The organism is Chlorobaculum tepidum TLS, from assembly GCF_000006985.1.
Lineage (GTDB): Bacteria > Bacteroidota > Chlorobiia > Chlorobiales > Chlorobiaceae > Chlorobaculum > Chlorobaculum tepidum.
On record NC_002932.3, the window covers coordinates 1,983,634 to 2,030,000 of the forward strand.

The window sequence follows — 46,367 nt, forward strand, 5'->3', positions numbered from 1 at the left end:
GGTCGCCCTCAACTCTTTTGACAGGAAAGCGGCCTCCATCGATTTCAGGAAATACACGATCGATCACAACGCGTCGGCGGCCGTCAAAAGGGCGGTCTAAACGAATCGGAGCTGGCAGAACAAACTCTGGCTTCATAGGCTGTAATGAGTGGAACTTCAGACCGTGCCTCCGGAGACCGGCAGCACTATCCGGGAACAGGCTTCGGCCATCATCATAAAGCTGAGCAATACCGAAAACCCCTGTTTTTCATTCATGAAAATATGAAATGTACCACTCTTTCCCCCGCCGGTAAGCATCTTATTTCTGCCACTGCGAACTACACTGCCTGCCGGATTTGTTTTCATTGAAAAAAATGATTCTTTTCGTGAGCACAGTTTCAACCACAACCTGAATTTTACGACCATGTTTGACGCCGAAAAAGATCGCCTGCACCAGATCGAGCACCGCCTGAACCAGTTACGGGGGTATCTTTAACATCGATGAACGCAAAGAAAAGATAAGCGACCTGGAGAAGATTTCGGCAGCTCCCGATTTCTGGAACGACCAGAAAACGGCCAACGCGCTGATTCTGGAGCTGAAAGAACACAAGTCGTGGATCGATGAGTTCGACGAACTCAGCACCGCGGTGCGCAATGCAAGCGAGGAGATCGAGATCGCCATCGAGCTCGAGGATGAATCACTTGTGTCTGACCTCGACGCCACGCTCGACCGCATCGAGGAGAAGCTGGGCAAGATGGAGTTCCGCAAAATGCTTTCCGGCAAGGACGACGCAGGCAACGCCATGATTATCATTCACGCCGGTGCGGGCGGCACCGAGGCGCAGGACTGGGCGGAGATGCTCTACCGCATGTACATGCGATGGGCCGAGCGCAAGGGCTTCAAGGTTTTTACCGACGACTACCAGGAGGGTGAGGGCGCGGGCATCAAGAGTGCAACGCTTGAAATTATCGGACCTTACGCCTACGGCTATCTCAAAGCGGAGAATGGCGTGCACCGGCTTGTCCGGGTGTCGCCCTACGACTCGAACGCCCGTCGCCACACCTCGTTCGCCAGCGTCTTCACCTACCCGGAAGCACCGCCGGACGTTGACATCGAGGTGCGCAAGGAGGACCTCGAACTCTCCACCTTCCGCAGCGGCGGCAAAGGCGGCCAGAACGTCAACAAGGTCGAAACCGCCGTGCGCATCAAGCATATTCCGTCGGGCATCGTCGTCAGCTGCCAGGAGGAGCGCTCGCAGCTCCAGAACCGCGAGCGGGCGATGAAGATGCTCATGGCCCAGCTCTACCAGCGCAGGCGTGAAGAGGAGGAGGCTAAAAAGCGCGAGATCGAGGGCAAGAAAAAGAAGATCGAGTGGGGCAGCCAGATTCGCAGCTACGTGCTCGACGACCGCCGCATCAAGGATCACCGCACCAACTACGAGCGCTTCGACGTCGAAAACGTGCTCGACGGCGACATCGACGACTACATCCAGCGCTACCTCTCCGAATTCGGCGACTGAGCAACGAAGCGATGAGCGAGACAAAACACGACACGCTCCGGTTCGGCATCGTCACCGACATTCACTACAACCCCGAAAGCAAGACCGGCAACCAGACGCAAGCCGGTCTCGAACGATGCATTGAGCACTGGACGCGCGAGGGCGCGGAGTTTGTCATCCAGCTCGGCGACCTCATCAGCCGCGAAGGCCCCGAAGCCGAGTCGGATTTGATTGCCGTGCGCGACATGCTCGCCCGTTTCCCCGGTAAGGTTTATCACGTCGCAGGCAACCACTGCCTGGCCGTGCCGCCCGAACGTTACAAAACGATCATGGGGCTCGACAGCCTCTACTACACCTTCAGCTCGCACGGCATCCGCTTTATCGTGCTCAACGGCATGGATGTCTCAGCCGTCAACGATCCCCAAACTAAAGCCGACCGCCATCTGCTCGAATACTACCGCGACAATGTCAAAGCCCCCTTCTACTGCGGCGCCATCGGCGCGCGCCAGCTCGAATGGCTCGTGAACGAACTCGACCTTGCGCTGAAAAACGAGGAACCCGTCATCATCCTCAGCCATTTACCGCTTCTCGAAGAGACCACCGACGAAAAACACGGCCTGTTGTGGAACCACGAAGAGCTCACCGCTATCCTGTTCCGCTACCCGAACATCCGCGCCTGCCTCAGCGGTCACTACCACTCTGCTGCCCATGCCCGCAGTGATGGCATCCACTTCATCGTTCTTCCAGCTTTTGCAGGATGGCCGCCGGGGGAATGCTGTCTGACCGTAAAGATCACCGGAGAGAACATCAACATCGGCAGACAAGACGCTCCTCCCCTCTTCGACATTCCTCTTCCCTGACCGGTTGCGACCGGGCGACTGCGAAACTATGGGAAATTATCAGAAATGGCAGGGCATTGTTCGGCAAGAGATGCCGGAAACTCCCCCCAGAACTTCCCGCCATCCGAAACCAGCGCACCATGAAACCAGCACGGCATCTGCTTCTTCTCCTGTTCAGTATGCTTTTGCCAGTAGTCACAACGGCCGCCCGAACTCCCACGCCGTCGATGACCGTCGAACAACCTTCGAAAGCCCAGGGGCAGTTCTTCGTTATCACGGTCTCGGATGCCCTCTGGCAGACCAGAGCTCTTTTTCGGCGGCGAGGAGTACCCGATGTTCCTCCAGAAAACGGTGAATAACCGGGCGCTCGTCCCTGTGGAAAACCTTATGAAACCAGGCGATTACGCGATCCTGGCTCGACGAGAAAAAACAGGGCCTGACGGCGACCGAAGAGAAGAAAGCGCAGGTGAAAGAGGCGATCCATACCCTGAGCAATCTGAGGCTCTGGACAGGAACGCTCCCCTATTCATGCAAAGGAAGGAGATCGAGTCCGTTCGGCGTCAAGCGCTCCTGCAACGGCGCCCCGGTTTCGAGTTACCACAAGGGAATCGACATCGCGGCACCATCCCCCCCCCGGTACGAAATCCGGCAGCAGGGTTCGTGGTGCTGACCGGCTATGAAAACAAACGGTTCCACGTCTATGATGGCAACACCGCGGTCATCGACCACGGCCAGAGGCTCACCTCGATCTCCATGCACCTGAAGAGTATCGACGTCAATCCGGGCGACCGGCTCGCCAAGGGGGAGATCATCGGCACCGTGGGCAGCACTGGCATTTCAACCGCCCCCACCTTCACTGGGGGCACCTGCCTCTACGGCACCAGCGTCGATCCGGAGCTGTTCGGCAGGAAGGAATACTGAGCCGGGTTGTTGCAACAGTGACTTGACACAAGAGAAACCGAACTGATGCCCTTTACGCTCCTCGTTCGAGCACTTCGGCTATGCGCTTTGATGCCGCGCCGTCCCATTTCTCGGGAATCAACGTCTTTTTCAACTGTTTGCCGGAGAGGATGGCCGTGGCACGTTCGAGAATCTCCGCTTCATCGGGATCAATCAGCACGTTGGTACCGAGTTCGACGGTCGAGGGGCGGGCGGTGCTCTGACGCAGGGTGATGCAGGGCACGTTCATCACAGTCAGTTCAGCCTCGAACTCGGCGCTGTCGGTAAGTACGAGCGCCGACTCCTTGAGCAGGCGCAGGAGGTCGATGTAGCCCGGCATATCGATCATCCGGAGCCCCGAAACGCCAACGAGCGCATCTTCGGGCGACTGACTGCCCGGAAGCAGCACGGTCGATGTGGCGGCAAGCGATTCGAGCACCTTGCAGAGCAGGTCGCGATTTCCGAAGGGCTCCGGCTTGAGCAGAACGGTGACGAACTTTTTCGGGGCAAGCGAGAGCGTTTCGAGCACACCGGATTGGTTAGCCTGCGCCATCAGCGTCACAAGGCTGTCGATGGCCGTGTTGCCAACGAAAAGGATGCGCTCATCGGCGACGCCTTCGTTCATGAGGTTGTAGATGCCGCTGTGCTCGCTGACGAAGTGAAGCGCGGCGACCGAGTCGATGACGAGGCGGCTGATCTCTTCGGGTTCGGCGCGGTCGTAACTGCGCAGGCCTGCGTCGAGGCTGACCACCGGGATGCCCATTTTCGCGGCGGCAAACGCACCGGCAAGGCTGGCGCTGTCGTGGCCGCCGGGCACAACAAAGGCTGGTTCAAGTTCACTGAGCACCCGCTCTAACGCAAGCATAAGCGAAGCGGTCTCGGCAACCGGCGTGCATGGCTCCAGTTCGATGGTGCGGAGTTCATCCGACAAGCCGAATGCAGCGGCAAGCGCGTCGTGTTCGGCGCGGTTGCCAGGAGTCAGTACCCGGACAAGCACGGACTCGAAAACACCATTTTTTCTGAAAACGCTGACAAGCGGAGCGACATGGAGAAACGCCGCACGATCCTGGGCAATCAAGACTATTTTTTTCACAGAGGACACCGGAAAGCTTTATTACATTGATAAATTGAACGATAACCTTCGGAGCAAACCCGAACCAGCCGCATGACAACAAGACGATCGATCGCAATAGCCGCATGGTGCCTGCTGCCGGTGGCCCTATGGGTAACTTCCCTGCCGGATAATACGGTCTCTGCGGAAAATAAGAAAACAATCCTTGAACACGCCGACCAGATCGAAGGCGGTGAAAAAGCCGGCCCGTCCGGCACGGCAATTCCTTACCGCTCGGCGGTCGGCAACGTCAAGTTTCTACACGCAGAGACGACGCTGGAGTGCGACCGGGCGACCGACTGGCCCGACAGCGAACGTATCGATCTCGAAGGGCATATCATCATCAAAGACAAAAACGTCGAAACCCGGGCTGATCGAGGCGTTTACCACACCGACAGCGAAACCGGCGAACTGTCGGGCAACGTCCGCGGGCGGGTGACCGGCGACAGCCTCACGATAAAATCGGGACGGGCGGCATTCGACCAGCACAAAAATGAACTCTGGCTTTTCGACGATGCCGTGGCCTGGCAACTCGGGCGCCAGCTCAGCGGGGACTCGATCCGGGTGCACTTCCACGAGGTCGGCGGGAAAAAGAAGGTGGATGAAATCCAGGTGTTCGGCCACGCTTTTCTTGCTGTCCGGGACACGCTCTCCGCCTCGCCTGCGCTGCATGACCAGCTTTCCGGCAAAAAACTGACAGCGAACCTCGACGACAATTCCCGCCTGCAGAAGGTCATCGCCATCGGTAAAGCCAGAAGCCTCTACCATATCTATGACGACAAAAATCAGCCATCGGGAGTAAACTTCACCTCCGGCGAAAGGATTCGCATGTTCTTCGCCGAGGGCAAACTCGACCGGATCCTCGTCACCGGCGGCCCGCTCGGCAAGGAGTACCCGAACTACATGCGTAATGATCCAGAGATCAACCTGCCCGGCTTCCGGTTGCGTGACAAGGAGAAGCCGGTTTTCGCACCCTGAGCCTGACAAAGAAAAAGCCTTCCCGTTTTTCGAGAAGGCTTTTTGCTGTTCTATGAAATCACCGCCCAGTCACTTGGTGAAGGGGCAGGAGCCGGTGGAGCATCCGCCGCCGGACTCCGAGCCTTTGGACGACGATTTGCTGCCACAGTAGTCGGTGCTGTAGAAGCCTGAACCTTTGAGCACGAAACCGCCATCGGCACTGATGACTCGCTCGTACGACTCCGCACCGCACTTGGGACACTTGGTCAGGGCGTTATCGGTCATGCGCTGAAAAACCTCTTCTTCATGGCCACACTGGCTACAGCGGTAATGATAGGTTGGCATATTCTATTCCTCCATTGAGAATCTTTTTCGTGTATGTTGTTTTGGTATCTTCGGGTCGTGAAAACCCTGTAATATTGGACTCTGTATATAAGTATATTTAATGTCAAAAAAAAGTTTCACCGGTGATCGTAAAAACCCGGGCGGTGGTGCTCCGCGACATCAAGTATCGTGACCAGTCCAAGATCTGCCTGCTGCTGACGCGGGAGTACGGACAGGTGTCGGTAATCCTGAAAGGCGGACGCAGCGCAAAAAGCCGCATCGGCCCGCTCTTCTCGCCGGGCAACGTGATCGACGCCGTGCTCTACAAAAAAGGCAACCGCGACATCCAGTTCCTGAGCGACGCCAGCCTCGTGCTCAGTCCGCTCTCCGAATCGCCTGACCTCGACCGCTTCGGCGTACTCTACCGGGTGCTCGACCTCATCCGCTACGCCTCGACGCACGAGGAGAAGAACGTGCCGCTCTTCACCATCACGCACTCGGCCATCTGGCGGCTCTGCCACGCGGAGCGCAACTTCCAGACGATTCTCGCCTGGTTCCTGTTGCGCCTCGTCGGCGTGCTCGGTTTCGCGCCGTCGCTCGACCGCTGCGTCTTCAGCAACGCCGACCTCGCGAGCAGCATCGAGGAGATGAAGCTCGACGAGCTGCTTTTCGTGCACGACCCCGGCGGCTTCGCCCTGCCCGGCAGCGCCGTGACGATGGGCGCGGCCATCCAGACGGTGCCGGTCAACCGCTACCATTTTATCCGCAACCTCGCCGCCACCGGCGGCAACGCGCCATGCCCGGCAGCGCCGGCAGACGACATTGCAGCGGTCACGGCGCTCTTGCAGGAGTACTGCGCCCGCCACCTCGACCGGATGCCACACCGCAAGCACCTCGACATTGTCTCGCGCCTGATTTCCGCATGAACGGCGCGACATGCGGCATGCCTGTTTTCAATCTTCGGGACTATTTTCTATCTTGACCAGTCATTTAAAGCCATAACCCTCGACTAATTCAAACCGAACGATTCGACATGCCTGTACTTACCCGTTCTGCCGAGCTTTTTGAAAAAGCCAAAAAGTTCATCCCCGGTGGCGTCAACTCCCCAGTTCGCGCCTTCAAATCCGTCGGTGGCACCCCGATCTACATGGCCAAGGGCCAGGGCGCTTACATGACCGACGTTGACGGCAACACCTACCTGGACTATGTCGGATCGTGGGGGCCGTTCATTCTCGGCAGCATGCATCCCCGCGTGACCGCCGCGATTGAATACACCCTGCGCAATATCGGCACCAGCTTCGGCACGCCGATCGAACTCGAGATCGAAATCGCCGAGCTGCTTTGCAAGATCGTGCCGTCGCTCGAAATGGTGCGCATGGTCAACAGCGGCACCGAAGCCACCATGTCCGCCGTCCGCCTCGCCCGCGGCTACACCGGCAAGGACAAGATCATCAAATTCGAGGGCTGCTACCACGGCCACGGCGACAGCTTCCTCATCAAGGCCGGTTCCGGCGTGCTCACCCTCGGCGATCCCGACAGCCCGGGCGTCACCAAAGGTACCGCCAACGACACCCTCAACGCCACCTACAACGACATCGAGTCGGTCAAGGCGATCGTCAACGAGAACAAAGGCCAGGTCGCTGCAATCATCATCGAGCCGGTTGCTGGCAACACCGGCGTCATTCCGGCCAAGAAAGAGTTCCTCGTCGCCCTCCGCGAGCTGTGCGACGCTGAAGGCATCGTGCTGATTTTCGACGAGGTGATGTGCGGTTTTCGTGTGGCCCTCGGCGGCGCTCAGGAGCTGTACGGCGTCACCCCTGACCTCACCACGATGGGCAAAATCATCGGCGGCGGTCTGCCGGTCGGCGCATTCGGCGGCAAACGCCACATCATGGAGAACATCGCTCCGCTCGGCTCGGTCTATCAGGCAGGCACCCTCTCGGGCAACCCGCTCGCGCTGACCGCCGGTCTCGAAACCCTGAAAATCCTCATGGAGGAGAATCCCTATCCGGAGCTCGAAAGAAAGGCTGCGTTCCTCGAAGCAGGATTCAAGGCCAACATGGAGAAGCTCGGCCTGAACTACACGCAGAACCGCGTCGGTTCGATGGCCTGCCTCTTCTTCACCGAGACCCCGGTCGTGGACTACAAGAGCGCCATCACCGCTGACACGGCCAAGTACGGCAAGTACTTCCACTCCATGCTCGACCAGGGCATCTACCTCGCCCCGTCGCAGTTCGAGGCCATGTTCACCAGCTTCGCCCACACCGACGAGGATCTGGAGAAGACCGTCAAGGCAAACTACAACGCCCTCGTCGCTGCTACCAAATAAGTTGCAAGAGGACGCACAGAAACGCAAAAGCGGCTATCTCGAATTACCGTGAGAGCCGCTTTTCCTTTTTCATAAAAAACCTTTGGTTCTTCGCAGAAGATCGTGGGTAAATGGTGACTATGGGTCAATCGACTGAAGCACGGCCAAAACGAATGCACTCTGCAAAGAGTGTCCGGCCAAAGGATAAATCACTTTAACGCTTTATCATATGATGAGTTATAAATGTCTTTGACCGAACTGTTAAACTTGTTCATCAGGGATGGTCATGTGAGCATCCTTCATGCCACCCACCAAATTTTGCGAAGAACCAACTTTTTTAATATTGAGTAGTTCATTCTTCAAATCTAACACAGTACAGAAAATCCCTTCCATCAAAATAGGGAAATAATAAGCTTGGCGGTATAGCTTTAATTTCTACGCACAAAGGTTACACACGATTTTCAAGGTACCTCTACGTCGTCCACTGCCGTACTGCCTCTCGCGTCACCAGTGATTGCGCGCCGGAGTCCCGCAGCAGCGCCTCCACAACCGGCAGGAACTCTTCGATCTTTTCGGTGATGTCCACGATTTCGATCACCATCGGCAGTTCACCGGCGAGCTCGAAAATCTTGGAGGTGTGCACTTTGTGGCGCAGGCCGAAGGAGAGGAGGCCGCGGAAAACCGTCGCTCCAGCCATGCCGCGTTCGAGGGCTTCACTGACCAGAAGTTCGTAGAGCGGGCGGTGGTGCAGCTTTTCCTGCTCACCGACGAAGATCCGCAGGAGTTCAGATTCGATGAAGTTCATCATTGCCAGAGTTTTGCAAGAAGGGTTCCGGAAAAAAGACAGGCAAGGCCACCGGCAAGACTACCCGCGACATACAGGCTGGCGTAAAGCGCCTCGCCATCGCGCATGAGGCCGCCGGTTTCGTACATGGCGGTTGAAAAGGTGGTGAAACCGCCACAGAAGCCGGTCGTGAGCAACAGGCGGGCTTCGGGAGAGAGCAGCGTGGTCGAAAGCGCCAGTTCGCTGATGAAGCCGATCAGAAACGAGCCCAGAAGATTAACCGCAAAGGTTGCAAAAGGAAAGCCCGTACCCGAAAACGGTACGGCAAGCGCCACGAGGTAGCGCGCCACCGATCCGGCAAATCCGCCCGCGCCGACCAGCAAAACGTTCTTCATCACCACTCAGCCCCCCCCGCAACGGTCATGACCGGTCTGCCGACCCTCGATGCGCTTGTGCGCGCAGCACATCTCGTCGTGGATGTTCATGAGGATGTTGAAAATACCGAGGCAGATGATGGTTGGAGCCCAGAGGCCAATAAAGATCGCGACAAGCTGGCTGTTCGCCCATGTGCCGAAAATGAACACATAAATGGAAAGCATGATCGACAGGGCCGCAGCCACGAGGTAATACATCGGCTTCATAACGGGTGCTGGTTGGTTGATCGGGTCTGTTCAATGAATGTAACAATTTGCCCCTTTTCCATAAATCCCGGCAGCGACACTGTTCAGCACTCTGCCCGGCGGGCCTTTCCGGCTCCGAAAAGCGCATTCACCAGGAAAACCAGCGCGGCCACCAGAATGATGGTTGCTCCCGAGGCCAGGTTAAATACCCATGAAAGCCACAGTCCGGCAATACTGAAAAGAGCGGCCAGCAAAGCGCCGATAACCATTATCCGGTAAAGGTTGTGGCTGAAACTCCGGGCGACGGCGGCGGGAATGGTCAGAAGCGCGATCACCATGACGATGCCGACAATCCGCACCATGATGACGACGGTGAGGGCAATCAGGCAGAGCATCAGCAGGTCGAGGGCCAGTGTCTTCAGACCGGAAATCCGCGCATACTCCTCGTCGAACGAGATGGCGAGGAACTCCTTGTCGAAAAGCCAGACCACGGCGATGATCAGACAATCGAGTCCCAAAATGAGTTGCAGATCGGAGTCGGGCACGGTCAGGATGTTGCCAAAAAGATAGCTGAAGAGGTTCGGAGCGTAGCCCGGCGTCAGGCCGATGAGAATGACACCGATCGACATGCCTGCCGCCCAGAACGCCCCGATGGCCGTGTCTTCGGCAACCTTCGCCTTGCGAGAAAGCAGCCCGATGCCAATGGCGGCGGCGAGGCTGAAGGGAATGATGCCCGTAAGCGGATTCAGTCCGAGGTAGTAGCTCAGGCCGATGCCGCCGAAGGCCGTGTGGGCAATGCCGCCGCTGATGAAGCCGAGACGCCGGATAACGACATAAGTGCCGATAATGCCGCAGGCGACGCTCGACAGAATAGCCGCCAGAAAGGCGTTGCGCATGAACTCGAAGTGCAGGATGTCAGGCATGGCGGTGATTCTGGTGGGTTGCGTGTCCTTGAGGCGCGCGATGCTCGACCACATCGACCGGATAGCCGTAAAGCTTGTCGAGGGCCGAACGGCCCAGCGTCGAGCCGGGTTCGTGCATGTCAAGCGTGCAGTTCAGGCAGGCGATGCGCGAGACGTGCCGCCCGATGGTGCCGGTGTCGTGTGTGACCAGCACGATGGTGTGGCTCTTTTTGAGCTGATCGAGGAGGTCGTAGATGGTGGTTTTCATGTCGGGATCGACGCTGGCCGTCGGTTCGTCGAGCAGCAGCAGTTCCGGCTCTCCGGCGAGCGCGCGGGCGATCAGGACGCGCTGGAGTTCGCCGCCCGAAAGCGCGCCGATCCGCCGCTGGGCAAGCTCGGCGAGACCGGTGGTTTCAAGCGCTTCGAGCGCCTTCCGGCGATCTTCGTGCCCGTAGCGCTGCAACAACCGCTTGCGTGAAAGGCGGCCCATCAGTACCACCTCCATCGCGCTGATCGGGAAGGTGCGGTCGAAATCGAGGCGCTGCGGCACATAGCCGATGCGCCTGGAAGCGTACCCCGGCTCCTTGCCGAATACCCTGACGGTGCCAGTCGTGGGTTTGACCAGACCAAGTATTACCTTGAGCAGCGTGGTTTTGCCGCCGCCGTTCGGCCCGAGCACGGCAAGAAAGTCCCCCTCGTATACCGAAAGAGAAAGACCCTGCAAGATTTTTGCGCCGCCGAGATTGACGCAGAGCTGCTCGCAAACGATTAACGGTTCGCTCATTGCATGCTCTGGACAAATGCGGCAGTCGCCTTGCGAAGATTGGCCGCGTAGTCGTGCGCGAGCGGATCGACCGTCACGGTTTGGCCTCCAATATCACCGGCAATCGCATCGGCCTGCGCCGAGCTGAACTGCGGCGAAACAAATACCACCCGGATACCCGCACTCCGCGCCTCGCCGATCACCCGCTCCATCTGGCGCGGCGTCAGCGTCTTGCCCTCCTCCTCGGCAGCGATCTGCTCCAAACCGTACTCGTGGGCGAAATAGCCCCATGCCGGGTGGAAAACGAGGAAGCGACGGTTCTTCACAACGCTGAGTTGCTTGCGAATCTCGCTGTCGAGAGCCTGAAGCTCCCTGTCAAGCGCCGCAGCGTTGGCCGCATAATACTCCTTCCCTGCCGGATCAATCGCCGCCAGCGAGCGTTCGACGTTCTTGGCGATTAGCCTGGCGTTCGCTGGCGAAAGCCAAAAGTGTGGATCGAAATTGCCGTGATCGTGATGCTCCTCGGCAGGCACCGCATGCTCGTACTTCTCCGCGCTCATCGGCAGCAACGTCACTCCTTCGGAAGCGTTGCACACCGTCATGCTTTTGTTGAGATCGACGAGGCGCGGCATCCAGTCAAGTTCGAACTCGACGCCCGAACCAGCCTTCACGAAAAGCGCCGCATGGCTGACCTGGGCCATCTGCTTCGGCGTCGGCTCATAGGTGTGTGGATTGCCCCCGGAAGGCACCATAACCGAAACTGACACCCTGTCACCGCCGATGCGCTCCGCGAACCACGCCAGCGGCTCGATGGAGGCCACGACCTGCAACTTGTCCGACTCTGTTTTGCCGGCGCATCCATTCAGCAATGGTATGAACAGCAACAACAGGAGGACAAGAGGTCGGATGGGATAAAAAAAAGAAGAGATGAAGCGGCTTTGTCTGGTCGTCATGTCTGGATTCCCGGTTGATGGAAAAAAGTGTCTCTTTTGTAAAAAAAGAATAACAGCAGAGAATCCAAAACGTTGGAGAGGGTCAGGCTTCCCCATCATCGGGAAGCCTGACGAAAAAAACGATCAAGCCTTTTTGTAGCGGTTCAGCGCACTGACGATGGCCTTGATGGAGGCAAGGCTGATGTTCGAGTCGATACCGGAACCGCACACCAGCGCCACGTCATCGAACGAGAGGCGAATGTAGGCGATGGCCATCGCGTCCGAGCTGTGGCCGATGGCGTGCTCCGCGTATTCGTCGACATGGAAATCGATGCCGGTGTGGCTCACCATGCCGCGCACGAAGGCGTCCAGCGGGCCGTTGCCTTTGGCCCTGAAGCTGAACTCGCCCTGTGGCCCAACCATCGAGGCGCTGACGATCGTCGCCACCTCGTCGTTGCGATCCGGGTCTTCGTCGCTCCAGCTGATGGTGCACTTCTTCATCAGATAGGGCTCGGTTGCGCCGATGTACTCCTTCTGGAACAGCTCGTGAATCTGCTCGGCGCTCAGCTCCTCGCCGGTGCGGTCGGTCACCTCCTGAACAACCGCACCGAAATCTGGCTGCATCCACTTCGGGATCTGAATACCATACTCCTTTTCGAGCACATAGGCTATGCCTCCCTTGCCCGACTGGCTGTTGATCCGGACGATGGCCTCGTAGTTGCAACCAACATCCTCGGGATCGATCGGCAGATAGGGCACGTCCCACACGCCGTCGGCAGCCCGCTGGTGCGCTTTCATTCCCTTGCTGATCGCGTCCTGGTGCGAACCGGAAAAGGCGGTGTAGACCAGATCGCCCGAGTAGGGATGGCGCGGATGCACCGTCATGCGGGTGCAGCGAGAGTAGACCTGCTTGATATGCGGCAGGTTGGAGAAATCGAGCTCCGGATCGACACCTTGCGTCATCAGGTTCAGCGCCATGATGATAATGTCCATGTTGCCACACCGCTCGCCGTTGCCGAACAGGGCACCTTCGATGCGATCCGCCCCGGCCATCACCGCCAGCTCGGAGGTCGCCACCGCCGTGCCGCGGTCGTTATGGGCATGCACACTGAGGAGCACCGCGTCGCGATTCTTGATGTGGCGGCAAAACCACTCGATGCGGTCGGCATAGACGTTCGGCGTCGAAAGCTCGACCGTCGAAGGCAGGTTCAGGATCACCTTGTTGGTGGCCGATGCGCCCCACTCGTCCATCACCGCGTGGCACACGTCCAGCGCGTACTCCAGCTCGGTGCCAGTGAAGCTTTCAGGGCTGTACTCGAAGCGGATGCCTGGATTGCCGCTCGCCTCCTTCAGCTCGCGCACCAGCCGCGTTCCGGCGACGGCGATGGTGATGATCTCCTCGCGGCTCATGCGGAACACTATGTCGCGCTGCTGGCGCGAGGTGGAGTTGTAGAGGTGCACGATGGCGTTCTTCGCGCCCTTGATCGCCTCGAAGGTGCGGCGGATGAGGTGCTCGCGCGACTGCGTCAACACCTGGATGCTCACGTCGTCAGGAATGAGATTGTTTTCGATCAGCTTGCGCACAAAGGCGAACTCCGTGGCCGAAGCCGACGGGAAGCCCACCTCGATCTCCTTGAAGCCAACCGATACCAGCAGCCTGAAAAACTCCACCTTCTCATCGACGCTCATCGGAATCGGAAGCGCCTGGTTGCCATCGCGCAGATCGACGCTGCACCAGATCGGCGCTTTGGTAATGGTCTTGTCCGGCCAGGTTCTGTCTTTCAGCCCAACCGTCGGATAGGGTGCGTATTTCTTATAATTCATCGTACTCATGAGAGAGTCTCCATTTAAAACACTTGATAGTAAAAGTCCCTTAATGAAAAAAAGCCGCTTACCCTGAGAGGATCGCGGCTTTGAATCTCAATTCCATGCAGTCAACGAAACTACAATGCGCTCCCCCTCAGGCAGGTAAGGCCTGTTAGCGATAGCGCAAGAAGAAGCATGTTGCTGACCGTGTTCATACAAGATAGAGTACCGTTCAATCGGCTGTACGAAAAGTTGGGACAATATAAACAATTCTTTTACCTCTGCAATGTTCCGGCTTGATCGACGCTGATTGTGCCGACTGATGACAAGCATCTGGCAAAAGAACCGTGAACCTGCTCCGGACGTTCCCCGCTACGCCCGCATCATCGGAACGGAACCGCCATGAAGCGCAGCACCTCGTGCCCCGTGCGGTCATACATCGTCAACCGGCGGCCCCTGACGATATAGCTGCTGCTCTTGCGAAGCGCGCTGATCAACGCCCGTTCCCGCGACATCACCACCGGCTGGCACATCATTTTCGACGAAGTGATCGCGCCAAAACGGATGCGACCTGGCGACTGAGCGAATGAACCACTGATCTGGTTACAGCCGCCCGAGCCTACCATCTTGCGCGAAGCGTACAGGATGATATGCATGTCCCGCCGCTGCCCGTGGATAAACTCAGCCTTCCGCCCATCGACCTCCTCGACTCGCCACCACGTTCTGAACAGTTCCTGGGTTTTCGCATCCGGCGCCGCCGCATAACGAGAGGCGCAAGCTGTCAGGGCAGTAAGGAAGAAGATGAAGAGGTACCGGAGCATGACGGCAGAAGTTTGGTTCGTGAGGAGGATTATGGCTCCGGGAGTAGTATAATAATACTAGGGGGAGATAACTGTGTAAGGGCGGATGGCAGGGGTATAAAACAAAAAAGGAAGCACCGCATACTCAAGCACTTCCTTTTTTAAACTTTTGAGCAGGTTTGAAACCAACTTTTTTTTGCTCCGCGAGTAGGATTCGAACCTACAACCCTTCGGTTAACAGCCGAATGCTCTACCATTGAGCTATCGCGGAATGCGACCCTTCCTGAGCGAAGAGATGCAAATATAAGGCTGCGATTCGAAATTCCAAACTCACAACGATATTTTTTAATAATTTTTCCGTCTGACTGGCGGGTTCTGGCTTTTCTTTTTCGAATATTATTTTTGTACATTGATGCTCTTTTATGGAAAAGAGGTGGTTATGTCCAAAGAAAAAGCGCTGATCGAAATTCGTCTCGCGGGTCTTGCACAGGGAACGCACGAGTTCGATTTCACCTGCAAAGCGGCTGATTTTGCCGATCCGGCTCTCGCCGGGGCTGGATTTTCAAGGGACGTGTCGGTCAATGTAAGCGTCGAGAAGCTGGATGGCGAGATGATTGTCACCCTGAATACTTCGGCGACAGCCAATCTGACCTGCGATCTGTGCCTTGCACCGATCACCTCCGAGCTGAAAGGTTCGTACCGGATTTATTATGGCTACGAACAGGCTGGCGAACCGCAGGAAGAACGTGACGAGGAGTATCGGCTTATCGACAGGAATACGCTTGCGCTCGATCTAACCGAGGATGTCCGCGAGACACTGCTGCTCTCCGTTCCCATGAAAGTCACCTGCAAGGACAATCCCGATTGCCGGGTGTTCCATCAGGAAAAATTGAGTGAACCGGGCGAAGACCATCTGCCCGACAGCGACTGGCAGGAGTCGCTCGAAAAACTGAAAAACAAGTATCGTTAACCGTTGATTCTAAACTGAATAGATTATGGCCAACCCGAAAGCCAAGATGTCCAAGTCCAGAAGGGACAAGAGAAGAGCACAGTTCAACGCGCGCACCAAGGCTGCCGTTACGGTTGTCTGTCCGAACTGCGGCGAGCCGACCCTTCCGCATCGCGCCTGCCGTCACTGCGGCCACTACAAAGGCCGTCAGGTCACCGGCAAGAGCGTCGTCGCGTAAGCAGTTTCACGTAAACAAGACAGCACCGCCATGTTGACCATTGTCGTGGATGCCATGGGTGGCGACAATGCGCCTGCCTGCGTTGTCGAGGGGGTGATCGATGCCCTCAGGGAGAGCGGAAACCGCTTTGAAATCCTGCTTATCGGGCAGGAGGAAAAGGTCGCCCCGCTTCTGCAGCAGTATGATACCGGAGCCCTCAAGCTCCGCTTCGTGCACGCGCCCGAGGTCATCACCATGGAGGATGTTCCCGCCACCGCCGTCAAGGCGAAGCAGGAGTCGTCACTTGTCCGCGGCCTGAAGCTCTGCAAGGCGAAAGATGCCGATGCCTTTGTGAGCGCTGGAAACACCGGCGCAATGATGGCCGCTTCGCTTTTTGTCCTTGGCCGTATTCCCGGTGTACTGCGCCCGACCATCTACGCTTACTTCCCGCGCCTTGGCGAGGGCCTCACCAACCTCGTCGATGTCGGTGCCAATGTGGACTGCAAGCCGGAAAACCTGGTGCAGTTCGCCGAGATGCTGACGATCTACCAGCGCTACGCGGCAAAAATCGAACAGCCCGTAGTCGGCCTGCTCAACATTGGAGAGGAGGAGGGCAAGGGTCCCGACTATCTCAAGCAGGCATGGAAAATGTTGCAGAAGGCGCACGAGGAGCAGAAAATCAACTTCATCGGCAACATCGAGGGTCACGATATTCTTGCAGGCAAAGCCACTATTGTCGTCTGCGACGGGCTTGTCGGCAACACCATCCTCAAGTTTGGCGAGAGCATTCCACACTTTCTGGGAGCCATCTTCAAACCGGCGCTCGAAAAGCTGGTCAAGGAAGGAAAGCTCGACCAGAACTCGGCGGTGCTGGCCGGTCAGACATTCAAAGGGATATTCGAGCCGTTCGATGTCGAAAAGTTTGGCGGCGTGCCGTTCCTCGGCGTCGATGGCATTTCGATTGTCGGCCACGGACGCTCGTCGGCGCGCGCCATCAAGAACATGATCTACATGGCGGAGCATATGATCGAGCAACGCGTCAACGAACGCATCGCGAAAATGCTCGCCTGACGGCCTGAATTTTCCATGCAGACCCAGAGATGCTCCTGAATGTCTATTCCCTGTCCTTTGCTATTGGCCGAAGAGACTCCGATACAATCTTCGCATTTTCCGTCCGCTTATCAAGAGAAACCACACTATGAAAGCAGCCATAACGACGACCGCCAAGTATCTGCCTGAAGAGATAATGTCCAATCAGGACCTCGAACGAATTCTTGATACAAACGACGAGTGGATAACGACCCGGACCGGCATCAAGGAGCGGAGAATTCTCCGGGATCCGAAAAAGGCCACATCATATATGTGCACCGAGGTTGCCCGGCAGTTGCTTGAAAAGCGGGGCATCTCCGCCGACGAGATCGATCTGATCATCGTGGCGACCATGTCTCCCGACATGCTCTTTCCCTCGACGGCATGTCTGGTTCAGGGCAATATCCAGGCAAAAAACGCCTGGGGCTTCGACCTTTCCGCCGCCTGCTCGGGTTTCGTCTATGGCCTCTACACCGGCGCCCAGTTCATTGAATCGGGCAACTGCAAGAAGGTGATGGTGATCGGCGCGGACAAGATGTCCTCCATTCTCGATTACGAAGACCGGACGACCGCCATCCTGTTTGGTGACGGAGCGGGCGGCGTTATTCTCGAAGCTGCGAATGAAGAGGGGTACGGCGTGCTCGACGCCCGTCTCTACTCCGACGGCCTCAATGGCAGGGAGCACCTCCTGATGCCGGGCGGCGGAAGCCTTCATCCGGCGTCGCATGAAACGGTCGATCAGCACATGCACTTCATCCAGCAGGATGGCAAGCAGGTCTTCAAGGCTGCGGTCATAGCCATGGCCGATGTGGCCGAAGAGATCATGCAGCGCAACAATCTGACTGCGGAAACCATCGACTGGCTCGTGCCACACCAGGCCAACCAGCGTATCATTCACGCCACCGCCGAGCGTATGGGGATCACCGAAGAAAAGGTAATGATGAACATCGCGCGCTATGGCAACACCACGGCAGGCACGGTGCCGATCTGCCTCGCCGAGCTGGACGAGCAGGGCAAACTGCACAAAGGCTCGAACCTCGTGCTGGTGAGCTTCGGAGCAGGCTACACCTGGGGCGGCGTTTACGTCCGCTGGCAGTAAGCCAAACCATTCAAAGGAATTACAGGATATGAAAGCATTTGTTTTCCCCGGTCAGGGTTCGCAGTACTGCGGCATGGGCCGCGATCTGTACGAGCGCTTCCCGGAAGCGCAGGAGCTCATGGACAAGGCCGACTCAATTCTCGGATTCTCGATCACCAATATCATGTTCAACGGCAGCGAGGATGAGCTGAAACAGACACGCTATACCCAGCTCGCTATCTTCCTGCACAGCTTCGCGGCGGCCACCCTTCTCGGACGTGAGGGCGTTAAGATGGCAGCGGGCCACAGCCTTGGCGAATACACGGCGCTCTGCTTCTCGGGTGCGATTTCGTTCGAGGATGCGGTGAGGCTCGTGGCCAAGCGCGGCGAACTGATGCAGAACGCCGGACAGCAGAATCCCGGCACGATGGCCGCGATCATCGGCATGGCCGACGACGCGCTCGACGCGCTCCTGGAAGAGGCGAGTGCAAGCGGCATCGTGCAGGCGGCAAACTTCAACTCGCCCGGCCAGATTGTCATCTCCGGCGACGTCGATGCAGTACGCAAGGCGGTCGAACTCGCGTCGTCGAAAGGCGCGCGCATGGCCAAGGAGCTGGTCGTCTCAGGCGCTTTCCACTCGCCGCTGATGAAACCCGCCGAAAAGGAGTTTGCCGAAACGCTCGACACCATCGCGATCCGCGACGCCGAAATTCCGGTCTGCATGAACGTGGTCGCCAAACCGGTCACGGCGGCAACGGAAATCCGCGCGAACCTCATCAGCCAGCTCACCAGCTCGGTGCTCTGGAGCCAGTCGGTGCAGGCGATGGTGGACGCGGGCATCACCGAATTTGTCGAGGTCGGCCCCCAGAAAGTGCTGCAGGGCCTCATTAAAAGAATCAGCAAATCCACTATGTGCTCGGGAGTCGATACCGCCGATCAGGTGGATGCGATGCGCACTCCGGCCTAACCATAGAAAAACGCAAAGAAACGATTATGACCATGTTCACAGGAAAAACCGCCGTCGTCACCGGCGCGGCACGAGGCATCGGCCAGTCGATCGCCCTCGATCTCGCCGCCAAAGGCGCTGATCTTGTTATTGGCGACATCAAGGCGGAGTGGCTGACCGAAACCGAAGAGGCGCTCAAACAGCTCGGCGCAAAAGTGAGCTGCAAGGAGCTCGATGTCACCAGCACCGACGCGTGCCAGAAGGTTTTCGACGAAGTGGCTAAAGAGAATGGCCGCATCGACATTCTCGTCAACAACGCAGGCATCACCCGCGACGGCCTTCTGATGCGTATGAGCGAAGAGGACTGGGACGCCGTGCTGACGGTGAACCTCAAGGGCGTCTTCAACTGCACCAAGGCGGTCACGCGCACCATGATGAAGCAGCGTTCCGGCTCGATCATCAACATCGCCTCGATCATCGGCCTCATGGGCAACGCCGGACAGGCCAACTACGCGGCTTCGAAAGGCGGCGTCATCGCCTTCACCAAGTCGATTGCCAGGGAGCTGGCTTCGCGCAATGTGCGGGCCAACGCTATCGCCCCCGGCTTCATTTCATCGAAAATGACCGACGCCCTCTCCGAAGAGGTGCGCCAGAAGATGCTCGAAGCCATTCCGCTCGGCGTTTTTGGCACGCCCCAGCATGTTGCCGACGCGGTGGCATTTCTCGCCAGCGACCAGTCAGCCTACATCACCGGTCAGGTGCTGAGCGTCAACGGCGGCATGTACATGTAACCGTAACCTTTTGAGAATCAGAGACTTGGCGGAACCTGACCGTTCCGGAAAGTCTCCGGTTCTCCAGCCGGAGCATAGCTTTGCTCAGCTGCTTTTTCTTTTTATATTAGTGAACTTGCTTTTTTTTAATTGTTTCCAACCACAAACCCGGAGAACAGTGCCATGAGCGCAGCCGAAATCAAAGATAAAGTGTACGATATCATCGTCAGCAAGATGGGTGTCAACAAGGATCAGATCAAGCCGGAATCGAAGTTTGCCGATGACCTCGGTGCCGATTCGCTCGATACGGTCGAACTGATCATGGAGCTCGAAAACGAGTTCGGCGTCCAGATTCCTGATGAAGATGCCGAGAAGATCGGTACCGTGCAGCAGGCCATTGACTACATCGTCAACAAGAAAGTAAGCTAAAAGCATTCTCTTCGGGCAGGGCTTGGCCCTGCCTAAAACCAACGTTAAATCTGAACAGATGGATCTGGAAATGAAAAGAGTCGTCGTCACCGGAATCGGGGTTCTGTCGCCAATCGGCCTTTCGGCTGGGGCATTCTGGAACGCCCTCATGGAGGGAAAAAGCGGCGCTGCACCGATCACCTATTTCGATACGACCAATTTCGCGACCACCTTCGCCTGCGAGCTCAAGAATTTCAAGGCCGATGAGTACATCGACCGGAAATCCGCGGATCGCATGGATCCATACTGTCAGTACGGCGTTATCTCTGCCGAACAGGCGCTGAAAGATTCCGGGCTTGACCTGACCGCGATCGATCCGACCAGGATCGGCGTCGTGCACGGCTCGGGCATCGGCGGCATGACGGTCTACGACCAGCAGTTTCGCCAGTATCTGGAACGCGGCCCCCGCAGGGTCAGCCCGTTCTTCATTCCGATGCTCATTCCCGACATCGCCGCCGGACAGATTTCGATCCGCAACGGTCTGATGGGGCCAAACTATGCGACAGCATCCGCCTGCGCGACCTCCCTGCACGCTATCATGGACGCCGTCATGCTCCTGCAGATGGGCATGGCCGACTACATGGTCTGCGGCGGCTCGGAAGCACCGATCACGCAGATGAGCGTGGCTGGCTTCAACTCGGCCAAAGCGCTCTCGACCCGCAACGACGCTCCGACAAAAGCCTCACGCCCGTACGATGTGGATCGCGACGGTTTCGTCATGGGTGAAGGCGCCGGTTCGCTGGTGATCGAAACCTACGAGTCGGCTGTGAAGCGCGGCGCAAAAATCTACGCAGAGATCGTCGGCATGGGCGCGTCTGCCGATGCGTATCACCTCACCGCTCCGCACCCGGAGGGTCTTGGCGCTTGCAGCGCGATGACCACCGCCCTGAACATGGCGGGCATCACCCCGGACAAGATCGACTACATCAACACCCACGGCACCGCCACGCCGCTTGGCGATCTGGCGGAAATCAAGGCAATCAAGAAGGTGTTCGGCGAGCACGCATCAAAACTCAGCATCAGCTCGACCAAGTCGATGACCGGTCACCTGCTTGGTGCGGCGGGCGTGGTCGAATCGATCGCCTGCATCCTTGCGCTGCAGAACCAGACCGTTCCTCCAACCATCAACCTCGACAATGTCGATCCCGAGATCGATGTGGATGTGACGCCGAACGTCCCGAAACAGCGCTCGATTGAGTATGCGCTGAACAACGGTTTCGGATTCGGCGGGCACAACGGCTGCCTGATCTTCAGGAAGGCTCCGGCCGCCTGACCGGGAATGGCTCGACGATGGCGCACCTGTGGCAAAAACTGATGTCACTTCAGTTCCTTCGTTCAGAAGCGTCCGACGGTGCCGGTGAAACTTCGGACGCCAGCTCCGCTGACTTTCTTCTCGACCCACAAACAGCAACGCACCTCGCACGCCTGACCGGGCGTCCGTGCAACCGGCTGATCTACCGCACCGCCCTGACGCATCGCTCCGTCCTGCACGACCACCACAGCGAAGAGCATAAGCCCGAGTCAAACCAGCGCCTCGAATTTCTCGGCGACGCGGTGCTCGACCTGCTGATCTCCGAGCACCTCTTCAAGCAATTTCCCGGAAGTGACGAGGGGCACCTGTCGAGCAACCGGGCCAAAATCGTCAACCGCAAATCCCTTGCGGCATTTGCCCTTGAACTGCAACTCGGCGAGCACCTTATCATAGGCGAATCCGCCGACAAGCAGAAGATACGCACCAGCGAATCGGCGCTTGCCGATGCCTTGGAGGCGTTGGTCGGCGCCATCTACCTCGACCAGGGCCTCGCCGGAGCTGAGCGTTTCATCACGAACCACGTCATCGCAAAGGTCGATCTGCACAAGCTTGTCGAAGCGGAATACAACTACAAAAGCCGCCTGATCGAGTACACCCAGTCGCGCCAGCTTCCCCCGCCGCTTTATACGGTCATCACCGAAGAGGGGGCAGAGCACGAAAAGACGTTCGTCGTCGAAGTCTCCTGCAACGGTCAGCCGCTCGGCAGAGGAACCGCGCCGAGAAAAAAAGATGCCGAACAGCTCGCCGCCAAAGAGGCCATGAAGAGACTGGAAAGCGGGGATTTGGGCAACCTGAACGAACCATCTCCACAGAACAGCTAACACGAACCTCATGCAGATCGACCAGTACAAAGAGATTCACCGCAATCATGCCGGTTATGGACAGGGCGGCAATGCGCACCATGGCTACCTTGCAACCATCATGTATGCGCTGGCTTTGCACGACGCCATCGATTTTGGATGCGGCAAAGGCCGGCTGGCCGATCAGTTGGGCGGCAACCCCGGATTCACCTGCGACCGTTACGATCCGGCAATTCCAGGCATCGACGTGCTGCCGCAAAAAAACCTTCGACGTCGTCGTCAACACCGATGTGCTGGAGCACGTCCCCGAAGCGGAACTGGACTGCGTGCTGCGCGATTTCCGGAAACTCTCGACCAACGCAATCATCATCCCGCATCTGGCCAAGGCAACACGGATTCTGCCCAACGGCGAGAACGCTCACTGCACGATCAAGACGCCTTCAGAATGGGCTCAGGTTTTCAAGCGCCACTACGCACACGTTTACGAGCTGCCGCACCACTCCGCTGTTCACGCCCTCTTCCTCTGCGGCGATCAGGAGCGTGATGTTACGGCCCTGCGCGGCATTCTGGAGCAGTATGTCGCCGCCAAAAATGAGGTGCGCCACCACCTGCTGCCATTGGGCAAACGCATCGAAAAAGCGATCCGGTTGATCCGGGGAAAGGATATCAACCGTTAACGGCGTTTTCGGGCAAAAACCGCTGGCTCCCTGCGCCAGCAACACAACAATCGTGCCCATGTCATTCTATTCGAAATTCTCGGAATACTACGAGCGGGTCTTTCCGTTCAGGGAGGATGTCTGGCAATTTCTGAAAAGATATGCCGGAAGTCCCGGCAATGCGCTGCTCGACGTGGGATGCGGGCCGGGGCACTACTGTGGACGGTTTGCCAGCGATGGCTTCAACGCACTTGGCATCGACCTCGACGAAGCAATGATCGACGAAGCACAGCGCCGCTATCCCGAAGCTGCATTCCGCTGCCTCGACATGCGGCGGCTGGAGAAGACTGAGGGGCGATTCGACTGCGTCTGGTCAATCGGCAACGTCCTGGCCCACCTCCCCACCGAAGCACTCGCCCCGTTCATCTCGAAAATCCACAATCTGCTCAAACCGGGCGGCTACTGGATCATGCAGGTGATGAACTGGGACACCCTCGCAGAATTGACGAACTACGACTTCCCGGTGCGCACCATCGAAGCCAACGGTTCAACCGCCACCTTCCACCGCCACTATTCATCGATCACGCCTGAGTCGTTGCAGTTCACCTTTTCGCTCAAGGATGAAGATTCGGTGCTATTTGAAGAATCGGTAACGCTCTATCCGGTCGCGATTGAGCGCTACCTGAAGCTGCACGAGGATGCCGGATTTCTGTACGAAGGAATGTACTCGGATTTCAGTGGATCGGCGTTAAGGAGTGTGCCCGGCACAGGTTTGGCGCTGGTGTTTGGGCGGGGGTGAGGAGAGAATCTTCGGAAAAGCTTTTTTTAAAGACAATTACGAGAGAATACTTTCCCATATCTTGCCGGGATCATTGATCGAAATACTCCGTCCGGCTTTAATGTCCGCTTTCCCCTTGAGGATCGAATCAAGGACTTCCGGTTGTTCAAAATAAGCGTCGTACCTTTTTTTATTGCAGCGGAATGAGGCAACCGATGAACGTTCATGATTTTCTGGTTACTGCTATGATTCATCTCTGCTTGATTTTCAAGAATTGACGAGCAAGCTTGATGATGTTTGTTGAATGATATTTTCAGCTCCTTTTACGTGGTTTTTCCACCAGAGTTTTCACTTCGCCCAGGAATCCCTCAAGCGTCATGATCTCCGAACGAATATCCTTGTGGTACAATTTGATGATGTCGGCAGGAACGACGAGTTGCACATCATGCGCACGCATTTCACGAAACTGGTTCAGTGAAATACCTTGCTGAACGGTCAGGAGGTGTTTTTTGCCAATTCGGTTCGCCTCGTTGAGTACCTGCCGCCACCTGTCCTTGCAGGTGGTTTTGACTGCCAGCATTCGCAGGTTTTCAGATGGAAATGCCCCATCATGAGAGTTCTTCGCAGACGGAAAGATGAAGTCTGGCTGCTTGCCGAGTTCGGATATGGGCTGGTAAGAAAAATCTGTCTCTTCCCTGAGTGATTCCTCCCAAGTTTTACATTCATCCCCCGCCCCTCTTTACACGCGCCCCAAAATGCGTATATTGCAAGCCTTCCGGCCAGACTGTCCGGCCGGGAACATCGTTAATCCATGCAGGTTGCGGCGCTTTGCGCTGGCGATGCACTGAATGCCTATCAATCAAGGCCTGTCCATGAAAGAACAACTGATCTTTGACCTTTCCCGCAGCGGTCGCAAGGGCTACAGCCTCTCGCCGCTCGACATTCCCGAACGCCCGGCGGATGAACTGCTGCCGTCGAAATTCCTGCGCAAAGAGCCGGCTGAACTGCCGGAAATGGCGGAGAGCGAGGTGGTGCGCCACTTCATTCGGCTGTCAAACCTGAACTACCACGTTGACAAGAACATGTACCCGCTTGGGAGCTGTACCATGAAGTACAATCCCAAGATCAACGACTACACCTGCGACCTGCCGGGCTTCGCGTCGATGCACCCGTTGCAGCCAGAATCGACGTCGCAGGGCGCGTTGCAGCTCATGTACGAGCTGGCGGAGATGCTCAAGGAGATCGCGGGCATGAAGGCGGTGACGCTGCAACCGGCGGCGGGCGCGCATGGCGAGCTGACCGGCATTCTGCTCATCAAGAAGTATCACGAAAAGCTTGGCAACAAGCGCCACAAGTTGCTCGTGGTCGATTCGGCCCACGGCACCAACCCGGCATCTGCGGCGCTCGGCGGATACGAGTGCGTGTCGGTCAAGTGCGATGAATCGGGCTGCACCGACATGGGTGACCTCCGCGCCAAGCTCGATGGCGAGGTGGCGGCGCTGATGCTCACCAATCCGAACACGGTCGGCATTTTCGAGAAGCAGATTCCCGAAATCGAGAAGCTGGTGCACGGCAACGGCAGCCTGCTTTACATGGACGGCGCGAACATGAACGCGCTGCTCGGCATCACCCGTCCCGGCGATATGGGCTTCGACGTGATGCACTACAATCTGCACAAAACCTTCTCCGCGCCCCACGGCGGCGGCGGCCCCGGCAGCGGCCCGGTCGGCGTCAGCGAGCGCCTTGTGGAGTTCCTGCCGGTGCCGGTGATCGAGAAATTCGAGAAAGACGGCCAGACGCGCTACCGCCTGAACTCCAGCAAGCCCAACACGATTGGCCGCATGATGAACTTCTACGGCAACTTCTCGGTGCTGGTGCGCGCCTACACCTACATCCGGATGCTCGGCGCGGATGGATTACGCCGCGTGTCGGAGAACGCCATCATCAACGCCAACTACCTGCTCCAGCGGCTCGTCGAGCACTACGCGCTGCCCTACCCGCGCCCGGTGATGCACGAGTTCTGCCTGTCGGGCGACCGCCAGAAAAAGGAGCACGGCGTCCGCACGCTCGACATCGCCAAGCGGCTGCTCGACTACGGCTACCACGCGCCGACGGTCTACTTCCCGCTCATCGTCAGCGAAGCGCTCATGATCGAGCCGACCGAGACCGAGGCAAAAGAGACGCTCAACGCCTTCGCCGACGCCATGATCGCCATTGCCGAAGAGGCCAAGTCGAATCCCGACCTCATCAAATCCGCGCCGACAACCACGCCGGTCAAGCGCCTCGACGAAGCGCAGGCCTCGCGCCAGCTCAACATCTGCTGCCAGCACTGAAGCGGCAGATTGCGGCAAGGCATTCCCCAAAAAAAGCTGTTCCGGAAAAACTCCGGAGCAGCTTTTTTTTTGACCAGTCCGATCAGACCGATCAGCCCGATCCGTCCGATCGGTTTTCGGTCTCCGGAATTTGTTTCATAGATTAACCCCTGAAACACCGAGATTTTCAGCCAGACCGGAACAAACCATGCGTTTTTTTCATAGACCGTTCATAGCACTTTTTCTCTTTTCGCTCTTTTCCGCCGGGCCTCGACCAGCAATGGCAAACGGCGTCGATTCGGGAACAGGCACTTTTCCGAAACCGTGGTCCGCACAGACCGTTTTCTCGAACCGGGAGCCGTGGGTCGAGCGCACGCTGCGCAACATGAGCGTCCGGGAAAAGGTGGGCCAGATGATCGTAGCGAAGGTTGACGCGGTTTACAAAAACGATGACGATCCGCAATACCAGCTTATTTCGCGACTTGTCTCCGAAGGAAAAATCGGCGGCATCATGTTCCTGAAAGGCGATGTTCAGAGCGCGGGTATTCTGGCCAACCACTTTCAGGAGCTCTCGAAAGTACCGCTGCTGGTCAGCGCCGACATGGAAAAAGGGGTGGCGATGCGGCTGGACGGGGCAACAAAATTCTCGCCAGCCATGGCGATCTCCGCGGCGGGAAATCCGGCGCTTGCCCGACGCATGGCCGAAATCGTGGCACGTGAAGCGCGCGCCATCGGCATTCACCAGAACTACGCGCCAACGGTCGATCTGAATATCAACCCGGCCAATCCGGTCATCAACACCCGCTCGTTCGGCGACCGCATTCCCTTGGTCAACGCCATGTCGGCGGCGGTCATCGACGGACTGCAATCCAACGGCGTCGCAGCCACCGCAAAGCACTTTCCCGGCCACGGCGACGTAACCGTGGACAGCCACCTTGCCCTTCCGGTGCTCGAAGGCGACCGGCGGCGACTCGAAAACTATGAACTCAAGCCCTTCCGTTCGGCGATTGCAAACGGCGTGCTGAGCGTCATGGTGGGCCATCTGGCCGTGCCGAAGCTGACCGGCACGATGGAACCGGCCTCGCTCTCCAGAACCATCGTCACCGGCCTGCTCCGGAATGAGCTCGGGTTCAAGGGACTGATCGTGACCGACGCGCTCAACATGAAAGCGCTGCAAAGCAACGGCCTGACGCCGGGCGAGGTTGCTGTCAGGGCCGTGCAGGCGGGCAACGACATGCTGCTCTTTCCCGAAGACCCTGAGCTGGTTTTCGATGCGGTTTGCGCCGCCGTCGAAAACGGAGAAATCTCCGAACAGCAGATCGACCACTCGGTGCAAAGGATTCTTCAGATGAAACACTGGCTCGGTCTCGACCGGCGCAAGCTCGTCGATCTCTCCCGGCTGAGCGAACGGGTCGGCACGAAGGAGAACAAACGCATCGCCGAACAGATCGCCGAACAGTCGCTGACGCTGCTTCGCGACCGCAACCGCACTATACCGCTGCGGTTTCCGCAGAACGGCCAGCTGGTCAATATCATCCTGAATGACCGCCCCGGCCAGAAAGTGGGCCGCGAGTTCGTCGATACGCTTCGCACGAGCTACAACGTCACCTCGCTCCGGCTCACGCCGCAAAGCCAGCCGGAGTTTTTCCAGGAGGCATCCAGGGCGGTCGCCCACGCATCCGCCGTGATTCTGACCACCGGCATCCAGGCCTGGTCGAAATCGGTACCATCGGGCCTCAGTCAGCTGCAATGTGATTTCGTCCGCAGCCTGCCCTCGATGGCACCCAAAGGAACACCAATCCTGTTCATCTCTTTCGGCACGCCATACATCCTCGACGCCTTTCCCGAGATCGGCTCGGCCCTGTGCGCCTACAGCGAAAACGAAGAGACCGATGCGGCAATCCTCAAAGCACTGAAAGGCGAACTTGTTCCGAGAGGTACGCTTCCGGTATCGCTCGAAAGCGTTAAACCTTGATCCGTAGGCACATATTATTGTAAATTAGGCGCTTCATCCGTGCTTTCCGGATGAGCTTCGATCAACCCAGCTTACGCCCACCGATCATGGCAAAAACCATCCGGGACGAATCCACCGCAAGCGCCTACTGGGCGGCGGTCAATACCTTCTGCGCACTCAAAGACGTGCACGTCATCGCCGATGCCCCCGTGGGCTGCTACAACCTGGCTGGCGTGGCCGTCATGGACTACACCGACGCCATTCCCTACCTCGAAAACCTCACGCCCACAAGCCTTACCGAGCGGGAGATATCCTCGTCGGGCAGCTCCCAAATCGTGCAGGAGACCATCGAAAAGCTGATGGGTTCCGGCAAGCAGCTCATCCTCGTTTCGAGCGCAGAGAGCGAAATGATCGGCAGTGATCACCAGCACATGCTCGCCATGAAGTACCCGTCGGTGCGCTTTTTCGCCTCCGACTCGCTCGGCGAGAACGAATGGCAAGGGCGCGACCGGGCGCTTGCGTGGCTCTTCGACCAGTTCGACGACGGCCAACCGTCACAGATCGAGCCCGGCACGGTGAGCATCATCGGCCCGACCTACGGCTGCTTCAACAGCCCTGCCGATCTGGCGGAAGTAAAACGCCTCGTCACCGGCGCGGGCGGTAGAGTCGCCCATGTCTATCCCTTCGAGTCGAAGGCGGCAGAGATCACAAAGCTGAAAAACTCGGCGGCAATTGTGGTGATGTACCGCGAATTCGGCGCGGCGCTCGCCGAAAAGCTCGGGCGTCCGGTACTCTATGCGCCATTCGGCATCGAGGAAACCGACCGTTTCATCGGGAAGATTGGACGCCTTTGCGGAACGCCGGAGCAGGCGACACGCTTCATTGCGGAGGAAAAGCGCACGACGCTCAGCCCGGTGTGGGACTTGTGGCGCGGGCCGCAGTCGGAGTGGTTCCCGACCATCCGCTTCGGGGTGGTCGCGAGCAAAAGCTACGCCGACGGTATCAAGCACGTGCTGGGGGACGAGCTTGGGATGCAGTGCCTCTTCAGCCTCGATTCAGCAGAAGTGGACAACAACGCCGTTCGCAAGGAGATCGTGCAGAAGCAGCCACAATTTCTCTACGGCCGGATGCCCGACAAGATTTACCTCGCCGAAGCCGACGCCAAAAGCCGCTTCATCCCGGCAGGCTTCCCAGGCCCCATCGTGCGCCGCGCGCTCGGCACGCCATTCATGGGCCACAGCGGCGTGGTCTGGCTGGTGCAGGAGATCGTCAACGCGCTCTATGACACGCTCTTCAACTTCCTGCCTATCACCCGGCGGCAGCAGGCAGCGGCCCCGACCAAGCCGCTCAAATGGACACCCGAAGCCAATGCGATTCTGGACGGTATCGTCAGAAAAGCCCCCTTCATCAGCCAGATATCCTTTGGTCGAGAGCTGAAACGCAAAGCTGAAAATCTAGCCGCCTCACGCGGAGCTGACACCGTAACGCCGGATATTCTGCAACAGTTGGGCTGAAACCCAGCTCCTTGTCCGGGGCAGGCCTCGCGCCTGCCCTTTCCTTTCCTTCCACATCATCCATCGCATTACCACCAGCTCAAGCACCAGCCTTACAAATCTTGCTTGCATAATTGCAGGATTTTTTGCATTATGCCTAACTTCTTATCGGTACGGGGAAACAGAAACGCCGCTGATTTTCAGCACGGCGCCTAGAACAGCCCTCCCGACCGGCGAATACTGACAAAAAGCGGCTGTCAAGGATTTTTCCCTGCTGAGGGGAGGGGCTGGTCTCAAGACCTTCACCCCGAAAACATGATTATGGACAACAAATTCAATGTCTGAAATAACGGATGACCGTCAACAGGTGATTATCACCTTGCCCGACGGTTCTGAAAGAACCTACTCTTCCGGCGTTACCGGCCTCGAAATCGCTGAATCCATTGGCAAAAAACTTGCCGAAGCAGCACTCGCCTTCACCATCGACGGCAAACCGCGTGACCTCGATACGCCCGTCACTGAGAATGCGAGGGTCTCGATCATCACCTTCGATTCTCCGGAAGGCAAAGAGATTTTCTGGCACAGTTCGAGCCACCTGATGGCCCACGCCATTGAGGAGCTGTTCCCCGGTGCGAAGTTCGGCGCTGGCCCGGCCATCGAGCAGGGCTTTTATTACGACATCGCCTGCGAGCACCGCTTCAACGAAGAGGATCTCCGTGCCATCGAAGCGAAAATGCTGGAGATCAGCAAGCGCAACCTTAGCATCAACCGCGAGGAGATGCCGCGCGAACAGGCCATCGAATACTTCTCGAACGAGCGCAAAGACCCGTACAAGGTCGAAATTCTCGAAGACACGCTGAAGGATGTCCCGACGGTTTCGGTCTATCACCAGGACGGTTTCGCTGACCTGTGCAGCGGCCCGCACCTGCCCTCGACCGGCAAGGTCAAGGCGGTTCTGCTGACTAATATTTCGTCATCGTACTGGCGTGGCGACTCGTCGCGTGAAACGATGCAGCGCATCTACGGCATCACCTTTCCGAGTGACAAGCTGCTCAAGGAGCACATCGCCCGGCTGGAAGAGGCCCGCAAGCGCGACCACCGCAAGCTCGGCGCGGAGCTGGGGCTATTCATGCTGACCCCGGAAGTCGGCAGCGGCCTGCCGATCTGGCTGCCAAACGGCGCGATCATTCGCAACGAACTCGAAACCTTTCTGAAAGCCGAGCAGCGCAAGCGCGGCTACGTGCCGGTGTACACGCCGCACATCGGCAACATCGAGCTATACAAGCGTTCGGGCCACTACCCGTATTACAGCGACTCGCAGTTCCCGCCGCTCACCTACAAGGACGAGACGGGTCGCGAGGAGCAGTACCTGCTCAAGCCGATGAACTGCCCGCATCATCACCTGATCTACAGCCAGACGCTGCGCAGCTATCGCGACCTGCCGATCCGGCTGACCGAGTTCGGTACCGTCTATCGCCACGAGCAGTCCGGCGAGCTGAACGGCCTGGTTCGCGCCCGCGGCTTCACGCAGGACGACTCGCACATCTACTGCCGTCCCGACCAGCTCGTTGACGAAATCTGCAACGCCATCGACCTGACCCGCTTCGTCTTCAATACGCTCGGCTTCGACGAGGTCGAAACGCGCCTGTCGCTGCACGATCCGGAGAACCAGTCCAAGTACGGCGGCACCGCCGAGGTGTGGGGGCAGGCCGAAAAGGATGTGAAGGAAGCCGCCGACCGCATGGGCATCAAATACTTCATCGGCATCGGCGAAGCGAGCTTTTACGGTCCGAAGATCGACTTCATCGTGCGCGACGCGATTGGCCGCAAGTGGCAGCTCGGCACCGTGCAGGTCGACTACGTCATGCCAGAGCGCTTCGACCTCAGCTACATCGGCAGTGACGGCCAGAAGCACCGCCCGGTGGTGATCCACCGCGCACCGTTTGGTTCGATGGAGCGCTTCATCGGCGTCCTGATCGAGCACACGGCAGGCAACTTCCCGCTCTGGCTCGCGCCCGTGCAGGCGGTCGTGCTGCCCATCGCCGAGGAGGTGCACGACTACGCCCGCGAGGTGTACGCCAAGCTGCACGAAGCGGGCATCCGCACCGAACTCGACTTGCGCAGCGAGAAGATTGGCAAGAAAATCCGCGAGGCGGAACTCTCCAAAATCCCCGCCATGCTCGTCATCGGCAGGAACGAGCAGGAGAAGGGCGAGGTCTCGCTACGCCGTCACCGCAAGGGCGACGAAGGCAGCTTCGGCGTTGACGAGCTGATCGCCAGGCTCTGTGAGGAAAGAGATCGACGATTCTGATCTGACTATCAACCAAAAAAGATCGAATGAAAAAACAGAAAACATCCGGCAACCAGAAGCCCAAAGTTTCTTACAGGATCAACGAACAGATCCGTGTACCAGAAGTCAGGGTCGTGTTTCCCGAGGGAGGCATGCAGGTCATGAAAACCCAGGACGCTCGCAGAATGGCCGAAGAGCGAGGGATCGACCTTATCGAGGTGCAGCCGAATGCTCAGCCGCCCGTATGCAAGCTTGAGAACTACGGAAAGCTGATCTACAAAATGGACAAGAAGGACAAGGACCTCAAGAAAAAACAGAAAACCACGTCGCTCAAAGAGCTGAGGTTCCATCCCAACACCGACAAGCACGACTTCGACTTCAAAACCGCGCATCTCGAAGAGTTCCTCCGCAAAGGCAACCGCGTCCGTGCGACCATTGTATTCCTCGGCCGTTCGATCATTTACAAAGACAAAGGTTTCGAGCTTGCCGACCGCCTGACCGAACGGCTCAGTACGGTCGCCAACCGGGATGGCGAGCCCAAGTTCGAGGGCAAAAAGCTCTTCGTTTATTTCGAGCCAGACAAGAAAAAAATCGAGCAGTTCGAAAAGCAGAGGGCTATGGCTGAAAAGATTGCGTCATTGCCGCCGCTACCGCCGGATAATTCCGGAGAGCCGGAAGACGACGAATAAACGAACAACACTGATAAGCACGACTTTTATCATTTAAACCGACGACCATGCCTAAAATGAAATCACATCGCGGTGCCTGCAAGAGGTTCAAGGCCACCGCATCCGGAAAAGTCAAACGCGAGCGTATGAACGGCTCTCATAACCTTGAGCACAAGAACAGGAAACGCACCCGCCGCCTGCACCAGTCCACGCTGGTCGATTCGACAAAAGAGAAGCAGATCAAGAGAATGATCCTCGCCTGAGACAAGTCTATAAACATTAATTCGATACCACGATGCCTAAATCAACCAATTCGGTAGCTTCCAAAGCAAGAAGGAAGAGGATTCTCAAGAAAGCCAAAGGATACTGGGGTTCACGCGGAAACGTGCTGACCGTCGTCAAGCACGCTGTGGACAAGGCCGAGCAGTACGCCTACCGCGACCGCCGCGTCAAGAAAAGAAACTTCCGCTCCCTGTGGATCATGCGCATCAACGCCGCTGCTCGTCAGAACGGCGTCTCCTACTCGCGCCTGATGGATGCCATCCACAAAAAGAACATCGAGATCGACCGCAAGGCGCTGGCCGAAATCGCCGTGAAGGATCCGGCAGCATTCTCTCTGATCGTCAAAACGGCTCTCGATTAATATTTTGTACAACGGCCCTATGGAGACAAGCATTCAGCAACTGCAGCAGGAGATTGACGGATACCAGATCCGGAACGCAAAGGAACTCGAGGCCTTCAAGCTCGAGTTCACGGTGCGTAAGGGCAAAATCGCCGGCCTGTTCGGCCAGCTCAAAACCGTCGATTCCGCTGACAGGCCTCGCATAGGGCAGTTGCTCAACGCGCTCAAGCTCTCGGCAGAAGCGAAAGTTGCCGATGCCGAAAGCCTCTTCGCGCAAAACGCGGAGACTGAGGCACCAGCACTCGACCTCTCCCTGCCGGGACGCCGCTCGTTCCTCGGCTCGGAACATCCCGTGCAGAAGGTGCTGGGCGACATGAAGCGCATCTTCACCGCGATGGGGTTCGGCATCGCCACCGGCCCGGAGCTTGAACTCGACGAGTATAACTTCGACCGCCTGAACTTTCCGCCGAACCACCCGGCCCGCGACATGCAGGACACCTTCTTCATCACGCGAGGCCAGGAAGAGGGGGACGTGCTGCTCCGCACGCACACCTCACCGGTACAGGTGCGGGTGATGCTCGACGAGAAGCCGCCGATTCGGGTGATCTGCCCCGGCAAGGTGTATCGCAACGAAGCGATCAGCGCACGGAGCTACTGCGTCTTCCACCAGCTCGAAGGCCTGTACATCGACAAAAACGTGTCGTTCGCCGACCTGAAGGCCACAATCTACTCGTTCGCCCGCCAGATGTTCGGCAGCGACGTGAAGCTCAGATTCCGACCGAGCTTTTTCCCCTTCACCGAACCATCGGCTGAAGTGGACGTCACCTGCTACCTCTGTGGTGGTAAGGGATGCCGCGTCTGCAAGAAGTCCGGCTGGCTCGAAATCATGGGCTGCGGCATGGTGCATCCGAACGTGATGCGCAACTGCGGCATCGATCCGGAGGAGTGGACCGGCTACGCCTTCGGCATGGGGGTCGATCGCACGGCGCTGTTGCGCTACAAGATCGACGACATCCGGCTCTTTTTCGAAAACGACGTCCGGATGCTCAGCCAGTTCATGGCGTGAAGCCTGGTTTGATAGAATAAAAAAGCCTCGTGAACATTGCGCTCGCGAGGCTTTTTCATTTCCGTCAGACTCCTGAATCAGGCGGACACGGGGTTTTTCAGCGCCAGCGTCCACTCCTCCATCGAAGCGTTGGCCGCAGGATTCGGCGCTTCGAGGAAGCTGATGACAAAGTGCCCGTCCATCTCGGCCACGCCAATGGAGCGCGGACGAACAGCCAGCATCTTGGGGTTCATCAACTCTTTACCGAAACAGAACACGATGTTTTTGGCGGCGGTAATCCCCTCGCCTATCTGCCCCTCTGGCAAAAGAGAGGTGTGACCGTAATGGTCGAACTCGCCGATAAGCACCGCGAATGGATGCGATTCGACTTTTTCGCGAAAGTAGGCCACAATATCATCGACGCTACCGAAAGAGGTCTCTTCTTTTTCAAGTTCGAGAATGTAGATAGGGTATTTTTCCTGAAGAAGAGTTTGTTTCATGGGGCGCTCCCTGGATTGGGTTTGGCTGGATACTGCACAAAGCACGGCTCGATTTGAAGAGATGCCGTCTTAAGAGTAATGGTACGCCAGACCCGAAGATTTTACAACAGAGAAACATAAAAAAAGCCTCATGACACAGAGGTCATAAGGCGTATTTTGCTCGATATGCCAGGATCACAAAATCGATCCGCGGAGGCTGCGAAGTGAGATTACTCCTCGCTTGCGCCTTCTGCTTCAACCTCGATGCTAAGCTTTGCCGTAATATCCATGAAAAGCTTCGCATCGGCCTCGTACTTGCCGAGAGCCTTGATCGGAGCTTCGAGATGGATTTTGCGACGGTCGATATCAACCCCCTGCGCTTTGAGCGCTTCGGCAATGTCCCCGGCGGTCACGGTGCCAAATAGCTTGCCCGACTCACCAGCCTTGGCAAGCACCTTCAGCGTCATCTGCTCGATCTTCGCGGCAAGTTCGCGAGCATTTGTGCGCTGAAGCTCGATTTTGCGAGCCTGCTGTTTCTTTTCGGTTTCAAGCGCCTTGAGCGTGCCTTCGGTAGCACGGATGGCATAGCCCTGCGGAATCAGGTAGTTATTGGCATACCCGTTCTTGACGGTGACCACTTCACCGGCATCGCCAAGGGTTGCCACATCTTTTCTTAAAATTATTTTCACGGTCTGTTTCCTCGTTCTGAATAATTAATTTTTCGTGGACAACCACTTACTTGTATTCGTCGGCAACGTAAGGAATAATAGCCAGAAACCTTGCCCATTTGATCGAATGGGTCAGAAGGCTCTGCTCTTTGGCCGACAGGCCGGTAATACGGCGGGGGATGATTTTTCCCTGGTCGTTGATGAAGCGTTTCAATTTGCGCTCATCGCGATAGTCAAAGAAAACCACCTGGTTTTTCGACACTTTCTTCTTCGATGCCAGAGCATTGCTCAATGATTTGCTGCCCTGCGACGGTGATGATTTCTGTCTCATTGATTTTGTTCAGAATTTTGCTTGCATGATCTTGTGACCCATCGTCTGCCTGTTCCAATTATTGCAGAACAATGTGCCCGTTCTCAGTCGGAAGAGAGGTACTTGTATTCGTACATATGCCCGTCATCGTCGAGATGATGGGTTTCATGCGTATCGTCCTCGATAAAGCCCTCTTCGTCATCCTCTCCGTTTTTCTTCCTCTTGTTGAGGAACTGGATCCTTCTGGCCTTGATTTCAACCACGGTTCTCGACGTGCCATCCTGAGCTTTCCAGGTGCGGCTCTGCAACTCGCCATCAACCAGCACTGCCGAACTTTTTCTCAGGTTGTCCCGGCAGCTTTCGGCAAGTTTGTTCCAGGCGACCACGCCGACGTAGCAGACATCTTCCTGCCACTGGTGGTTGCTGTCTCTGAACCTGCGATTGCACGCAATGGAAAAATTGACAACTGGCGTTCCACCTGAATTAGTCTGTCTGAAGACAGGGTCTTTGGTAAGGTTGCCGGCAATGATGACGCTGTTGATTTCAGGCATTTTCAGTTCCGCCATAGCATCTACTCCTTTTTGTTCACAAATGGAATCGTTTCGTCATTCACACAATAAACCGGGTGCGATCGGCCGTCAGTTCTTGGCGTCAGCGTCAGCCTCAGCTTCAGCCTGGTCTTCCGGGCTGCCGAGCATGACGCTGTATTTCTCGACGCGCTTGCGCATCTCGAGCAGCGGAGAGCTCAACTGGATGATAAGGAACCGCAAAATAGCCTCTTCATAGCGGAACACTCGCTCGATCTCGGCGATAACCGACGGCACGGCATCGAACTCGATGTGTGCGTAGTAACCGATGGAGGTCTTGCGGATAAGGTAGGCCATTTTTCTTCTTCCGACTTCCAGGACATTGTTGATCACGCCGCCTTTGTCGGTAACTGTCTTTTTGACCAGCTCCATGACTGCAGCAATGGCATCATCCTGAAGGCCGCCGTCAATGATGACGGTGCATTCATACTGTTTCAGTGTATTCATAGCGCAATTGTTTTTGAGTGAAGTCATACTGTGCAAATGGCGGAAAACAGGTATTGCGCATCCCTGCTTTCACGGCTTCATGCGGACGCACGAACACCATTCGCGTTTTAGGACACGCAAGGTAAAAATTTTTCTTTTGTTTTCCAACGCCTCGAATACAGCATTGTTAACAGCCTTTTTACAACCATCAATCACAAAGAGAGTTTGACCGATACCGGCGCGTGGTCGGAGCTTTTCTCGTCGAGATCAACCGAGACTCCGGAGACTTTTCTGGCAAGAGCGGGGGTAAGATAGATACAATCGATGCGCCAGCCGAGATTGCGCTCGCGGGCGAATTTCCAGTTGGGCCACCAGGTGAACAGGTCTTTTTTGTCGGGATTCAGCTCTCGGACGATGTCGAGCAGCCCAAGTCCAAGGTGCGCCTCGATAGCCGCCCGCTCTTCGGGACGAAGACCGATGGCGCCGGGCTTGTTCTGCGAGCGGTGCACGTCGATATCGCGAAGCGCCACGTTGATGTCGCCAAGGAGAATGACCTCGCGCCCTTCGGTGAGAAGTTCAGCAATAAACGCTTTCAGATCGGCAAGATAGCGGAGCTTCACCGCGTAGCGTTCCTCCCCGTCGCCACGCGGCACGTAGGTTCCGATAAGGGTAAACTGCGGGGCGTGCAGCACCAGCGTTCGGTTCTCGATGTCGAACGGTGGCGGCTCGCAGGTGAACTCGTCGAGGCTGCCGTCGCGGACGAGCAGGCCGACGCCGCTGTACCCTTTTTTGAAGGTCGAACCGTTCCAGAATTTGCGATAACCGGCGAAATCCCTGATTGTTTCGGGAATCTCGCTCACCTGCGCCTTGATCTCTTCGAGCACGACGATGTCCGGCTTACGGCTGTCGAGCCACGCGGCAAGCGCCTCCTTTCGGGCGCGGATGCCGTTGATGTTCCAGGTAAAAATATTCATGATGATTTCTCATTGAGCGTTTCAACGATGCGATTCGCGATGCGTTCCGGCCCGATTTCGGTCATGCAGCGGAAGTGCCCTTTCGGGCAGGCTGCGCGGCCAATGTGCGAGCATGGGCGGCATTTGAGACCCGACGTCTCGAACAGCTCGTACTCCACCCCCCACGGCATGAAACCGAACTCCTTGACCGACGAGCCGAAAATGACGAAGAGCTTTTTGCCGAATGCCGAAGCGATGTGCATCAGGCCGGTGTCGTTGGTAAGCACCGCATCGACTCCGGAGAGCAGCGCCGCCGATTGCATGAGCGTTGCCTTTCCAGCGAGCGACAGCACGCGGCTTCGCGCCGCTTCGGGAAGCATCGCGATAAGCTTCGCGGCCTCCGGCTCGTCCTCCTTGCCGCCGAGCAGCAGAACGCGCGCCGGAGTTTGGGATGTGACCAGCTCGATGATCCGGGCGAAACGTTCGAGCGGATAGCGCTTTGTGAAGTGGTTCGCCCCAAAGCAGACCGCCAGCACAGGGCCATCAGCGCCGAGCGCTTCGGCGGCGAACGCACGCTCCTCCAGCGACGGATAGAGGGCGCACGGAGCAGTAATTTTCGGCACAAGACCATCGAGCGCCTCGCCGTAACGCTCGACGACAGAGTAATAGCCAGCCGAAACGTTGATCTTGAACTGCACCAGCAACAGCTTTTTCCAGTTACGTTTGTGGTAGCGCGTAACCTTGCCTGCCCGGAGTTTCTGGACAAAGGCACGCGAGCGGCGGTTGTTTTGAAGATCGAGCACCAGATCATAAGCCGATCCGGCAGCAAGCGACTCCGGCGTCACAACGGAAGCCACAGCAGGATTCGACGCAACGAGCGGCACGAAAGGCGCTTTGGTGCAATAGTCGATCCGCGCCTGCGGCAAAGCTTTGTGCAGCTCGGCAAGCACGGGGGTGGTCAGCACGATGTCGCCGATGGCGCTGAGGCGCACGACAAGGATGGTGCGGACAGTATCCGGTGCCGTCACGACCAGAACTCCCACCACGCCTTGTAGCCCGGTTTTTTCTGCTGGTTCGACGCGCCGAGTTGAGCGATTCGGTCGATAGCAACCTCCATCATCCGCTCCTTGCCCGGCGTTTCGCCCTTGCGTTCCTCAATCATCTCGACCACCTTCTTGAACTCCGGCATCGCTTCCGCGCCGCGCCCGAGCCCGTCGAGCGCCAGTGCGCGGCTATAGACCGCCGAAATCCAAAGCTTGCCCTCATCCTGATTCAGCTCGCCACGCCGGTTGAAGTAGTGCAACGCCTTGTCGGCGGAGTGGAGCGCCTCGTCGAACGACCGAAGCCCCGCCAGTGCCTCGGCCAGGCCGGCATGGCAGAACGCATCGAACCCGGCGTGATCGAACGCCTCCTCCGGCGGCATGGTATGCGAAATTTCCATCGCCCTGCGGCAATTCGCCGCCGCCTCGTCATACTCGCCCGCAACCAGCTGGCGTTGCGCATCCGAAAGCGCCAGATACGCCCCGACAACCTCTTTGAGTGGTTTCATAAGCAGATAACAGTAGTGAAAAAAAGATTCACGCTTTCTTCAATGATTCTTGATGATTCTTGCAGAAATCGTTAACAAATCTTGTAAAAAAGTTTAACAAAAATGAACCGCCCTGTCTTGCTAATGGTTTATTTTATAACTCATTGAGTGTAACAAAATAACTAACATTTCTGGCATCATGAAAGAGGTCATAACCTTCAAGTCGGGCAAGTTCATATTCTGCGACCAGTACGACAAGCCTCGCATCGAGAAGCTGCTCGTCGAGGCGTCAACCCTCAACTCCGCCATCAGCGATTTGCCGATTCTGCCAAAGTGGTCGTCACAGATCGATCCGGAGCTTCTGTACAGTTCAGTCGCCGGAACCGCCGCTATCGAAGGAAATTCTCTCAGCGCCGATGAGGTACGGGAACTCGACGATGGGAAAATACCCGATGCGGGCCACACGGCAAAGGACAGGCTCGAAATTACCAACCTCATCGGCGCATACCGGTGGCTCGACGAGCAGAAGGCGAACTTCGCAACTTCGCGTCTCCTGACCGAAGAGCACATTCGCGACCTCCACCGCCAGATCACGAGCGGCCTGCCGTACGAGGACAACATCCCCGGCACGTACCGAAACGGCATGGTCAAGGTCGGCAACAAGGCGCACGGCGGTATCTACACGCCACCGAAAATCATCGAGGATGTCGAGATGCTGATGCGGGAGTTCATCGACTGGATCGACAGCGACGACCTCCTGAACGAGAACGTTTTCGTGCAGGCGGCGCTGGCGCACTTCCACTTCTCGCTGATCCACCCCTTCTGGGACGGCAACGGACGTACCGCAAGGCTGATCGAGGCGATGCTGCTCCAGGCGGCAGGGATTCGTTACGTCCCCAAGATGCTCTCGAACTACTATTACCGGCATGTTGACGACTACTACCGCGCCTTCTCCGACACCATCCGCGCAAGCAAGGATGTCACGCCGTTTCTCGAATTCAACCTGCACGGCGTGATCGAATCGTTGCAGCAAATGAAAAACCGCATCGCGAATTTCATCCGGGTGCTGGCGATGCGCGATTACCTCCATTTTCTCGTTAGCAACAAGGCAATCACGAAGCGGCAAAACGATCTGCTCGCGCTTCTGCTCGACGATCCGTCGGGCAAACCGTTCACACTGCACGAGCTTCAGCGGGCGATGCCCTACGCAATGCTATATCGAAAAGTCTCCGAGATGACCGCGCGGCGTGACCTGAAAAATCTGCTCGAACGGAAGCTTCTCGTCGTCGATGCCGACAATCGTTACTCGCTGAACCTGCGCGGTTTCGATTCGTAAATGCGACGCTCACTCGCCCGGCTGCATTAGCGCTTCGAGTTCTGCCGGAATTTCCGGGCGGCCTCGGCCGTTGAGGGCGGTGCCGATGATTCTGGCTTTGACTGCGGGCTTCATGTCCGGCAGGCGCAGGATGTCCTGGTAAAAAGCGAATCGCAGCGGTGACTGGCGCACCATGTTCAGGCCGACCCTGAAGCGGTCGCCGCTTTGCAGGGGCAACTTGTAGTCCAACTCGGCGCGGACAACCACGAGGTTGATGCCCCGCTCGGTGAACTCCTTGAAATCGATGCCAACCGTTTTGAGATAAACGTGCCGCGCGTGTTCGAGATAGTTCTGATAGACACTGTTGTTAACGATGCCCTGCATGTCGCACTCGTAGTCGCGCACCTCCATTTCAAGCGTGAAGGCGTAGGTTTGCTGATTCATCCGCGTTTTGATTGTCGTTGAAAAAACTGCCCGCTCACCGCCTCGCCCGAATCGCCGCCGTCAGGGCGGACAGGAACTCGGCCACGTCGGCGACGGCGAGCACGTCGGCCACGCTCGTGATGGGCGTGTCGCGGTCGGTGTTGATGGCGAGCACAAAGCCGGAGCCTTTCATTCCGGCAAGATGCTGGATCGCACCGGAGATGCCGCACGCCACGTAGAGCGCGGGCGAAACGCTCTGGCCGCTCGACCCCACCTGCCGCGCCCGTTCGAGCCATCCGGCATCGACCACCGGGCGGCTCGCGCCGACTTCGCCGCCGAGCGCATCGGCGAGCGCCCGCACCAGCTCGACGCGCTCCGCGCTCCCGACGCCGCGCCCGGCACTGACAATCACCCCTGCGCGAGTCAGATCGATACCCCGCTCAGGCTGGACGCAATCGAGAAACTCGATGGTCGAATCCGGTTCGACATCGAGAGCGGTCACTTCGGGAATCCCCGCCATCGCCGGAGCATCGAACGCGCCCAGCTGAAGCGTCAGCACAACGCGGTCGGTCAGCGGCTTGACGGTGCGGCGCATCTTGCCGTTGCAGCTTTCGACCACGTAGCCGCCGTCGTCGAGTCCCACAACCCCGGACACCTGAGCCGACTGCATCGCAAACGCCACGCGCGGCGCGAGTTCCCAGCCATGCGAGGAGTGCAGAAACACCACGGCGTCCGGCTGCTCACGCTCGACGGCGGCCAGCACAAGCCGTTTGTGACAGGCAAGATCGAACGCGTTCACGCCATCCGCGCGATAGAGCTTTCCCTCGAATGAGGGCAAATCGTCAGTCGATCCAGCCAGCACCATCGAAACCTCCGCAGAAAAACAAGCTGCGAATCCGAACAACTCGGCGGTTTCGGCGGTGACGCGACCGTCGCGAACTTCGCCAACAAGCAGCAGCTTCATCGCGCACCTCCTTTGCCGGAAACGAGCCCTTTAGCTTCGAGAATTTCAAGCACCCGAGCAGCCATCGCCCCGGCGTCGCCCTCGAGAATCACACCCGCACCGTTGGGTTCATGGGGGCGGAAATTGCAGGACAATACTTTCGGCGATTCAAGTCCGACCGATTCCGGAGACAGAACGGTGAGCATTGTGCGTTTTGATTTCATGATGTTCGGCAGGGTAGGATAGCGCGGCGAGTTGAGACCGAGCTGGCAGGTCATGAGCGCCGGAGCTTTCAGGCGGAGCCTGCACCTGCGTCCGCCTTCGAGTTCGCGCTCGACCGTCATCGCGCCATCCTGCCACTCGAACGCCGTGATACCCGTCACGGAGGCGATGCCAAGCCGTTCGGCCACCAGCACGCCGACCTGCGCGGAGCCTCGGTCTTCGGACTGCATACCGGTAAAAATGAGGTCGAACCCGCGCCCGACGGCAAATCCGGCGATCATCGAGGCGATCTGCCACGGATCGCGCTCGGGCGCTTCCGGGTCGACGATGTGCACGCCGTCGTCGCATCCCGTCGAGAGCGCCTTGCGAATCGTTTCGACCACCCGCGCCGGGCCGACGGAGAGCACCGTCACCCGCGCTTCGCCGCCAAGCTGCTCCTTAAGCCGAATGGCCTCTTCAACCGCAAAGGTGTCATACTCGTTCATCCGCCAGGCAAGTCCGGCCTCATCGAACCAGCTGCCGGATGAATTCGAAATGAAATGCCCCTCCATATCCGGGACCTGCTTTACACAGACAAGTATGTTCATGAGGTAAGAAAATCAAACACCTTTCATGGAAACCAGCTCGCAATCCGGCCAACGAACGTACCGGAAAGCCATATCCATGAACAACGTAGTGAGCAAGTATCGAACTGGCAACTGAAAAACCGTTAAAATACCAATGAAACCGGCAGTTTTCAGGATTCGGCTGCCTGTTGCATAATTGTAATTTTTTTGCAAGCTTTTGATTGAGCAGTGGCTCATGTTCTGATAAACGATGAAAAAATCAAAACAAAGGACAACCATGAAAAAAATGATTTTCCCCCTGCTGGTGGCAGGAGTATGCAGCGCGCCGTCATTGGCACAGGCAGCGGAGAGTCCCTACGTCAGCCTTTCAGGCGGCCTCGGATTGCTGAACAACTCGACAGTCAATGGAAATAACGATGCGATCAAGTACAAAACCGGCTACCTGATCAACGGCGCTGTCGGTTTGAAAAATCAGGATGTGCGCGTGGAGGCTGAGATTGGCTACCACCGGAACAGTGTCGATTCTTCCGACTATGCCGATCCTCGTGGAGCCCATGTGTCCATGTGGACCTTCATGGCCAACGGCTATTACGACATTCCGATGAAGGACTCCGTCGTATCGCCCTATGTCATGGGTGGGCTTGGAGTTGCCGATGCATCGATCAGCGGCGGCAACATGTCCGGTTCACCTAGCAGCACCGAATTCGCCTGGCAGCTTGGCGCTGGCGTCGGCATCAAGGCGGCCAAGAACACAACGTTTGACCTGGGGTATCGCTACCTCTCGCCATCCGATGCAAAATTTGACGGAGCCAAGGTGTCGCTTGCCAGCAGCAATATCCTTGCTGGTATCAGGTACAGCTTCTGAGAGGCATTGTCAATACGCCTTATCGAGGCTCCGGAAAAACCGGAGCCTTTTTTATTGCCCGCATCAAAGCTCGACAACTTCGTCGGATAATCCGGTCAGCCGTTCACCGCCATGTTCCGTGACCACGAAGGTGTTCTCGATGCCGATCGCTCCTTTGCCGGGAATGACGAATTTCGGCTCGACGGCCACCACCTGGCCTGCCTGCAACGGCATGCCAAAACCTTGCGCGAGCAGCGGCAGTTCGTCGAGCTCGAGGCCAACACCGTGGCCAACGAAGCGCGACTGCTCGCCCGGCATTCCCATGAAGTTACAACCGAGACCTGCCGCTTCGGCCATCGCGGCGGCCTGCTTGTAAATCTCCTCGCCGATCGCTCCCGGCACCATCGCCCGACGCACCGCCTCCTGGATTTCAAGCGAAACATCGAATGCCCGCTGCAATTCAGGGTCGAGCCTGCCGATGACAAACATGCGGGTCATATCAATAATGTAACCGTTAAAAACTCCGGCAAAATCGACCAGCACCGGCTCGTTCTCTCGAATTGCATCGAGAGACGCTCCTTGTGGCGAGGCGCTCGAAAGACCTTTGCCGGTGACAGCCCCATCGAAAAAGCCGTAGCTCGCCGCGCCGCCCGACACCACCATGCCGCCGAAGAGCTCCTGGTTAAACGCCCGCATCCGCACGTACCCCTCGTGGCCGATCCTGCGCAACCGGTACTCCACTTCGGCGGCGAGATCAACCTCACGCATCCCCGTTTTCAGGAAAGTCGGCACTTCAAAGAAAATCGAGACCAGCATCTCGGCGCTGTGGCGGAGCATCTCAATTTCGGCAGATGACTTGACCGAGCGCAGCTCGCGCACAATCATGGTGACGTCGGCGAAAGTACGCCCCGGCAACACCTTCGAGTACCAGGCGTGCTGCGCCATCGGCACGGCGTCGAAGGTCATGCCAACCTTGTCGCCTTCGCGGCCGAGTAGCGCCGAAAGCTCCTTGCTCGACGGAAAGGGGCGAATGTCGTCGATCAGCCCTTCAGCTTTTGCTCGAACGAGGCTTTTGCGCACGAGCAGCACCGGCTTACCCTCGGCGGGAACCCAGAGCGCCGAGTTCTGGCGCGTACCGGTGAAGTAGAAAATATCGACGGGCATCAGCAAAAGCGCTGCCTGCATCCCGCTTTCAGCAAGACGCGCTTGCAGGCGCCTGATACGCTCGCCGATTTCAATGCGTGTCATCATAATCCTTTCAAATGGTTATCAAAGTTCCGGACTCGGCACAATCCACATCGTGATCGAATGGTAATCTGATCCCTCAATGCCGTTCGATCCTCCGGGCGACAATCTCCGCAAGATCGAGCACGTCAAGCCGGGATTCGGCGGGTTCGCGTTTCAGACCGTCTTCAAACATGCTCAGGCAGAAGGGGCAGGCGGTCGCCACCGTCGATGCACCGGCCATCTTTGCCATCCGCAAGCGCTCATCAACAATCGGCATGCCCAGCTTCTCCTCGGCAAGAATGCGCCCGCCGCCTGCGCCGCAGCAGAAGGTTTCGCTGCCCGACCACTCCATTTCGGTCAGTCTGCCGCCTGCGGCTTCAAGCACAAGACGAGGCGCTTCGATAATATCCTGGTACCGGGCAAGATAGCAGGAGTCGTGATAGGTGGCGCTGAAGGACTCCTGATGCAGTTTGAGACGCCCCTCGCCGACGAGCCGCCGGATGAAGGTTGAATGGTGTTCGACCGGCACATCCAGCCCGAGTTCACGGTAATCTCGCACCAACGTGTTGAAACAGTGCGGGCAGGCTGTAACGATGCGCTTCACTTTGGCCGCACGGATGGCGGCGATGTTGCTCCCGGCGACCATCCGGTAGAGGTACTCGTTGCCGAGCTTCCTCGCCGGTTCGCCACAGCACCGCTCCGCCTTGCCGAGCATCGCGACGCTGACACCCGCCGCCTCGCAAATTTTGATGAAGCTTTCGGCAACCCTGCGATTGCGCGGATCGAACGATGCGTAGCAACCGGTGAAGTAGAGAATATCCGTTTCGATTTTGCCATCGGCGGCACTGACCGGCAGGCCCTTGGCCCATTCGCCTCGCGACAAGTGGGAAAGGCCGAACGGATTGCCGTTGATTTCGATGGCGTCGCAGGCGCGGCGGGCCTCGTCGCCGGGGAACTCGCCCTCCATTAGCACGAGGCTGCGGCGCATCTCGATGATCTTGCCGACATGCTCGATGCTCGCCGGGCAGGTCTCCTCGCACGCACCGCAGGTGGTGCACGACCAGAGAGCGTCACGTGAAACCGTGTCGATCAGCGACTTGTCGTTTTCCGTTCCAGCTACCGCCCCGATATCGTTGATCACCTTCATCGGCGAAAGCGGCTTGCCGGTGAGGTACGCAGGGCAGCGCTGCTGGCAGCGTCCACACAAGGTGCAGGCGTCGGCGTCGAAGAGGTCTTTCCAGCTCAGGTCGCCAACCACCGACGCCCCGAACCGCTCAACGCTCTCGTCTTCGAGATCGAGCGGGGCAAGCGTGCCTTTCGGCTCGTGCGGCTCGAAAAAGCTGTTGCCGCTAGTGGTGGCAATGTGGCGCAGCTTCGTCCACGGAATGATGGCAACGAAACCAAGCCCGAGCAGCAGGTGCAACCACCACAACGCCTGATGCACAGACCGCTGCGCATGGACGCTCATGCCGGAAAACAGCGTGGCAAAGAGGTAACCAACCGGAGACCAGAGTGCAAGAGCGGGATTGTCGCGCAGTTCGGTTGCTGAGATACGGACCCCTTCGACGATGAAGCCCGTCAAGAGGATGCTGAAGAGCAGCAGATGAATGCGTGCGTCGGCAGGGGTGCTCTCAAGCCCCGGTGGACGGATGACGTAACGCCTCGCCGCCAGCACACCAAGCGCCAACAATGCAAGCAGACCGGCGAGATCGAGCACAAGGGAGTAGACCCGGTAGAAGTCGCCCGAAAGCAGACTGAAGCGGAAAAAGGGAGTCAGGAAATCGGCCTGCACCATCACCAGCAACGTCCCGGCGAAAAGCAGCAGGAACGCCCAGAACAGCATCGCGTGCGGCACACCACCCTCCG

The 46,367-nt window shown here is 57.6% G+C and carries 53 protein-coding genes, 1 tRNA gene and 1 pseudogene (2 of these 55 only partly in view); 28 read left to right on the plus strand and 27 right to left on the minus strand.

Features of this window, described 5'->3' with window-relative positions:
- Together AYT24_RS09430 and AYT24_RS09435 are read right to left on the minus strand one after the other, a co-directional pair.
- Positions 1-136: the beginning of an alpha-1,4-glucan--maltose-1-phosphate maltosyltransferase gene (locus tag AYT24_RS09430; RefSeq protein ID WP_010933744.1), read on the minus strand. The gene continues 1,877 nt to the left of window position 1, outside the view; the window shows 136 of its 2,013 coding nt (coding positions 1-136); the start codon lies at positions 134-136; its stop codon lies beyond the left edge, outside the window.
- 20 nt (positions 137-156) lie between these two features.
- Entirely contained in the window at positions 157-345 is a 189-nt protein-coding gene (locus tag AYT24_RS09435) for a hypothetical protein (protein WP_164927147.1), read from the minus strand.
- 58 nt (positions 346-403) lie between these two features.
- Here AYT24_RS09435 and prfB point away from each other — a divergent pair.
- The 4 genes from prfB to AYT24_RS09455 all read left to right on the plus strand — a co-directional run bounded on the left by prfB (position 404) and on the right by AYT24_RS09455 (position 3,238).
- Positions 404-1,499 (plus strand): peptide chain release factor 2 gene (gene prfB, locus AYT24_RS09440; RefSeq protein ID WP_226986812.1). Its coding sequence is split into 2 segments (ribosomal slippage): positions 404-472 and positions 474-1,499, totalling 1,095 coding nucleotides; the frame shifts between segments, so codons are not numbered across the junction.
- 11 nt (positions 1,500-1,510) lie between these two features.
- Positions 1,511-2,338 carry a metallophosphoesterase gene (locus AYT24_RS09445; protein WP_010933746.1) on the plus strand — a complete coding sequence of 276 codons (828 nt, stop codon included), beginning with the start codon at positions 1,511-1,513 and terminating at the stop codon, positions 2,336-2,338.
- Between the two features lie 119 nt (positions 2,339-2,457).
- A complete protein-coding gene (locus tag AYT24_RS09450; protein ID WP_164927148.1) occupies positions 2,458-2,676 on the plus strand; it encodes a hypothetical protein in 219 nt (72 codons plus the stop codon).
- 169 nt (positions 2,677-2,845) lie between these two features.
- Positions 2,846-3,238, plus strand: a complete 393-nt coding sequence (locus AYT24_RS09455; protein ID WP_164927149.1) for a M23 family metallopeptidase — start codon at positions 2,846-2,848, stop codon at positions 3,236-3,238.
- A gap of 52 nt (positions 3,239-3,290) precedes the next feature.
- Here the strand turns inward: AYT24_RS09455 and AYT24_RS09460 are convergent, their stop codons facing one another.
- Positions 3,291-4,349, minus strand: coding sequence for a UDP-N-acetyl glucosamine 2-epimerase (locus tag AYT24_RS09460; RefSeq protein ID WP_164927150.1), 1,059 nt, complete (start codon positions 4,347-4,349; stop codon positions 3,291-3,293).
- A 72-nt stretch (positions 4,350-4,421) separates the two neighbouring features.
- Here AYT24_RS09460 and AYT24_RS09465 point away from each other — a divergent pair, with 72 nt between their 5' ends.
- Positions 4,422-5,345 (plus strand): hypothetical protein, encoded by a 924-nt coding sequence (locus AYT24_RS09465; RefSeq protein ID WP_010933750.1) that lies wholly within the window; start codon positions 4,422-4,424, stop codon positions 5,343-5,345.
- A gap of 69 nt (positions 5,346-5,414) precedes the next feature.
- Here the strand turns inward: AYT24_RS09465 and AYT24_RS09470 are convergent, their stop codons facing one another.
- Positions 5,415-5,669, minus strand: a complete 255-nt coding sequence (locus AYT24_RS09470) for an FmdB family zinc ribbon protein (RefSeq protein ID WP_010933751.1) — start codon at positions 5,667-5,669, stop codon at positions 5,415-5,417.
- A gap of 122 nt (positions 5,670-5,791) precedes the next feature.
- Here AYT24_RS09470 and recO point away from each other — a divergent pair, with 122 nt between their 5' ends.
- Positions 5,792-6,574, plus strand: a complete 783-nt coding sequence (gene recO, locus AYT24_RS09475; protein ID WP_164927151.1) for a DNA repair protein RecO — start codon at positions 5,792-5,794, stop codon at positions 6,572-6,574.
- Positions 6,575-6,681: 107 nt separating this feature from the next.
- Positions 6,682-7,977: a glutamate-1-semialdehyde 2,1-aminomutase gene (hemL, locus tag AYT24_RS09480; RefSeq protein ID WP_010933753.1), complete on the plus strand. Its 1,296-nt coding sequence runs from the start codon at positions 6,682-6,684 to the stop codon at positions 7,975-7,977.
- 451 nt (positions 7,978-8,428) lie between these two features.
- On the opposite strand, the gene AYT24_RS09485 is transcribed toward hemL, so the two are convergent.
- The 9 genes from AYT24_RS09485 to AYT24_RS09525 all read right to left on the minus strand — a co-directional run bounded on the left by AYT24_RS09485 (position 8,429) and on the right by AYT24_RS09525 (position 14,834).
- Positions 8,429-8,764, minus strand: a complete 336-nt coding sequence (locus tag AYT24_RS09485; protein WP_164927152.1) for a DUF190 domain-containing protein — start codon at positions 8,762-8,764, stop codon at positions 8,429-8,431.
- On the minus strand, positions 8,761-9,135 hold the full coding sequence (gene crcB, locus AYT24_RS09490; RefSeq protein ID WP_164927153.1) for a fluoride efflux transporter CrcB: 375 nt from the start codon (positions 9,133-9,135) through the stop codon (positions 8,761-8,763). Before crcB ends, AYT24_RS09485 begins: the two co-directional genes overlap by 4 nt.
- Positions 9,136-9,141: 6 nt before the next feature.
- Positions 9,142-9,381: a hypothetical protein gene (locus AYT24_RS09495; RefSeq protein ID WP_010933757.1), complete on the minus strand. Its 240-nt coding sequence runs from the start codon at positions 9,379-9,381 to the stop codon at positions 9,142-9,144.
- A gap of 83 nt (positions 9,382-9,464) precedes the next feature.
- The gene (locus tag AYT24_RS09500; RefSeq protein ID WP_164927154.1) at positions 9,465-10,283 is read right to left on the minus strand and encodes a metal ABC transporter permease; all 819 of its coding nucleotides are present in this window, start codon (positions 10,281-10,283) and stop codon (positions 9,465-9,467) included.
- Positions 10,276-11,046, minus strand: a complete 771-nt coding sequence (locus tag AYT24_RS09505; protein ID WP_010933759.1) for a metal ABC transporter ATP-binding protein — start codon at positions 11,044-11,046, stop codon at positions 10,276-10,278. The genes AYT24_RS09500 and AYT24_RS09505 overlap by 8 nt, the downstream gene beginning before the upstream one ends.
- On the minus strand, positions 11,043-11,978 hold the full coding sequence (locus AYT24_RS09510) for a metal ABC transporter solute-binding protein, Zn/Mn family (RefSeq protein ID WP_165439262.1): 936 nt from the start codon (positions 11,976-11,978) through the stop codon (positions 11,043-11,045). Before AYT24_RS09510 ends, AYT24_RS09505 begins: the two co-directional genes overlap by 4 nt.
- 123 nt (positions 11,979-12,101) lie before the next feature.
- Positions 12,102-13,790 (minus strand): 2-isopropylmalate synthase, encoded by a 1,689-nt coding sequence (leuA, locus tag AYT24_RS09515; RefSeq protein ID WP_010933761.1) that lies wholly within the window; start codon positions 13,788-13,790, stop codon positions 12,102-12,104.
- Between the two features lie 356 nt (positions 13,791-14,146).
- Positions 14,147-14,584, minus strand: a complete 438-nt coding sequence (locus AYT24_RS09520) for an META domain-containing protein (RefSeq protein ID WP_164927155.1) — start codon at positions 14,582-14,584, stop codon at positions 14,147-14,149.
- A gap of 178 nt (positions 14,585-14,762) precedes the next feature.
- Positions 14,763-14,834 (minus strand) — tRNA-Asn (locus AYT24_RS09525).
- Between the two features lie 168 nt (positions 14,835-15,002).
- Between AYT24_RS09525 and AYT24_RS09530 the strand changes: the two genes are divergently transcribed.
- The 11 genes from AYT24_RS09530 to AYT24_RS09580 all read left to right on the plus strand — a co-directional run bounded on the left by AYT24_RS09530 (position 15,003) and on the right by AYT24_RS09580 (position 23,647).
- The gene (locus tag AYT24_RS09530; RefSeq protein ID WP_226986813.1) at positions 15,003-15,533 is read left to right on the plus strand and encodes a YceD family protein; all 531 of its coding nucleotides are present in this window, start codon (positions 15,003-15,005) and stop codon (positions 15,531-15,533) included.
- 25 nt (positions 15,534-15,558) lie between these two features.
- The gene (gene rpmF, locus AYT24_RS09535; protein ID WP_010933766.1) at positions 15,559-15,750 is read left to right on the plus strand and encodes a 50S ribosomal protein L32; all 192 of its coding nucleotides are present in this window, start codon (positions 15,559-15,561) and stop codon (positions 15,748-15,750) included.
- A 30-nt stretch (positions 15,751-15,780) separates the two neighbouring features.
- Complete coding sequence (gene plsX, locus AYT24_RS09540) at positions 15,781-16,800, plus strand: phosphate acyltransferase PlsX (RefSeq protein ID WP_164927157.1); 1,020 nt, start codon at positions 15,781-15,783, stop codon at positions 16,798-16,800.
- Positions 16,801-16,927: 127 nt separating this feature from the next.
- A complete protein-coding gene (locus tag AYT24_RS09545) occupies positions 16,928-17,917 on the plus strand; it encodes a beta-ketoacyl-ACP synthase III (protein ID WP_010933768.1) in 990 nt (329 codons plus the stop codon).
- 28 nt (positions 17,918-17,945) lie between these two features.
- Positions 17,946-18,863: an ACP S-malonyltransferase gene (gene fabD / locus AYT24_RS09550; RefSeq protein ID WP_010933769.1), complete on the plus strand. Its 918-nt coding sequence runs from the start codon at positions 17,946-17,948 to the stop codon at positions 18,861-18,863.
- Between the two features lie 32 nt (positions 18,864-18,895).
- Positions 18,896-19,633 (plus strand): 3-oxoacyl-[acyl-carrier-protein] reductase, encoded by a 738-nt coding sequence (gene fabG, locus AYT24_RS09555; protein ID WP_010933770.1) that lies wholly within the window; start codon positions 18,896-18,898, stop codon positions 19,631-19,633.
- Between the two features lie 162 nt (positions 19,634-19,795).
- Positions 19,796-20,041 (plus strand): acyl carrier protein, encoded by a 246-nt coding sequence (gene acpP / locus AYT24_RS09560; RefSeq protein ID WP_010933771.1) that lies wholly within the window; start codon positions 19,796-19,798, stop codon positions 20,039-20,041.
- A 58-nt stretch (positions 20,042-20,099) separates the two neighbouring features.
- Complete coding sequence (gene fabF, locus AYT24_RS09565; RefSeq protein ID WP_164927158.1) at positions 20,100-21,353, plus strand: beta-ketoacyl-ACP synthase II; 1,254 nt, start codon at positions 20,100-20,102, stop codon at positions 21,351-21,353.
- A gap of 41 nt (positions 21,354-21,394) precedes the next feature.
- Positions 21,395-22,213: a ribonuclease III gene (rnc, locus tag AYT24_RS09570; RefSeq protein ID WP_010933773.1), complete on the plus strand. Its 819-nt coding sequence runs from the start codon at positions 21,395-21,397 to the stop codon at positions 22,211-22,213.
- 104 nt (positions 22,214-22,317) lie between these two features.
- Complete coding sequence (locus tag AYT24_RS09575) at positions 22,318-22,869, plus strand: hypothetical protein (RefSeq protein WP_164927159.1); 552 nt, start codon at positions 22,318-22,320, stop codon at positions 22,867-22,869.
- Positions 22,870-22,927: 58 nt separating this feature from the next.
- Positions 22,928-23,647 carry a class I SAM-dependent methyltransferase gene (locus AYT24_RS09580; RefSeq protein ID WP_164927160.1) on the plus strand — a complete coding sequence of 240 codons (720 nt, stop codon included), beginning with the start codon at positions 22,928-22,930 and terminating at the stop codon, positions 23,645-23,647.
- 292 nt (positions 23,648-23,939) lie between these two features.
- On the opposite strand, the pseudogene AYT24_RS09585 reads toward AYT24_RS09580, so the two are convergent.
- Positions 23,940-24,305 (minus strand): annotated as a pseudogene (locus tag AYT24_RS09585) (type II restriction endonuclease); the annotation flags it as partial.
- A 193-nt stretch (positions 24,306-24,498) separates the two neighbouring features.
- On the opposite strand from AYT24_RS09585, the gene gcvPB reads away from it, so the two are divergent.
- The 8 genes from gcvPB (at position 24,499) to pheS (ending at position 34,031) form a co-directional block, all read left to right on the plus strand.
- Positions 24,499-25,959: an aminomethyl-transferring glycine dehydrogenase subunit GcvPB gene (gcvPB, locus tag AYT24_RS09590; protein ID WP_010933777.1), complete on the plus strand. Its 1,461-nt coding sequence runs from the start codon at positions 24,499-24,501 to the stop codon at positions 25,957-25,959.
- 259 nt (positions 25,960-26,218) lie between these two features.
- Positions 26,219-27,913 carry a glycoside hydrolase family 3 protein gene (locus AYT24_RS09595; RefSeq protein ID WP_010933778.1) on the plus strand — a complete coding sequence of 565 codons (1,695 nt, stop codon included), beginning with the start codon at positions 26,219-26,221 and terminating at the stop codon, positions 27,911-27,913.
- Between the two features lie 86 nt (positions 27,914-27,999).
- Entirely contained in the window at positions 28,000-29,406 is a 1,407-nt protein-coding gene (bchZ, locus tag AYT24_RS09600) for a chlorophyllide a reductase subunit Z (RefSeq protein ID WP_010933779.1), read from the plus strand.
- A gap of 316 nt (positions 29,407-29,722) precedes the next feature.
- A complete protein-coding gene (thrS, locus tag AYT24_RS09605) occupies positions 29,723-31,696 on the plus strand; it encodes a threonine--tRNA ligase (protein WP_010933780.1) in 1,974 nt (657 codons plus the stop codon).
- A 26-nt stretch (positions 31,697-31,722) separates the two neighbouring features.
- Positions 31,723-32,364, plus strand: coding sequence for a translation initiation factor IF-3 (gene infC / locus AYT24_RS09610; protein WP_010933781.1), 642 nt, complete (start codon positions 31,723-31,725; stop codon positions 32,362-32,364).
- Positions 32,365-32,411: 47 nt separating this feature from the next.
- On the plus strand, positions 32,412-32,606 hold the full coding sequence (rpmI, locus tag AYT24_RS09615) for a 50S ribosomal protein L35 (protein ID WP_010933782.1): 195 nt from the start codon (positions 32,412-32,414) through the stop codon (positions 32,604-32,606).
- Positions 32,607-32,638: 32 nt separating this feature from the next.
- Positions 32,639-32,986 carry a 50S ribosomal protein L20 gene (gene rplT / locus AYT24_RS09620; protein ID WP_010933783.1) on the plus strand — a complete coding sequence of 116 codons (348 nt, stop codon included), beginning with the start codon at positions 32,639-32,641 and terminating at the stop codon, positions 32,984-32,986.
- Between the two features lie 19 nt (positions 32,987-33,005).
- Positions 33,006-34,031, plus strand: coding sequence for a phenylalanine--tRNA ligase subunit alpha (gene pheS / locus AYT24_RS09625; RefSeq protein ID WP_010933784.1), 1,026 nt, complete (start codon positions 33,006-33,008; stop codon positions 34,029-34,031).
- A gap of 77 nt (positions 34,032-34,108) precedes the next feature.
- Here pheS and AYT24_RS09630 read toward each other — a convergent pair whose 3' ends face one another.
- The 8 genes from AYT24_RS09630 to AYT24_RS09665 all read right to left on the minus strand — a co-directional run bounded on the left by AYT24_RS09630 (position 34,109) and on the right by AYT24_RS09665 (position 38,982).
- The gene (locus tag AYT24_RS09630; RefSeq protein ID WP_164927161.1) at positions 34,109-34,510 is read right to left on the minus strand and encodes a DUF6858 family protein; all 402 of its coding nucleotides are present in this window, start codon (positions 34,508-34,510) and stop codon (positions 34,109-34,111) included.
- A gap of 209 nt (positions 34,511-34,719) precedes the next feature.
- A complete protein-coding gene (rplI, locus tag AYT24_RS09635; protein ID WP_010933786.1) occupies positions 34,720-35,178 on the minus strand; it encodes a 50S ribosomal protein L9 in 459 nt (152 codons plus the stop codon).
- A 46-nt stretch (positions 35,179-35,224) separates the two neighbouring features.
- Positions 35,225-35,488 (minus strand): 30S ribosomal protein S18, encoded by a 264-nt coding sequence (gene rpsR, locus AYT24_RS09640; RefSeq protein WP_164927162.1) that lies wholly within the window; start codon positions 35,486-35,488, stop codon positions 35,225-35,227.
- Positions 35,489-35,571: 83 nt separating this feature from the next.
- Complete coding sequence (locus AYT24_RS09645; RefSeq protein WP_164927163.1) at positions 35,572-36,033, minus strand: single-stranded DNA-binding protein; 462 nt, start codon at positions 36,031-36,033, stop codon at positions 35,572-35,574.
- Between the two features lie 72 nt (positions 36,034-36,105).
- On the minus strand, positions 36,106-36,501 hold the full coding sequence (rpsF, locus tag AYT24_RS09650; protein WP_010933789.1) for a 30S ribosomal protein S6: 396 nt from the start codon (positions 36,499-36,501) through the stop codon (positions 36,106-36,108).
- Positions 36,502-36,692: 191 nt separating this feature from the next.
- Complete coding sequence (locus AYT24_RS09655; protein ID WP_010933790.1) at positions 36,693-37,454, minus strand: exodeoxyribonuclease III; 762 nt, start codon at positions 37,452-37,454, stop codon at positions 36,693-36,695.
- Positions 37,451-38,479 (minus strand): glycosyltransferase family 9 protein, encoded by a 1,029-nt coding sequence (locus AYT24_RS09660; protein WP_010933791.1) that lies wholly within the window; start codon positions 38,477-38,479, stop codon positions 37,451-37,453. The genes AYT24_RS09655 and AYT24_RS09660 overlap by 4 nt, the downstream gene beginning before the upstream one ends.
- Entirely contained in the window at positions 38,458-38,982 is a 525-nt protein-coding gene (locus tag AYT24_RS09665; protein ID WP_010933792.1) for a tetratricopeptide repeat protein, read from the minus strand. The genes AYT24_RS09660 and AYT24_RS09665 overlap by 22 nt, the downstream gene beginning before the upstream one ends.
- A gap of 178 nt (positions 38,983-39,160) precedes the next feature.
- Between AYT24_RS09665 and AYT24_RS09670 the strand changes: the two genes are divergently transcribed.
- Positions 39,161-40,297 carry a Fic family protein gene (locus tag AYT24_RS09670; RefSeq protein WP_010933793.1) on the plus strand — a complete coding sequence of 379 codons (1,137 nt, stop codon included), beginning with the start codon at positions 39,161-39,163 and terminating at the stop codon, positions 40,295-40,297.
- A 9-nt stretch (positions 40,298-40,306) separates the two neighbouring features.
- On the opposite strand, the gene AYT24_RS09675 is transcribed toward AYT24_RS09670, so the two are convergent.
- From AYT24_RS09675 to AYT24_RS09685, 3 genes are read right to left on the minus strand one after another with little or no spacing between them, the layout of a single operon-like run.
- Complete coding sequence (locus AYT24_RS09675) at positions 40,307-40,720, minus strand: acyl-CoA thioesterase (RefSeq protein ID WP_010933794.1); 414 nt, start codon at positions 40,718-40,720, stop codon at positions 40,307-40,309.
- 34 nt (positions 40,721-40,754) lie between these two features.
- Positions 40,755-41,663, minus strand: coding sequence for an electron transfer flavoprotein subunit alpha/FixB family protein (locus AYT24_RS09680; RefSeq protein ID WP_010933795.1), 909 nt, complete (start codon positions 41,661-41,663; stop codon positions 40,755-40,757).
- Positions 41,660-42,451, minus strand: coding sequence for an electron transfer flavoprotein subunit beta/FixA family protein (locus tag AYT24_RS09685; RefSeq protein WP_010933796.1), 792 nt, complete (start codon positions 42,449-42,451; stop codon positions 41,660-41,662). The genes AYT24_RS09680 and AYT24_RS09685 overlap by 4 nt, the downstream gene beginning before the upstream one ends.
- A 256-nt stretch (positions 42,452-42,707) precedes the next feature.
- Between AYT24_RS09685 and AYT24_RS09690 the strand changes: the two genes are divergently transcribed.
- Positions 42,708-43,295: an outer membrane protein gene (locus tag AYT24_RS09690; RefSeq protein WP_164927164.1), complete on the plus strand. Its 588-nt coding sequence runs from the start codon at positions 42,708-42,710 to the stop codon at positions 43,293-43,295.
- Positions 43,296-43,358: 63 nt separating this feature from the next.
- On the opposite strand, the gene AYT24_RS09695 is transcribed toward AYT24_RS09690, so the two are convergent.
- Together AYT24_RS09695 and AYT24_RS09700 are read right to left on the minus strand one after the other, a co-directional pair.
- Positions 43,359-44,525 (minus strand): M24 family metallopeptidase, encoded by a 1,167-nt coding sequence (locus tag AYT24_RS09695; RefSeq protein ID WP_164927165.1) that lies wholly within the window; start codon positions 44,523-44,525, stop codon positions 43,359-43,361.
- Positions 44,526-44,598: 73 nt separating this feature from the next.
- On the minus strand, positions 44,599-46,367 hold the 3' portion of the coding sequence (locus tag AYT24_RS09700; protein ID WP_010933800.1) for a (Fe-S)-binding protein. Its footprint extends 220 nt past the window's final position; 1,769 of the gene's 1,989 nt are visible here — the last part of the coding sequence; its start codon lies beyond the right edge, outside the window; its stop codon occupies positions 44,599-44,601.

Bases quoted from the DNA above. Each gene is read 5' to 3' on its own strand.
- AYT24_RS09435 (WP_164927147.1), bottom strand. From the start codon at position 345: ATGAAAACAAATCCGGCAGGCAGTGTAGTTCGCAGTGGCAGAAATAAG.
- AYT24_RS09445 (WP_010933746.1), top strand. From the start codon at position 1,511: ATGAGCGAGACAAAACACGACACGCTCCGGTTCGGCATCGTCACCGAC.
- AYT24_RS09450 (WP_164927148.1), top strand. From the start codon at position 2,458: ATGAAACCAGCACGGCATCTGCTTCTTCTCCTGTTCAGTATGCTTTTG.
- AYT24_RS09455 (WP_164927149.1), top strand. From the start codon at position 2,846: ATGCAAAGGAAGGAGATCGAGTCCGTTCGGCGTCAAGCGCTCCTGCAA.
- AYT24_RS09465 (WP_010933750.1), top strand. From the start codon at position 4,422: ATGACAACAAGACGATCGATCGCAATAGCCGCATGGTGCCTGCTGCCG.
- AYT24_RS09470 (WP_010933751.1), bottom strand. From the start codon at position 5,669: ATGCCAACCTATCATTACCGCTGTAGCCAGTGTGGCCATGAAGAAGAG.
- hemL (WP_010933753.1), top strand. From the start codon at position 6,682: ATGCCTGTACTTACCCGTTCTGCCGAGCTTTTTGAAAAAGCCAAAAAG.
- AYT24_RS09485 (WP_164927152.1), bottom strand. From the start codon at position 8,764: ATGATGAACTTCATCGAATCTGAACTCCTGCGGATCTTCGTCGGTGAG.
- crcB (WP_164927153.1), bottom strand. From the start codon at position 9,135: ATGAAGAACGTTTTGCTGGTCGGCGCGGGCGGATTTGCCGGATCGGTG.
- AYT24_RS09495 (WP_010933757.1), bottom strand. From the start codon at position 9,381: ATGAAGCCGATGTATTACCTCGTGGCTGCGGCCCTGTCGATCATGCTT.
- AYT24_RS09500 (WP_164927154.1), bottom strand. From the start codon at position 10,283: ATGCCTGACATCCTGCACTTCGAGTTCATGCGCAACGCCTTTCTGGCG.
- AYT24_RS09505 (WP_010933759.1), bottom strand. From the start codon at position 11,046: ATGAGCGAACCGTTAATCGTTTGCGAGCAGCTCTGCGTCAATCTCGGC.
- AYT24_RS09510 (WP_165439262.1), bottom strand. From the start codon at position 11,978: ATGACGACCAGACAAAGCCGCTTCATCTCTTCTTTTTTTTATCCCATC.
- leuA (WP_010933761.1), bottom strand. From the start codon at position 13,790: ATGAGTACGATGAATTATAAGAAATACGCACCCTATCCGACGGTTGGG.
- AYT24_RS09520 (WP_164927155.1), bottom strand. From the start codon at position 14,584: ATGCTCCGGTACCTCTTCATCTTCTTCCTTACTGCCCTGACAGCTTGC.
- AYT24_RS09530 (WP_226986813.1), top strand. From the start codon at position 15,003: ATGTCCAAAGAAAAAGCGCTGATCGAAATTCGTCTCGCGGGTCTTGCA.
- rpmF (WP_010933766.1), top strand. From the start codon at position 15,559: ATGGCCAACCCGAAAGCCAAGATGTCCAAGTCCAGAAGGGACAAGAGA.
- plsX (WP_164927157.1), top strand. From the start codon at position 15,781: ATGTTGACCATTGTCGTGGATGCCATGGGTGGCGACAATGCGCCTGCC.
- AYT24_RS09545 (WP_010933768.1), top strand. From the start codon at position 16,928: ATGAAAGCAGCCATAACGACGACCGCCAAGTATCTGCCTGAAGAGATA.
- fabD (WP_010933769.1), top strand. From the start codon at position 17,946: ATGAAAGCATTTGTTTTCCCCGGTCAGGGTTCGCAGTACTGCGGCATG.
- fabG (WP_010933770.1), top strand. From the start codon at position 18,896: ATGTTCACAGGAAAAACCGCCGTCGTCACCGGCGCGGCACGAGGCATC.
- acpP (WP_010933771.1), top strand. From the start codon at position 19,796: ATGAGCGCAGCCGAAATCAAAGATAAAGTGTACGATATCATCGTCAGC.
- fabF (WP_164927158.1), top strand. From the start codon at position 20,100: ATGGATCTGGAAATGAAAAGAGTCGTCGTCACCGGAATCGGGGTTCTG.
- rnc (WP_010933773.1), top strand. From the start codon at position 21,395: ATGTCACTTCAGTTCCTTCGTTCAGAAGCGTCCGACGGTGCCGGTGAA.
- AYT24_RS09575 (WP_164927159.1), top strand. From the start codon at position 22,318: ATGCGCTGGCTTTGCACGACGCCATCGATTTTGGATGCGGCAAAGGCC.
- AYT24_RS09580 (WP_164927160.1), top strand. From the start codon at position 22,928: ATGTCATTCTATTCGAAATTCTCGGAATACTACGAGCGGGTCTTTCCG.
- gcvPB (WP_010933777.1), top strand. From the start codon at position 24,499: ATGAAAGAACAACTGATCTTTGACCTTTCCCGCAGCGGTCGCAAGGGC.
- AYT24_RS09595 (WP_010933778.1), top strand. From the start codon at position 26,219: ATGGCAAACGGCGTCGATTCGGGAACAGGCACTTTTCCGAAACCGTGG.
- bchZ (WP_010933779.1), top strand. From the start codon at position 28,000: ATGGCAAAAACCATCCGGGACGAATCCACCGCAAGCGCCTACTGGGCG.
- thrS (WP_010933780.1), top strand. From the start codon at position 29,723: ATGTCTGAAATAACGGATGACCGTCAACAGGTGATTATCACCTTGCCC.
- infC (WP_010933781.1), top strand. From the start codon at position 31,723: ATGAAAAAACAGAAAACATCCGGCAACCAGAAGCCCAAAGTTTCTTAC.
- rpmI (WP_010933782.1), top strand. From the start codon at position 32,412: ATGCCTAAAATGAAATCACATCGCGGTGCCTGCAAGAGGTTCAAGGCC.
- rplT (WP_010933783.1), top strand. From the start codon at position 32,639: ATGCCTAAATCAACCAATTCGGTAGCTTCCAAAGCAAGAAGGAAGAGG.
- pheS (WP_010933784.1), top strand. From the start codon at position 33,006: ATGGAGACAAGCATTCAGCAACTGCAGCAGGAGATTGACGGATACCAG.
- AYT24_RS09630 (WP_164927161.1), bottom strand. From the start codon at position 34,510: ATGAAACAAACTCTTCTTCAGGAAAAATACCCTATCTACATTCTCGAA.
- rpsR (WP_164927162.1), bottom strand. From the start codon at position 35,488: ATGAGACAGAAATCATCACCGTCGCAGGGCAGCAAATCATTGAGCAAT.
- AYT24_RS09645 (WP_164927163.1), bottom strand. From the start codon at position 36,033: ATGGCGGAACTGAAAATGCCTGAAATCAACAGCGTCATCATTGCCGGC.
- rpsF (WP_010933789.1), bottom strand. From the start codon at position 36,501: ATGAATACACTGAAACAGTATGAATGCACCGTCATCATTGACGGCGGC.
- AYT24_RS09655 (WP_010933790.1), bottom strand. From the start codon at position 37,454: ATGAATATTTTTACCTGGAACATCAACGGCATCCGCGCCCGAAAGGAG.
- AYT24_RS09665 (WP_010933792.1), bottom strand. From the start codon at position 38,982: ATGAAACCACTCAAAGAGGTTGTCGGGGCGTATCTGGCGCTTTCGGAT.
- AYT24_RS09670 (WP_010933793.1), top strand. From the start codon at position 39,161: ATGAAAGAGGTCATAACCTTCAAGTCGGGCAAGTTCATATTCTGCGAC.
- AYT24_RS09675 (WP_010933794.1), bottom strand. From the start codon at position 40,720: ATGAATCAGCAAACCTACGCCTTCACGCTTGAAATGGAGGTGCGCGAC.
- AYT24_RS09680 (WP_010933795.1), bottom strand. From the start codon at position 41,663: ATGAAGCTGCTGCTTGTTGGCGAAGTTCGCGACGGTCGCGTCACCGCC.
- AYT24_RS09685 (WP_010933796.1), bottom strand. From the start codon at position 42,451: ATGAACATACTTGTCTGTGTAAAGCAGGTCCCGGATATGGAGGGGCAT.
- AYT24_RS09690 (WP_164927164.1), top strand. From the start codon at position 42,708: ATGAAAAAAATGATTTTCCCCCTGCTGGTGGCAGGAGTATGCAGCGCG.
- AYT24_RS09695 (WP_164927165.1), bottom strand. From the start codon at position 44,525: ATGATGACACGCATTGAAATCGGCGAGCGTATCAGGCGCCTGCAAGCG.